This window comes from Synechococcus sp. H60.1 (genome assembly GCF_047462335.1).
Lineage (GTDB): Bacteria > Cyanobacteriota > Cyanobacteriia > Thermostichales > Thermostichaceae > Thermostichus.
Window position 1 is genome coordinate 1 of record NZ_JANSJA010000017.1, and the last position, 44,028, is coordinate 44,028.

The 44,028-nt window shown below is 61.0% G+C and carries 41 protein-coding genes; 18 read left to right on the forward strand and 23 right to left on the reverse strand.

From position 1 onward, the window contains the following. Nucleotides 1-200: 200 nt before the first annotated feature. The gene (locus NW852_RS00665) at nucleotides 201-1,238 is read left to right on the forward strand and encodes a hemolysin family protein (RefSeq protein WP_414372110.1); all 1,038 of its coding nucleotides are present in this window, start codon (nucleotides 201-203) and stop codon (nucleotides 1,236-1,238) included. A 9-nt stretch (nucleotides 1,239-1,247) separates the two neighbouring features. Here the strand turns inward: NW852_RS00665 and NW852_RS00670 are convergent, their stop codons facing one another. The 3 genes from NW852_RS00670 to bioB form a co-directional block, all read right to left on the reverse strand. Continuing rightward, nucleotides 1,248-1,535, reverse strand: coding sequence for a 2TM domain-containing protein (locus tag NW852_RS00670; RefSeq protein ID WP_414364049.1), 288 nt, complete (start codon nucleotides 1,533-1,535; stop codon nucleotides 1,248-1,250). 109 nt (nucleotides 1,536-1,644) lie between these two features. Beyond that, entirely contained in the window at nucleotides 1,645-3,717 is a 2,073-nt protein-coding gene (locus NW852_RS00675; RefSeq protein ID WP_414372113.1) for an ATP-binding protein, read from the reverse strand. Nucleotides 3,718-3,877: 160 nt separating this feature from the next. Next, nucleotides 3,878-4,810 (reverse strand): biotin synthase BioB, encoded by a 933-nt coding sequence (bioB, locus tag NW852_RS00680; protein ID WP_414372190.1) that lies wholly within the window; start codon nucleotides 4,808-4,810, stop codon nucleotides 3,878-3,880. A 109-nt stretch (nucleotides 4,811-4,919) separates the two neighbouring features. On the opposite strand from bioB, the gene NW852_RS00685 reads away from it, so the two are divergent. Then, nucleotides 4,920-5,915 carry a deoxyhypusine synthase family protein gene (locus tag NW852_RS00685; RefSeq protein WP_414372116.1) on the forward strand — a complete coding sequence of 332 codons (996 nt, stop codon included), beginning with the start codon at nucleotides 4,920-4,922 and terminating at the stop codon, nucleotides 5,913-5,915. 22 nt (nucleotides 5,916-5,937) lie between these two features. Here NW852_RS00685 and NW852_RS00690 read toward each other — a convergent pair whose 3' ends face one another. Genes NW852_RS00690 through NW852_RS00700 form a run of 3 tightly spaced genes read right to left on the reverse strand, consistent with a single transcriptional unit; the run spans nucleotide 5,938 to nucleotide 7,917 of the window. Continuing rightward, on the reverse strand, nucleotides 5,938-6,504 hold the full coding sequence (locus NW852_RS00690) for an ankyrin repeat domain-containing protein (protein WP_414364046.1): 567 nt from the start codon (nucleotides 6,502-6,504) through the stop codon (nucleotides 5,938-5,940). 4 nt (nucleotides 6,505-6,508) lie between these two features. Then, nucleotides 6,509-7,285, reverse strand: a complete 777-nt coding sequence (locus tag NW852_RS00695; protein WP_414372119.1) for an MBL fold metallo-hydrolase — start codon at nucleotides 7,283-7,285, stop codon at nucleotides 6,509-6,511. Beyond that, nucleotides 7,282-7,917 (reverse strand): anthranilate synthase component II, encoded by a 636-nt coding sequence (locus NW852_RS00700; RefSeq protein ID WP_414364055.1) that lies wholly within the window; start codon nucleotides 7,915-7,917, stop codon nucleotides 7,282-7,284. Before NW852_RS00700 ends, NW852_RS00695 begins: the two co-directional genes overlap by 4 nt. 179 nt (nucleotides 7,918-8,096) lie before the next feature. On the opposite strand from NW852_RS00700, the gene NW852_RS00705 reads away from it, so the two are divergent. The 5 genes from NW852_RS00705 (at nucleotide 8,097) to rsmD (ending at nucleotide 14,668) form a co-directional block, all read left to right on the forward strand. After that, nucleotides 8,097-10,508: a DEAD/DEAH box helicase gene (locus NW852_RS00705; protein ID WP_414364043.1), complete on the forward strand. Its 2,412-nt coding sequence runs from the start codon at nucleotides 8,097-8,099 to the stop codon at nucleotides 10,506-10,508. Nucleotides 10,509-10,861: 353 nt separating this feature from the next. Further along, complete coding sequence (locus tag NW852_RS00710; RefSeq protein WP_414372121.1) at nucleotides 10,862-11,734, forward strand: polysaccharide deacetylase family protein; 873 nt, start codon at nucleotides 10,862-10,864, stop codon at nucleotides 11,732-11,734. A gap of 660 nt (nucleotides 11,735-12,394) precedes the next feature. Further along, complete coding sequence (locus NW852_RS00715) at nucleotides 12,395-13,159, forward strand: HEAT repeat domain-containing protein (protein ID WP_414364041.1); 765 nt, start codon at nucleotides 12,395-12,397, stop codon at nucleotides 13,157-13,159. Between the two features lie 60 nt (nucleotides 13,160-13,219). Further along, nucleotides 13,220-14,107, forward strand: a complete 888-nt coding sequence (locus NW852_RS00720) for a Sll0314/Alr1548 family TPR repeat-containing protein (RefSeq protein ID WP_414364040.1) — start codon at nucleotides 13,220-13,222, stop codon at nucleotides 14,105-14,107. Between the two features lie 9 nt (nucleotides 14,108-14,116). Further along, nucleotides 14,117-14,668: a 16S rRNA (guanine(966)-N(2))-methyltransferase RsmD gene (rsmD, locus tag NW852_RS00725; protein WP_414364038.1), complete on the forward strand. Its 552-nt coding sequence runs from the start codon at nucleotides 14,117-14,119 to the stop codon at nucleotides 14,666-14,668. On the opposite strand, the gene NW852_RS00730 is transcribed toward rsmD, so the two are convergent. From NW852_RS00730 to rph, 6 genes are all read right to left on the reverse strand, one after another. Then, a complete protein-coding gene (locus NW852_RS00730; protein ID WP_414377956.1) occupies nucleotides 14,665-15,282 on the reverse strand; it encodes a hypothetical protein in 618 nt (205 codons plus the stop codon). The genes rsmD and NW852_RS00730 overlap by 4 nt on opposite strands. Before the next feature lie 132 nt (nucleotides 15,283-15,414). Continuing rightward, nucleotides 15,415-16,818: a glycogen synthase GlgA gene (glgA, locus tag NW852_RS00735; RefSeq protein WP_414364053.1), complete on the reverse strand. Its 1,404-nt coding sequence runs from the start codon at nucleotides 16,816-16,818 to the stop codon at nucleotides 15,415-15,417. Nucleotides 16,819-17,318: 500 nt separating this feature from the next. After that, entirely contained in the window at nucleotides 17,319-17,888 is a 570-nt protein-coding gene (locus tag NW852_RS00740; RefSeq protein WP_414364036.1) for a shikimate kinase, read from the reverse strand. A gap of 25 nt (nucleotides 17,889-17,913) precedes the next feature. Continuing rightward, entirely contained in the window at nucleotides 17,914-18,549 is a 636-nt protein-coding gene (locus NW852_RS00745) for a riboflavin synthase (RefSeq protein ID WP_414372127.1), read from the reverse strand. A 25-nt stretch (nucleotides 18,550-18,574) separates the two neighbouring features. Next, nucleotides 18,575-19,810 (reverse strand): response regulator, encoded by a 1,236-nt coding sequence (locus NW852_RS00750; RefSeq protein WP_414372129.1) that lies wholly within the window; start codon nucleotides 19,808-19,810, stop codon nucleotides 18,575-18,577. Between the two features lie 248 nt (nucleotides 19,811-20,058). Continuing rightward, entirely contained in the window at nucleotides 20,059-20,787 is a 729-nt protein-coding gene (gene rph, locus NW852_RS00755; protein WP_414364052.1) for a ribonuclease PH, read from the reverse strand. A 282-nt stretch (nucleotides 20,788-21,069) separates the two neighbouring features. Between rph and NW852_RS00760 the strand changes: the two genes are divergently transcribed. After that, a complete protein-coding gene (locus NW852_RS00760) occupies nucleotides 21,070-22,497 on the forward strand; it encodes a folate/biopterin family MFS transporter (RefSeq protein ID WP_414364033.1) in 1,428 nt (475 codons plus the stop codon). 117 nt (nucleotides 22,498-22,614) lie between these two features. On the opposite strand, the gene NW852_RS00765 is transcribed toward NW852_RS00760, so the two are convergent. After that, nucleotides 22,615-23,292, reverse strand: coding sequence for a Mo-dependent nitrogenase C-terminal domain-containing protein (locus tag NW852_RS00765; RefSeq protein ID WP_414364032.1), 678 nt, complete (start codon nucleotides 23,290-23,292; stop codon nucleotides 22,615-22,617). 118 nt (nucleotides 23,293-23,410) lie between these two features. Beyond that, the gene (locus NW852_RS00770) at nucleotides 23,411-24,523 is read right to left on the reverse strand and encodes an RpoD/SigA family RNA polymerase sigma factor (RefSeq protein WP_414364031.1); all 1,113 of its coding nucleotides are present in this window, start codon (nucleotides 24,521-24,523) and stop codon (nucleotides 23,411-23,413) included. 363 nt (nucleotides 24,524-24,886) lie between these two features. On the opposite strand from NW852_RS00770, the gene NW852_RS00775 reads away from it, so the two are divergent. After that, nucleotides 24,887-25,147 carry a helix-turn-helix domain-containing protein gene (locus NW852_RS00775; RefSeq protein WP_041438621.1) on the forward strand — a complete coding sequence of 87 codons (261 nt, stop codon included), beginning with the start codon at nucleotides 24,887-24,889 and terminating at the stop codon, nucleotides 25,145-25,147. Nucleotides 25,148-25,476: 329 nt separating this feature from the next. Beyond that, nucleotides 25,477-25,836, forward strand: coding sequence for a hypothetical protein (locus NW852_RS00780; RefSeq protein ID WP_414364030.1), 360 nt, complete (start codon nucleotides 25,477-25,479; stop codon nucleotides 25,834-25,836). Between the two features lie 41 nt (nucleotides 25,837-25,877). On the opposite strand, the gene NW852_RS00785 is transcribed toward NW852_RS00780, so the two are convergent. The 4 genes from NW852_RS00785 to NW852_RS00800 all read right to left on the reverse strand — a co-directional run bounded on the left by NW852_RS00785 (nucleotide 25,878) and on the right by NW852_RS00800 (nucleotide 30,496). Further along, complete coding sequence (locus NW852_RS00785) at nucleotides 25,878-26,555, reverse strand: diacylglycerol/polyprenol kinase family protein (protein WP_414364029.1); 678 nt, start codon at nucleotides 26,553-26,555, stop codon at nucleotides 25,878-25,880. Nucleotides 26,556-26,564: 9 nt separating this feature from the next. Then, the gene (locus NW852_RS00790) at nucleotides 26,565-26,882 is read right to left on the reverse strand and encodes a c-type cytochrome (RefSeq protein ID WP_414364028.1); all 318 of its coding nucleotides are present in this window, start codon (nucleotides 26,880-26,882) and stop codon (nucleotides 26,565-26,567) included. A 279-nt stretch (nucleotides 26,883-27,161) separates the two neighbouring features. Beyond that, nucleotides 27,162-28,997, reverse strand: a complete 1,836-nt coding sequence (locus NW852_RS00795) for a glycoside hydrolase family 3 N-terminal domain-containing protein (protein ID WP_414364051.1) — start codon at nucleotides 28,995-28,997, stop codon at nucleotides 27,162-27,164. 89 nt (nucleotides 28,998-29,086) lie between these two features. Then, entirely contained in the window at nucleotides 29,087-30,496 is a 1,410-nt protein-coding gene (locus NW852_RS00800) for a RecQ family ATP-dependent DNA helicase (protein ID WP_414372135.1), read from the reverse strand. A 276-nt stretch (nucleotides 30,497-30,772) separates the two neighbouring features. Between NW852_RS00800 and hisB the strand changes: the two genes are divergently transcribed. Next, nucleotides 30,773-31,393 (forward strand): imidazoleglycerol-phosphate dehydratase HisB, encoded by a 621-nt coding sequence (gene hisB / locus NW852_RS00805; protein ID WP_414372137.1) that lies wholly within the window; start codon nucleotides 30,773-30,775, stop codon nucleotides 31,391-31,393. Here hisB and NW852_RS00810 read toward each other — a convergent pair. Then, the gene (locus NW852_RS00810) at nucleotides 31,376-32,002 is read right to left on the reverse strand and encodes a pseudouridine synthase (RefSeq protein ID WP_414372140.1); all 627 of its coding nucleotides are present in this window, start codon (nucleotides 32,000-32,002) and stop codon (nucleotides 31,376-31,378) included. The genes hisB and NW852_RS00810 overlap by 18 nt on opposite strands. A gap of 112 nt (nucleotides 32,003-32,114) precedes the next feature. Here NW852_RS00810 and NW852_RS00815 point away from each other — a divergent pair, with 112 nt between their 5' ends. Both NW852_RS00815 and recN read left to right on the forward strand, forming a co-directional pair. Beyond that, nucleotides 32,115-32,429 (forward strand): hypothetical protein, encoded by a 315-nt coding sequence (locus NW852_RS00815; protein ID WP_414364025.1) that lies wholly within the window; start codon nucleotides 32,115-32,117, stop codon nucleotides 32,427-32,429. A gap of 72 nt (nucleotides 32,430-32,501) precedes the next feature. Then, on the forward strand, nucleotides 32,502-34,193 hold the full coding sequence (gene recN / locus NW852_RS00820; RefSeq protein ID WP_414426387.1) for a DNA repair protein RecN: 1,692 nt from the start codon (nucleotides 32,502-32,504) through the stop codon (nucleotides 34,191-34,193). Nucleotides 34,194-34,232: 39 nt separating this feature from the next. On the opposite strand, the gene NW852_RS00825 is transcribed toward recN, so the two are convergent. Together NW852_RS00825 and NW852_RS00830 are read right to left on the reverse strand one after the other, a co-directional pair. Next, entirely contained in the window at nucleotides 34,233-34,940 is a 708-nt protein-coding gene (locus NW852_RS00825) for an ABC transporter ATP-binding protein (RefSeq protein ID WP_414372143.1), read from the reverse strand. After that, complete coding sequence (locus NW852_RS00830; protein ID WP_414364022.1) at nucleotides 34,937-35,755, reverse strand: ABC transporter ATP-binding protein; 819 nt, start codon at nucleotides 35,753-35,755, stop codon at nucleotides 34,937-34,939. Before NW852_RS00830 ends, NW852_RS00825 begins: the two co-directional genes overlap by 4 nt. A gap of 231 nt (nucleotides 35,756-35,986) precedes the next feature. Between NW852_RS00830 and NW852_RS00835 the strand changes: the two genes are divergently transcribed. The 4 genes from NW852_RS00835 to NW852_RS00850 all read left to right on the forward strand — a co-directional run bounded on the left by NW852_RS00835 (nucleotide 35,987) and on the right by NW852_RS00850 (nucleotide 40,574). Continuing rightward, nucleotides 35,987-37,240 (forward strand): ABC transporter substrate-binding protein, encoded by a 1,254-nt coding sequence (locus NW852_RS00835; RefSeq protein WP_414364021.1) that lies wholly within the window; start codon nucleotides 35,987-35,989, stop codon nucleotides 37,238-37,240. Between the two features lie 135 nt (nucleotides 37,241-37,375). Next, a complete protein-coding gene (locus NW852_RS00840) occupies nucleotides 37,376-38,506 on the forward strand; it encodes a quinone-dependent dihydroorotate dehydrogenase (RefSeq protein WP_414364020.1) in 1,131 nt (376 codons plus the stop codon). Between the two features lie 12 nt (nucleotides 38,507-38,518). Next, the gene (gene btpA / locus NW852_RS00845) at nucleotides 38,519-39,406 is read left to right on the forward strand and encodes a photosystem I biogenesis protein BtpA (RefSeq protein ID WP_414364019.1); all 888 of its coding nucleotides are present in this window, start codon (nucleotides 38,519-38,521) and stop codon (nucleotides 39,404-39,406) included. A gap of 49 nt (nucleotides 39,407-39,455) precedes the next feature. Further along, nucleotides 39,456-40,574, forward strand: coding sequence for a diguanylate cyclase (locus tag NW852_RS00850; protein ID WP_414364018.1), 1,119 nt, complete (start codon nucleotides 39,456-39,458; stop codon nucleotides 40,572-40,574). Here the strand turns inward: NW852_RS00850 and NW852_RS00855 are convergent. Beyond that, nucleotides 40,544-41,401, reverse strand: coding sequence for a vitamin K epoxide reductase family protein (locus tag NW852_RS00855; RefSeq protein WP_414364017.1), 858 nt, complete (start codon nucleotides 41,399-41,401; stop codon nucleotides 40,544-40,546). The genes NW852_RS00850 and NW852_RS00855 overlap by 31 nt on opposite strands. Before the next feature lie 37 nt (nucleotides 41,402-41,438). Beyond that, nucleotides 41,439-43,199 carry a DNA mismatch repair endonuclease MutL gene (mutL, locus tag NW852_RS00860; RefSeq protein ID WP_414372147.1) on the reverse strand — a complete coding sequence of 587 codons (1,761 nt, stop codon included), beginning with the start codon at nucleotides 43,197-43,199 and terminating at the stop codon, nucleotides 41,439-41,441. A gap of 313 nt (nucleotides 43,200-43,512) precedes the next feature. Here mutL and NW852_RS00865 point away from each other — a divergent pair. After that, a partial coding sequence (locus tag NW852_RS00865) for a DUF3386 domain-containing protein (protein WP_414426388.1) occupies nucleotides 43,513-44,028 on the forward strand: 516 nt, incomplete at its 3' end.

Genomic DNA, 44,028 nt, shown 5'->3' on the forward strand with positions numbered 1-44,028 from the left:
TGCTGTCAAGCGGGTGAGGAAACCCCACCCGCCTACGCGGTGGGGTAGTTCATTTCTGAGGTGTTGGGCCTTGTGGGGTGGGGCGATGCGCTTGGCCAGAACCGCTAAGGTAGGAATCCCGTTGACGAAGAGATACTGGCCTGCCCTGCTCCCCCTAGGCCGAAACCACCCGTGTCCGGCTCTGGGTAGCCGCGAGCACTATGGGTAATACACTCCTCCTGGCTTTTTTGCTTCTCCTCTCAGGGGCCTGCTCCGGGGCGGAAACCGCCATCACGGCCATGGACAACTTGCGCTTGGAGTCCCTGATCGAAGAACAAGGGGATCCACAAGGCCTCTATCGGCTGGCGCAACAACAGCGATCCCGGCTGATCACCACCTTGCTGCTGGTGAACAACTTCGTCAACATTGGCATCGCCGCCCTGGCCACCACCATCTCTATTGAGCTACTGGGATCCCAGTTTGGAGCTTTGGCCGCCACCGTGCCCACCACGATCCTGGTGCTCCTGTTTGGAGAAGTAGCCCCAAAGTCCCTGGCGGTGAGCCATCCGCTGGCAGTGTTCCGCTGGGTGGTGCGGCCTGTCCATATCCTCTCGGTGCTGCTGCGCCCTTTTACCGACGCCTTTGAATGGATTGTCAGCCGGCTGTTCAACCTGTTGGAGCTGTCGCCGCTGACGGCCACCGCTTCCCTCAAGGATTTGGAGCTGCTGATCGACGTGCTGGGGCAGCGGGGGCTGCTGGATTGGCAAAAGCGGCGCCTGTTCCGAGGCGCCTTGGCTTTGGATTTGCTCCAGGCGGGAGATGTGGCCAAACCTAGGGTAAAAATGGAGACCATCTCCCACGATAAAACCCTGCAGGATGTGGTGAAGCTCTGCCTGGAAACAGGCTACTCCCGCATCCCTGTGCAAGGAGAATCCAAAGACGAGATCGTCGGCGTCATTCACCTCAAGCAGGCTCTGCGCTACCTGGAGCAAAAGGGCAACGCTGAGGTCACCAAGGCCATGTCTCCGCCTTTTTTTGTGCCCGATACCAAGCGTGTCAGCCTGCTGCTCAAGGAAATGCTACGCTCCCGCCAACACCTGGGGATCGTGGTGGATGAGTTTGGCGGCACCACCGGCTTGATCACGCTGGAGGACATTTTGGAAGAGCTGGTGGGAGATATCTACGACGAAAGCGATCTCTCCCCCCTGCTGCTGCAGCGACAACGACGACAGCGCCCCTCCTCCCCTGGCTCCCCTTGAGGGAGGCTGCTAGCCGGCTTCTGCAGAGTCTTGGTTGGCTTCGGGGGAGGGGCCCGGATCGGCGGGGTAACGGGCAACAAAAAAGATCCAGAAGCTGTGGATCCCTACGCCCAGACCCCACCCGCCCAATAGAGGCAGCAGCCACGGCCAATCGGCTCGGTACAACTGCTGGAAAAACACCAGTCCCGAGGCACTGCAGAGAAAAACCGCCAGATGGGCCGCGTAGGTGTAACGGTCATCCAGCTTGCGAAACTCAGGATCCCGACGGGAGGGCTTGCGGGGCCAGCGAGGTGGCATGGCAAAACTGGGCAGTTAAAACCTTCTTTACTGTAGAACAACCCTGGACAGGGATCCCTGCGGCTCGGGGCCTAACCCCAGTGGGTTGCCCGGCGTCTGCTTTCCAAGTTTAGGAGGTTGGGTGGGGCCGCTCCCGCCAGCGGCAACTGGGGGGATCCGTTTCGCCGGGCTGGGTGGCAAACTCCAGCGGCCCGTTTTCGGTGTATAGGTGCAGGTCGAACCAGAAGGTGGATCCCTGTTCCAGCTTGCTTTCCAGGCAGATGCGGGTGTAGTGCTTCTCCAGAATGTTGCGCACAATGGCCAGGCCCAGGCCGGTGCCCTCCAAAGTGTGGACGCGGTTCTCGACGCGGAAAAAGCGGTCGAAGATCCGCTCTTGATCCTCCGGGGCGATGCCGATGCCCGTATCGGCCACCGCCACCCGCACCGCCTGCGGGGATCCATCCGCCTGCACCACCAGGTGGGCATGCACCGTCACCAGACCTCCCGACGGCGTGAACTTGAGAGCGTTGCCCAAAAGATTGGTCATCACCTGCAGCAGCAGATCGTAGTTGCCCCACACCAGGGGCAGATCCGGATCGACAAACTTGCGCAACTGGATCCCTTTGTCGCGGGCTTGCAGGTGGTGGGTGCGCAGGGTCTGCTCGATCACCGCCGCGATATCGACGGCCTCGAAGTGGTACTGCTTGCCCGACTCCAGACGCGACAAATCCAACACATCGTTGACCAAGCGGGTGAGGCGATCGGTTTCGCGGTTGGCAATTTCCAGATAGTCCAGCCGCTCCTCTGGCGACATCTGCTCGCCGTACTCGTAGAGGGTCTCGATAAAAGACTTAATACTAAAGAGGGGGGTACGCAGCTCGTGGCTGATGTTGCTGATGAACTGGGCCTTGGCCTCGTTGAGCTCCACCTCGCGGGTGATGTCCTGTACCGTCATTACAATCCCCTTGAGGTTTTGCCGCCGCGGGTCGGATACCGGCGACAGCAGGATGCGAACGACGCGCTTGATGGGGCCGCTGAGGTTGACGCGAATTTCCTCTGCCTCTTGATCCCCGCGGGCAATTTGCATCAGGGGGCGGGCCAACTGCTGCCGCAGATCCTCCGGCAACAGCTCCGGCAAAGGCTTGCCCAAGACGGGATCCCCTTCCCAGCCGAACATGCGAGAGGCCGCCGGGTTGAGCAGCAGCACCCGAAACTCGGCATCCAACAAAATGGCGGCATCGACGATAGAGAAAACCAACGTCTCCAACTTGGCTTTGGCGGCGGCCAGTTCTTCGATGTTCTGCTCTTCGTAGCTCTGCAGCCGCTCCGCCATCTCGTTAAAGCTGTCGATGAGCTGGGCCAGCTCTCCCCCAAAGGGCAGGTCGATGCGCTGCTTGAAGTTGCCCTTGGTGATCTCCTGGACGCCCTTGACCAGTTCTTTGATGGGGTAGGTGATGGTGAGGGCATTGACCACGGATCCCAGGATGGCCAGAACCCACACTGCCAAAAACACCCCAATCGAGACCTCCCGCGCCAGTTGCGTGGAGCGCACGAGGGCGGGGTTGGGGTTGATGCCGAGGCCAAGGGTGCCCAAAAAGCGGCCCTGATGATAGATGCCGACAAAAATGTCCGTCACCCGCCCGGCGGGGGTGAGGTGGGTGCGCACCAGCGGCTGGCCCTCGGCAGGCGGGCGGTTGTCCGGCAGTTGGATGCGGCGGGTAAGGCTGAGGGAGGTTTTCACCTCCTGGTTGGAAAACGGGATCCCGTAGTAGATGTTCCCTTCCGGGTCGGCGTAGAGCAAATAGCGGATGCTGCTGGTGCTCTCAAAATATTGCCGCGACAGTTGGGCCACTTCGCCGATGCGATCTTCGGCAATCAGGGGAGCGACATTGGCTGCCAACAGCAATCCCAGATCCCGGCCAAAGCGGGCCTCGTTGAAGCGGGCATCCTGCTGCACAGTGCTGATGGCCCAGAAGGTGAAGCTGCTCACCACCAGCGAGACCACCAGCGTGGCCACAAAGAGCAACTGGGTCTCCAGGCGCAGCTTGTGTTTCCAGCGCGCCCACCAGCGCCGCAGGGATCCCCAAAAGCCCCCTCCCCTTGTCGGCTCCGCAGTCTCCCCAGGTGAGGGCTCTGGAGGAGAAGAAGCTGACTCAGGCGATTGGACGTTGACAAGGGGCTCGGCAGTGCTGACAGGAGACATGAACCCGACGTAACAACCCTGGAGAACGCTGTCGCCACCATTTTGACATGGCTGCCGACAGGGTTAAGAAAGGGTTAGATTTTCTGAAAAGATTGTTACAACAGAAGGGACACGCCTAGATCTCCAACTAGGGATCCTAAAGGCGCAAAAGGAAATGCTTCTAGAGGGGTTGCAGGCCTAGCTTCTCAAGCAAAGCCGCATCGGCGGCCGAGCCTGGGTTAGGCGTGGTCAACAACTTTTCGCCGGTGAAGATGGAATTGGCGCCTGCTAAGAAGCACAGCGCCTGGTCGCTCTCGGACAGGTTTTTCCGCCCTGCCGAGAGCCGGATCTGGGCTCTGGGCAGCAGCAGCCGAGCCGTGGCGATGGTGCGCACCAACAGCAGCGGATCGGGAGGGGGAAGCTGGCCCAGGGGCGTGCCAGCCACCGGCACCAGCGCGTTGATGGGTACCGAAGTCGGCGGGGGCGTCAGGTTGGCCAAAACATGCAGTAGGGCGATGCGGTCTTCGTCGGTCTCCCCAAGGCCGACAATGCCGCCACAGCAGATCTGCAGGCCGGCTGCCCCCACATGGGCCAGAGTCTCCAGGCGATCCTGGTAGGTGCGCGTCGTGATGATGCGGGGGTAGAACTCCGGCGAGGTGTCCAGATTGTGGTTGTAGGCCGTCAGCCCAGCCGCCGCCAACTGCTGCGCCTGAGCAGCCGACACCATCCCCAAAGTGACACAGGCTTCCATCCCCAGCTCGCGCACCGTGCGCACCATCTCCAGCACCCGCTCAAACGCCTCCCCTTCCGGGGCTGACCGCCAAGCAGCGCCCATACATAGCCGGGTGGCACCGGCTTTTTGAGCAGCCATGGCCTGCTCGCGCAGCGAATCCAGGGAGATCAAGGGATAGGTCTCGATCCCTGTCGAGTAGCGGGCGCTTTGGGGGCAATAGGCGCAGTCTTCCGGGCAGCCGCCCGACTTGATGTTGACAAGGGCGCAGAGTTGAACCCGGTTGGGAGGGTAGTGCTGTCGGTGCACCGCTTGCGCCTCGAACACCAACTGCAGCAGCGGCCGATGGTAGATTTCGCGAACGTACTCCAGAGCAATGGCCATGCCGGCAATGTCCAAAACTCCCTAAAAGCTTGCCAGCACTCTTAGGCTTGGTTAGGATGTAAAATCTGTGCTTTGGGAAGGCGAACCCGTCTCGCTTAGGAACTCAACAATGATAACCCCAGAAGCAGTGGCCAAAGGCCCTATCAGCCAATTTGTTGAGCATCACTTTCGCCACTTTAACGCCGCCGCCCTGGTGGATGCGGCCAAGGGCTACTGTGCTCACCTGGAAAAAGGCGGCAAGATGATGGTGACCTTAGCCGGTGCCATGAGCACGGCAGAGCTGGGGCTTTCCCTGGCTGAGATGATTCGGCAGAACAAGGTGCACGCCATCTCCTGCACCGGCGCCAACCTGGAGGAAGACATCTTCAACCTCATCGCCCACGACTTCTACGAGCGGGTGCCCAACTACCGCGACCTCAGCCCGCAGCAGGAGCAGGAGCTGCTGGAGCGGCACCTGAACCGGGTAACGGATACCTGCATCCCGGAAGAAGAGGCGATGCGGCGCCTGGAAAAAGCTCTGCTGGAAGAGTGGATCGCTGCCGACCAGGCCGGGGAGCGCTACTTCCCGCACGAGTTCATCTACCGCATCCTGCGCAGCGGCCGGCTGGAGCCCTACTACCAGATCAATCCGCGGGATTCCTGGGTTTACGCGGCCATGGAGGCCAACTTGCCCATCTACGTGCCGGGCTGGGAGGACTCCACCACCGGCAACATGTACGCTGCCCACTGCATTACCGGTGAGATCCGCCATGTCCACACCGTCCGCACGGGCATTGAGTACATGATCCAGCTGGCGGACTGGTACACACGTACCTCGGCAGAGTGCTCCATCGGCTTCTTCCAGATTGGCGGCGGCATTGCTGGCGATTTTCCCATCTGCGTGGTGCCCATGCTGCACCAAGACCTGGGCCGCAAAGGGATCCCCCTGTGGGGCTATTTCTGCCAGATCAGCGACTCCACCACCAGCTACGGCTCCTACTCGGGGGCAGTCCCCAACGAGAAGATCACCTGGGGCAAGCTGGGGGTTGACACACCTAAGTTCGTCATCGAGTCGGATGCTACCATCGTGGCGCCTTTGATTTTTGCCTGGGTGCTGGGGTGGTAGAACCCCGCTTCAGGATAGACGATCAGCGAGGCTGGGGCTGACCTGAGGTAGGACGGGGCCATTGGGAGAGCAGAATCGCAGCTTCCCAGCGCCTCATGTCCTGGGCAATGCGCAGGGGGGTGAGGCCGTAGCCGTCCGGCTCGTCAATCTCGGAGCCATGCTCCAGCAGCAGCCGCACCACCTCGGGGTTGCCCGACCAAGCGGCAAAATGTAGGGGCAGGCCGCCGGCCCCGAAGCGGGCATTGACGTTAGCACCTCCCTCGAGCAAAGCCTTGGTCACTTCAGGATTGCCCAGGCGGGCAGCTTGGTGCAGGGGGCTGGCTCCGCCGCGATCTAACCGGTTGGGATCCGCCCCAGCGGCCAGCAAAAGGCGGGTGTTGAGGCCACTTTCGACGAAGAACAGAGCCGTCTTGCCCCGCTCCTCGACGACATTGGCGTCTTTCCCCAGCCAGAGAGCCAGTTGCAGCCGCAGCGGGTTGGCGGTGGCCAGGACTTGCGGATCTTCTGGCAGGGAGTAGCCGTAGAACCCCAGCCCCCCTACCAGCAGGGATCCCAGCCCGGCACCCACAGCCCACCACCTACGCTCCATGGCCCTACTCCTCAAAGAACAGGATGGCGATCCCTTGGCTGGGCAGGGCCTGGGCCGAAAGCAGCAAGGGATTACTGAGGGCAGGTTGCACAGCAGCAGCGGGAAAGAGGCGCAAAAACGCTGCTAAAGGTTGCAGCTCGCATTGGGACGCCTCGGCGGCGGCGGTGCGATACATAGTCGGGATGACCAACTTGGGCTGCAGCGCTTCGATGGCTGCCTTGGCCGCCTCGGGATCGTAGTTTTTCGGCCCACCCCCCACCGGCACCAGCAAGAGGTCAGGGCGAGCCAGCAGGATGGACTGTTCCCGGCCAATGGGCTGCAGGGCCCCTCCCAAATGAACAACGTCGATCCCGGCCATGCGCCAGCGCCAGCCCACGTTGAGGCCAAAGCGGGGGCCCCGCGGCATGCGCACCCCCTGCACGCGGATCCCATCGATGACGTAGTCCCCCGGCTGAAACAGCACTTTAGGGTTGCCGGGCACCACGTCCAGGGCCCCTTCGTCCAGGAGGCGGCTGCTGAGCAGCACCAGATCGGCCTTAACGCTGGGAGGAGGATAGCCAGCCGTGCAGCCCCCCGGCCGAAAGGGGTTGACCAGAAAGCGCTTCCCCTCCCCCTCAAACAAAACGCAACTGTGGTGCAGCCAGGTCAGTTGCAGGCTCTGGGGGGTAAACTCCAGGGATCCCCCTGGGGAAGGGGCCGTTTGGGCACCTACTCGCTGACCCCCCACGGCAAGGGATCCCAGCAGGCTAGCGCTGGCTTGCAAAAGCTGGCGACGCTTCATGGGGTGGGGATCCCTGACGCAACCACGGCAGCCGCTGGCTGAGGCGCTCCTAAGGCATGGAGTTGCGCCAAGCGCAGGAAGTTGCTCAACAGGCGCTTGCCCTCAGCGGTCAAGATGCTCTCCGGGTGGAACTGCACGCCCTGCACGTGGAGATAGCGGCGGTGGCGCACCCCCATGATAGTGCCATCGCAGGTTTGGGCCGTCACCTCTAGCTCGTCAGGACAGGTGGAAGCCTCGATGACCAAACTGTGGTAGCGGGTGGCCGCAAACGGCTGGCTCAGCCCCTCAAACACCCCCACCCCCTGGTGGTAGATGAGCGAGGTTTTACCGTGCATCAGCTCAGGGGCGGGCACGATGCGCCCCCCGTAGACCTGGCCAATGCACTGGTGCCCCAGGCAGACGCCCAAGATTGGCAGCTCGGAGCCCAGCTCCCGAATCAGCTCCAGCGAGATGCCGGCATCCTCAGGCCGCCCTGGCCCCGGCGAGATGACCACCGCCTCCGGCTGCATCTGGCGCAGCTCGGCCACTGAGATCTCGTCATTGCGAAAAACCCGTACCTGGGCCCCCAGCTCCCCCAGGTATTGCACCAGGTTATAGGTAAAGCTGTCGTAGTTGTCGATTACAACCAGCACGATGGCACCCGGCGATGGCACCTCATTTTAGCATTGCCGAGGCTTGGCTCTTCCCCAGCGGCAAGACTCGCAACCCAGAGCCAACACCCGGATCAAGCTTGTATCCTGGAGGATATAGCACACAAGCGGCAGCGAGGTGGCTCGCTTTTAGGTTGTTTTCCCATGATTTTTCGGATCCCATGAACCCGCTCCTCTCCCCGGCAACCGATTTGCTGGACGAGTTGCGGCAGCTTTTCCCCTTCGAGCTGGACGAGTTTCAGATCCGGGCCATTCAGGTTCTGGCAGCAGGGGAATCGGTGGTGGTCTGTGCTCCCACCGGATCTGGCAAGACCCTGATCGGAGAATATGCCATCTATCGGGCTTTGTCCCAGGGCAAGCGGGTTTTTTATACAACCCCGCTGAAGGCTCTTTCCAACCAAAAGTTTCGCGATTTCGGCCAGCAATTCGGCCCAGAGCAGGTTGGCCTCCTCACTGGCGACATCTCCCTTAACCGGGAGGCGCCGATCTTGGTGATGACCACTGAGATCTTCCGCAACATGCTCTACGGCACGCCGCTCTCTCTCGCCGTCCAGCAGGGGGCTTACGGCAGCGAGATGGATGCGTGGGAAGCGGCGGAGGCCCTGAGCCGGGATCCCTTGCGGGATGTGCAGGCGGTGATCCTGGACGAATGCCACTACATGAACGACCAGCAGCGGGGCACTGTCTGGGAAGAAGCCATCATCTACTGCCCTGCCCACATCCAGCTTGTTGCCCTCTCGGCCACCCTGGCCAACAGCGACCAGCTCACCGACTGGATGAACCAGGTGCATGGTCCCACCCGACTGATCGACTCCAGCCATCGCCCGGTGCCACTGCAATTTCACTTTGCCAATCGCAAAGGACTGTTCCCCCTGCTGGAGCAAACCGAGTCAGGCCAGTGGGTGTGCAATCGCCGCCTGAAAAGCAAACTCCCCAAGTCCGGCCAGTCCTCCTACGGGGGGGTACCGGATATGGTGCAGGTGGTAGAAAACTTGCGCCAGCGGGACATGTTGCCGGCCATCTATTTCATCTTCAGCCGCAAAGGCTGCGACCTGGCGGTGGCCGGTGTGGGGAACTTGGATTTGATCGCCAGCGAGGCAGAACGGCAGCAGTTGGCCGAGCAGATCGACCGCTTTTGCCGGGAAACGCCGGAAGCCGTGCGTCGGGATCAACTGGATGCCCTCTACCGGGGTATTGCCGCCCACCATGCCGGCATGTTGCCCGCCTGGAAGGGCCTGGTGGAGCATCTGTTTCAGCAGGGGCTGGTGAAGCTGGTTTTTGCCACCGAGACGCTGGCCGCCGGGATCAACATGCCCGCCCGCACCACGGTCATCTCTTCTCTTTCCAAGCGCACCGATAACGGCCACCGTCTCTTGACTGCCTCTGAGTTTATGCAAATGTCGGGCCGGGCCGGACGACGGGGCAAAGATGTGATCGGGCATGTGGTGACGTTGCAATCCCCCTTTGAAGGGGCGCAGGAGGCGGCGCGGCTGGCTACGGCGGGGGCAGATCCCTTGGTGAGCCAGTTTACCCCCACCTATGGCATGGTGCTGAATTTGCTGCAAAAGCACTCTTTGGAGGCGGCGCGGGATCTCATTAACCGTAGCTTTGGCCAGTATTTGCTCTCACTGCAAAAGTTACCCGAACAACAGGAGCTCCAGCGCACGCGCGCCGAGCTGGAAGCGATCGATCGCCTCTTGGGAGATATTTCTGCTGAAGATATTGCCCGCTATGAAAAAATGCAGGCGCAACGGCGGGAAGAACGACGCATCTTGCGCTACCTGCTCAATCAGCGAGAAGCCGAGCCGGATCCCACCCTGCGCCTGTTGGCTTTTCCCCACATCCAAGCCCAAGAGGAAAAGATCCGCGCCCTGGAAGCCCGCATCCGCGAAAACCCTGCCCACAAAGTTGGGAAAAAGCTACTGGGTTTACAGGAAAAGCGCCAGCGCCTGCTCAAGCGTCTGCAGCACCTGGAGCGGCAAAGCGACTCGGTACAAGAGTTGCGCTGGCAGCAGTTTATGGCCCTGGTGGGTGTGTTGCAGGAGTTCGACTGTCTGCAGGGGTACCAACCTACCGCCAGTGGAGAGGTGGTGGCCGCTCTGCGGGGAGATAACGAGCTCTGGTTGGCGCTGGCCCTGCTCTCTGGCGAATGTCTAGGCTGCGCTCCCCATCACTTGGCTGGGGTGATCGCTGCCCTGGTGGCCGAGCCTCCCCGTTCAGGAACCTACAGCCGGCTGCGGACTTCCGGGCTAGTCGAGGATGTGCTGCAGGGCTTGCGAGGCCTGCGGCGGCAACTCTTCCGCAGCCAGCGGCAACACCAAGTGTTTCATGTGCCGATTGGGTTCGAGCCCGGTCTGGCCGGGATCGTGGAACACTGGGCCCAAGGGATCCCCTGGGAAAAGCTAGAGGCCAGCACCAACCTGGATGCTGGAGATATCGTGCGCCTCATCCGCCGCACGCTGGATTTGCTCTCCCAGATTCCCTACCTACCCCATCTGCCGGTGGAGTTGCGGGAAAACGCTCGCGAAGCCCAAAAAATGCTGGATCGCTTCCCGGTCAGCGAGCTTATCTGAGCGTAGACTGAAGGAATCTGCCAGGATTCGGTTGCCCCTGGGGATCTTCTCTTTGGGGAACTGGGAGTGGACAGACAGGTTTTGTCCGTCCAGCCAACTGCCTAGGGCCCACAGTCCGCCGGCGCAAACGCGATGCCGCTAACGGCGGGAAATGCCGCTGGGCCGAAAAGTGTTTCGTTGCCAGTAAAGATCGCTTAGTTATCCCACTCGCGCAGCGCTCGCCCTGGAGAAAGTTACCCTTGTGGAGATTTCTCTAGCCGGTTGCGGGCTCTGGAAGCAGGAACAAGCAGCAAGGCTGGACGGTGCTCAGCTATGCTCAGTATTCGGTGCTTGTAGGCCCTTCGGAGTGGGTTATGCTGCCGCCTGCCTACTCAGCCTTGCCCAAGCGAAACCCGCTGAGCCTGCCGAATCAGGCGCGGGTGGCTGTCTATGTGGTGGTCAACATCGAGCACTTCACCTTTGGCAAGTTGGGTACTGCCATCCAGCCCCATCTCACCACCTCGCCCGAGATCGCCAACTATGGCTGGCGGGATTACGGCAATCGGGTGGGGATTTGGCGCCTGTTTGAGTTGTTCGCAGAGCTGGGGATCCCAGGAACTGCTGCCTTGAACGCCGAAATGGTGGAGCTATATCCCCCCATCCTTGAGGGGATCCGCCACCACTCCTGGTCGGTGATGGCTCATGGCTGGAACAACTCCACTGGCCACAGCGGCCTGACCCGCCAGGCAGAAGAGGAGCTGATTGAACGCAGCTTGTCCCTTTTGGAGAAGACAGTGGGATTTCGTCCCTGGGGCTGGCTAACGCCGGGGTTTTCCGTTAGCGAGAATACTTTTGACTTGCTCAGAGCTGCCGGGATCCGCTACACCGCCGACTGGGTGAACGATGATCAGCCCTACTGGCTACAAACTGCCGCTGGCCCTCTCCTGGCGATCCCCTACACCTTGGAAGCCAACGACATCACTCTCTGTCTCAGTGCCCGCCTAGCAGCAGAAGCTTTTGCCCAAGCCCTCATCGCTCAGTTCGATCAACTCTGGCAAGAGGGAGAACGCTTCCCTCGCATTATGGCCATTGGCCTGCACCCTTTCATCGTCGGGCAACCGCTGCGGGTGGGATCCCTGAAAAAAGCGCTCCAGCACATCCGATCCCGTCCCCAAACTTGGCTCACCACGGCAGAGGGTCTCTACGAATGGTATGCCCAAGCCTGCCCTGCCCCCGAGATGACCTGACCCCCCTCCGACTCCCCCTGTAGTTGCCACCGCACGCCCGTGGGGGGAGGCCATAACTCCAGCCCCTGGGCCTAAGCCCAGATACTTGCACTGGATGTTGATGTCGGCTCATAACACAGCAGAGTAGCTTGGTAGCCCTCCGTCCCGCTAGCGCGATTAGTGCGGGGCGGAAAAGCCTTAGAGCGGCTTTAGCTGCTGTTCAATGCCATAACTGCTGCTAAGCAAGCACCTACCCCGGTGAAAGGCCCGGACAGTGCTGTAAGTCAACAAGTCAGCGGAACCTTGAGACTGGGTTCCAGGGAGCCGTCTAGGAGCGTCTTGACAGCGCCTTTGCGAGTCCGTCTGTGGACTGCGTAAGAATCCCCCGACTTTAGTCGGTGGGAGTGTCGATGTTGCTGTTGCACTACTCCAGGCTATGCAGCGCCAGGATTAGGCGACTTATCCCCAGGACTAAAGACCGGGGCCTGCACCGCCTGACCCGCTGGTCAAGACCGGCTGGTGGGGGGCCGAGGCTTTTGTTATCCTGTCGCTTAAGTTCTCCCCTCGGCAGGGGAAAAGCGGCAAGCTAAGTCTGATCCCGGATGCAAGCGCGAGTCCGTAGATTTGCTGGGTCAGAGGGATTTGGCTCCATTGGCAGGCTCGAAGAGAGGATGGAACCTGATGTTTACTTGGCTCTGGACGAAACACTTTTCTCGCCTAAACCAGAGGCTGCAAAACTTGGAGGTGGCCCGCGAGGAAAACCTTCTGTCTCCTGATCTGAGCGCCCAAACTCTGCAGGTGGCCCCTGACTTTTGGGAGCGGCAGCACCAAGCTTTCGTCTACGTGGATAAGCAGATGCGAAAGCTCAGCCGTCGCAGCAAGATTTGGGGCGGGATGGCGCTGCTGGCTGTTTTGGCCGATGCTGCTTTGGTGGTTGCCGGCCTGGCGATGCTCCAGTCTTGGCAACAGATGCAGGCCGACCAAAACCTCACTCGCATTGTCCAACAGGCTGCGGCTGCTGACCCTGTGCAGCAAGCCTTTGACGACCTGGTGGCCCAATTGCCGCATATGAATGAGGCAGAGCGGTATCATGCCCTAGAGGCGTTGCAGGCCCTTTCGGCCATCGCCATGGCAAGCCGAGGCTACTACGGCTACTCTCCTGGCATCTCTGTGTACAGCTCTGTTCCTACAACTGCGACAACCCCTCTTGAGGCCCAACTGCAAACCATCTATCAGTTGGGTCAAATGCGTGCAGTTGAGGCGGTGCCGGCTTTGCTGACCAAGCTTTCTGACGGCGAACCGGCGGTGCGGGAGGCGGCAGCCCGCGCCCTCGGCCAAATCGGGGATCCGCGCGCCCTGGATCCCTTGCACGATCTCCTGGCTCACGAGACCAATGAGTTGGTTCAGGACGCAGCCATTGCTGCGATTGCGCAAATGCTGCGCTGAAGAGCAGGTCAAGTGCGCGCCGATTCGCTAAAAGTTCGTAGTGGGTGTTGAGGCCAGGGGATGAGAAGCGACAAGTTCGGCAGGTGGGCCAAGCTCGTGGGGATCCTGTGCTGGGTATGGGGATCCGCCTTGCCGGTTTGGGCGCAGGATCCGTTTCGCAGCGGGGCCAATGCCCGCCCCATCAGCCCTGAGGTGGCCGCGGCATTTGAGGAGTTTTTCTGCGCAGGTCGCTACACCCAGAGCCGAGAGAAGCTGGAAATAGCCAAGAAAGCTTCCCCCGACGAGCCAATGGTCTATGCCTTGCTGGCGGCGCTGGCCTACCAAGAGGGGGATCTGGATGCTTTTGCCCAGTTGGCCACCCAAACCCGCCAGGTGGCTGCCGAGCTGAAAAAGACGGATCCTCTGCGCGGCAACCTGTATGAGGGCGTGGGCTATGGGCTGGAGGCGGCCAACATCGTGGTGCGGGAGGGGGTGGTGATCGGGCTGCCCAAGGCATTGCCCACCCTCAACCAATTGTTTGCGTCCATCCGGGCTGCCCAGGCCGTGGACAGCAGCGACCCTGAGTTGAATCTTCTCAACGGCTATATGGATTTGCTGCTGACCTACCGGGAGAAGGCTTTGAATCAGTTTCGCCTGGCAGCGCCTGAGTATTTGTCCTACCGCGGCCAAGCCCTGGCCTATCGGGATATGCAACGCTTTGACGAGGCGCTGGAGGCGGTGGATCGGGCTATTGCTGCTTCCTGTAACAACCCTGAGCTTTACTACCTCAAGGCGCAAATTTTGGTTGCCAAGGGTCAAGACCGGGAGGCTGTCCCCCTTTTCGATCAAGCTCTGCAGGCTTCTGCCCAGTTGCCTGAAGCTTTGGTGTCGCAAATCCAGATGGAACGGGATCGCGCCGCCCAGCGCAGCGGGTTGACCGGCCAGTTGCCTGCCACACCTACCCCTTGATAGATGCCTATGGGCTTGCGCATCAGCGGCAAACGAGCGCTGCAGACCCCTGCCGGCCTGGGTACTCGACCCACCCCTGGCCGGGTGAGGCAAGCCTTGTTCAACATCTTGCGAGGGCAGGTGGAGGGCTGTCGCTGGCTGGATCTCTGCTGTGGGGCCGGTACGGTGGGGGCAGAAGCCCTGTGCCAGGGGGCGGCTTTTGTGGCCGGGATCGAGATCGCCGCTTCTGCCTGTCGCCTTATCCAGGCCAACTGGACCAAGGTGGCCCAGCCGGGGCAAGCTTTTCAGGTGATCCAGGGAGATGCCCGCAAGCTGCTCAGCCGAGGACTGGGTTTGGATCCCTTTGATTACGTCTACTTTGCTCCCCCCTACGCGGCGGGTCTGTATGACCCCCTACTGCCGCTGATCCCGCCCCTCCTCAAGCCAGGCGGAACTTTGATCGTCGAGCATCGCAGCGGCCAGAAGCTACCCGACCAGGTGGGATCCCTGCTGCGCTTTGACCAGCGGGCCTATGGGCAAACGGCGCTGGCTTTCTATCGCAAGCTGGAAGAGCAGCGCTAGGGGAAGGGAGTGCTGACAAAGCCAATCTCCAGAAGCTGCTGGTAGGCCTGGGTGCCCAGCTCCCGGGTTGGAGTCTGGCTCTTGATGACCTGGATCAGCCAGCCCACGGCCTCCTCAGGACGTCCGGCAGCCCGATAGACCACGGCCAAATCGTAGGCAGCCTGATCCCGAGCTTGGGCAGCAACGCGGGCCAGCTCCCGCTGCTCTTCGGAGATGCGGTTTTGGATCCCGGCAAAAGCGCGGGAGAGATCCTGGTGGTAGTTGGAGCGCTGGTTGTAGGCGTCGAACACCTGTTGCAGAAGCTGGATAGCCTGGTCGTAGTTTTGCGCCTGGATGGCAGCATCGGCCTCGGCGGCCAGTTGTTCAGCTCGCAACACACTAAGGGCGTTGCTGGGTTGTTCGAGAGCGCGAAACTGCTGCGGGTTGGGAATGAGCTGCTGTCCGGCGGGTAGCTCTTGAGCTGTAGCCCAGAGAGTCGAGCCGACGCCCAGGACAAGGCCAAGCAACACCGCCACAACCAGCCGCGCCCAAGAACGGCGTAGAAAGTTGAGCCCTTGGACAGTGGCGTCTTGGCGCCGACCTTGGCCAACAACAGCAGGACGTCGTCCGAACATTGGCAGGCAATCCTCAAAACCTCGTTAACCCGTTCTACTTTATCTCACTCCGGGTACCTCCGCCGCAGCTCAGGGATCCCCTCAGCCAGGGGTTACCGAGGAGGTGGCTGCGCAGCCTTGGCGGGAGTGGAACTAACTGGGCAGGGATGGGGCGGGTTGAGTCTGAGAGGAGGTCTTTTCCGGCAACAGCGGCAAGTTCATAATCAGCTCGTACATGTGCAGGTATTCCAGCGCCGAGCGATGCCAACTGAAATCGGTGGCCATGCCCCGCTTTTGCAGCGCCTGCCAGGTGTCTTTGTGCTGGAAAGCCTCCCAAGCCCGCGCCAAGCAGGTGTAGAAGTCCAGGGCTTCGTAGCGGTCAAAGCAGTAGCCCGTACCGATCCCCTTGCTGGGAATGTGATGGCTGACCGTATCCACCAGCCCTCCTGTGCGGCGGGCAATGGGCACACACCCGTAGCGCATGGCGATCATCTGGCTGATGCCACAGGGTTCAAAGCGGCTGGGCATCAAAAAGGCGTCTGCTCCTCCGTAGATCAACTGGGCCAGTTGCGGCTGGTAACCCTGTTGATAGGCTATTCTGCCCGGGTGCCGCTCGGCCATCTCCCGGAGCCGCCCCTCGTAGTAGGCTTCGCCGCTGCCCAGCAAGACAAATTGTGAATCGCTATAGGCCAAAAAGCGATCCAAGGTTTGGATGAGCAGATCGATCCCTTTCTGTTCCACCAAACGGGCCACCATGCCCATCAGGAACACGTCGGGGTTGACGGTCAAGCCCAGGCGGGCCTGTAACGCGGCTTTGTTCACCGCCCGACCGCTTAGGTCGTCGATACTGAAATTAGCCTCAAGAGCGGGATCGGTGCGGGGATCGAACTTCTCGGTGTCGATCCCATTCAGGATCCCGCGCAGGCGCTCTCCCTTCCAGGCCAGCAGATCCTGTAGGCCCTCTCCATGGAGGCTGGTGCGGATCTCCATGGCGTAGGTGGGCGAAACCGTATTCACCTGGTCGGCATAGAGGATCCCGGCAGCCATGGTGTTGTGGGCGGAAAAATACCAGGGCAGCCAGGTCATGCGTTCCAGTTGCCAACGCCAGGGCCCTTGATAGGCCAGGTTGTGGATGGTAAAGACGGTGCCGATGTCAGGAGCCTGGTGCATCCAGGCCGGGATCATGCCGGTGTGCCAGTCGTGGCAGTGGATAATGTTGGGCCTCCAGGGGTAGTAGGTCCAGGCAAACTCGGCCACGGCATTGGCGAAGAAGGTAAAGCGCCAGAACTCGTCCTCGCCGTAGTAGATGCGATGGGGGGCAAAACAGTAGTGGCTGACCAGGTAAAGGGGCACATCGGTGCCGGGCAAAACGCTTTCGTAAATATCGGCCACCTGGCCCATGACCTGTTTGGACCAGATGGGATCCTTGGAGCGGGGATATTGCTCCGGTTCCGGGCCGAACTTGTCCCAGAGAAACCCGTACAGGGGCATGATGATGCGCACATCCTGACCCAGCTTGCGCAAAACGACGGGCAGGGATCCCACCACATCCGCCATGCCCCCCACCTTTGCCAGGGGTGCTGCTTCCGCCGCTGCAAACAAAATCCTGGCTTGCACCACAATGCCCTCCCTATCGCGATGACCTTTGTTTTGCTGAGGCGGACGGCTCCCGGCCCAGTTCCCTCGGCCAAAACCCTCCCCATCCTAAAACACAAGGGATCCCTATGCCGGCCAAGCTGGGGCAGAGCCCTATCGTAGACCTTGTTGGACTGCTGGCAGAGGTACTCCAGTAGGGCTACTAGCTTTCTGTCCTGAATCAGAACCTGCTGACAGCCGTAGTCTATGGTTGCTGAGTGGTGAGCCAAAGCTATAGTAACGACCCGCATCATTGGTGAGCAGCTAAAGCTGCTCGAAGGCTTTTCTACCCCGCACTACTTGCGCTAGCAGGACGGAGGGCTACTAAGCTACTCTGCCGTGTTGAATTTGATTTTCGTAAGATAGAAGAACAGAGGCGCTTAGAAATACTGTGGGCGCCGCTGCATTGCACTTTATGGGCTTCATGGGTTGCAAGGCGGCTGGGCTCGCAAGCGGGCGCAAATGGCCTGCCAAACCTGTTCGGCTAACTGGGACGGGCTGGTTTCTGACCGGATGGGCACCCGCACATCGGCCTGGGCGTAGAAAGGTTCTCGCTCCTGCATTAGCCTTTGCAAAGCGGCCTGGGGATCGCGGGTTTGCAACAGGGGCCGTTGGCCGGGATCCCGGCTCAGCCGTTGCCAAATGAGCTCAGGGGCCGCATCCAGCCAAACGGTGAGGCCGTGGTGCAAATAGCTCCAATTCTTGGGCCTCAACACGATGCCGCCCCCCGTGGCAACTACCAGGCGGGTGTAGCTGCTCAACTGGGCCAACACCTGGGTTTCCAGCTCCCGGAAGTGGGTCTCCCCCTGCTCGGCAAAGATCTGGGTGATGGAACAACCTGCCACCTGCTCCACCAGCACGTCAGTGTCAAAAAATGGGCAGCGCAGTTGGGCTGCCAGCTCAGCTCCCAGTGTGGACTTGCCGCTGGCCATCATCCCAACTAAGTAGACATTGGCGCCGCGAAGGCGCTTGACTTCTTCTGGGCGGATCATGAGGTGGGAGAGAGGCTAGCAGGATCTAAACATAGCCATGCTCGGCTAGAAACTCCAGGGAGAGGTTGCTCTCCGGCGGAGCCAGCCCCAATAATTTTTCCACATACTTGCCCAGTATGTCCGCCTCCACGTTCACCGGATCCCCCACCTGCAGCAAGGAGAGGTTGGTCTCGCGGTAGGTCTGCGGGATTACCGCCACTTTGAACCAGCAGCCTCCCTGCCGCACCTCGGCGATAGTCAGGCTCACCCCGTTCACTGCCACGCTGCCTTTGGGCACGATGTAGCGACTGATCTCCGCCGGCACCTTGAAGCTCAGCTCCCAGGCGTTGCCAGTGGCAGCTTGATCCCACAGTTGCCCCACCCCATCGATATGGCCGCTGACGAAATGCCCCCCTAACTTGTCCCCCACCCGTAGGGACGGCTCGAGGTTAACGGTGCGCGGGCCGGATCCCTGGCCCCAAACCGAGCGGCGCAGCGTTTCCGGCGAGACATCGGCCAAAAAGCCATCGGGCAGGATCTCCACTACCGTCAGGCAGAGGCCATCCACCGCCACACTATCGCCATAGGCCAACTGCGGCTGTAGCTCTGGGCAGGTAACCCGTACCTGTGAAGAGGAGATCAACTGAGCTGTACCCAAACTGCGCACCAGACCTGTAAACATGGCTTTGGCCTCCTTGGCTCTCCTTCTAGGCCTTGGCCTGATCCCCAAAGGGGAAAAGGTATCCCAGCCCTGGGCTGGGCGGATTGGTTTTGGCTCCTCGGGGAGAGCGGGGGGAGGGGTGATCTTGCTGCTGGGCCAAGAGTCGCTCCACCTCGGCATTGAGCTGGCTTTCGCTAAAAGGCTTGGTCAGGTAGCCGGTTGCTCCCGACCACTTGCCGCGGATGCGATCCAGCAAACTATCCCGCGAGGTAACCATCAGGATAGGAAGGGACTTGAACTCTTCCAGGCTGCGCACAACGCGGCAGAGTTCTAGGCCGTCGATCCCGGGCATGGCGATGTCCATTAGTAGCAGGTGAGGCCGGTGCTGAAACAAGAGGGGGAGCACCTCGGCAGGGTTGCCCGTTGTAATCACGTGATATTTGGAGAGGGACTGCCGCAGGATTTCTTGCATCACGACACTGTCGTCCACCGCCAAGAGGGTTGTGGAAGCGTGGCGCTTGGCCTGCAACAGTTCTGGGGGCGTTTGCAGGCTCACCAGACCTTTTTTGGCCCAGGCAGCGAAGAGGCTGGCCACCTCCAGCCGATCCCGACACAGCTTCTTGGCAATGGCCTCCAGTGACTGGCCATCCTTGGTGAGGGCGTGCAGCTTTTGCCGCTGTTCGTCGGTGAGGCGATAGCGGTTGACCCGATCCCAGTTGACCACTGGCACCGCCAGCAGCGTGGGGATCACCGCCTTCAACTCCGCCCAGCGGTCGTGGCGGCGAGCCGCTTCTTGCAGCAGCGGTTCCAACTCAAACCCGCCAATGGGGGCTTCTTGGGCAACCCGTCCCTCCACTTCAAAGGAACAGGTGCCTGCCCGCTCAAAGAGATAGCGATCGAAATCGGTGAGCAGGTTAAGCCAGAGGGCGTCTTCCAGCTCACCTGGCTTGATCAGGCCCAACTGGGCGATGGCCTCTAGCAGTTCCGGCAGGGAGTTGTCTTTTATCAGCCGCTCCTGTAGCACTCGGATAGCCCGCTGTGACCATTCCAAGTTGAGGCGGGGAATAAAGCGGGATAGGCGCTTTAGCAGGATCTGGGGGTTGAGGGGTTGATCGGCGGAAAAGAGCAGCCTGCCGTAGTAGTAGGTCAGCACCCAAGGCTCCGTGCCCTCGGCGGGATCTCCCCCTTTGAGGTGGAGGTGCAGATAGCCGGTGGTAAACCGTCGCGCTTGCTGCCTGAGCAGGGGCGCCAGTTCCGCCGATGCAAACACAAAATGGGACATGTGCTGTCCTCCGGGCCCACCTCTCGAGGCCAAATGAGTATGAATTCACCTCGGCCACACACCCAAGCTTGCAGAGGAAGCCGTGATTCAGGGCTGCTTCATCTCATTATGGTTTCTTCACCAAAGAGAAACACAAGCAGAATAAGCAGAACTCTGGGAACCCTTTTCTTCTCTCGAGGCCAGCAGCCACCCGACCGGAACCGCTTCAAGGCTCAGGCTGGGCTCCCGGCTGCAACAAGGCCCGTCGGCTACGAGTTTAGAGTCTCTCGCTGGGCCTGGAGCAATTCCTGGATGCCGGCCTGGGCCATATCCAACATCTGCAACAGTTGCGAGCGGTCGAAGCAGCCGGCTTCGGCGGTGCCCTGAATCTCGATCAAGGCTCCCTGCTCGTTCATGACAATGGTCATGTCCACTTCTGCTTGGCTGTCCTCCTCGTAGCACAAATCCACCAGCACCTCGCCTCGCACGATCCCCACCGAAAGGGCCGCCACCTGCTGCCGCAAGGGGGATCCCTGCGCCGGATCCAGCAGCCCCTGTTTGTAAAGCCAAGTGATGGCGTCGTGCAGGGCCACATAGCCACCGGTGATCGCGGCGGTGCGCGTGCTGCCATCGGCTTGCAGGACGTCTGCATCGACGGTGATGGTGCGGGATCCCAGCCTGTGGAAATCCAAGGCGGCGCGCAGGCTACGCCCGATAAGCCGTTGGATCTCGGCGGTGCGGCCTGAGACTTTTAGCGTCTCTCGCGGCTGGCGCTGTTGGGTGGCGGTGGGCAGCATGCGGTACTCCGCCGTCAGCCAGCCTTGGCCGGTGTTCTGCAAAAAGGGGGGAACCTCTTCGGCCACACTGGCGGTGCAGAGGACATGGGTATCGCCAAACTTCACCAGCACTGAGCCCGGAGCGTAGCGGGTGAAGTGACGCTGAAAGGAAATCGGGCGCAATTGGGCAGCCGTGCGACCATCGGGGCGTTGCCAGCTCATGAGCAGTTCAAAATAAGGATCCCTCGCATTGTCAGTCATGTCTACCAGAGGCAGCTCACGGCTTGGAATCTCTACAGAAGTGCCGCCGGCGCCTTGACAGGCGGGGGTCTGGAGGATCGCAGCCGTGGGCCGGTTGGGCAGGTTCCAGTTGAGCAGGTTACAGTGTAAAGAAGTTCTTAACTCTCACCTCCTGCTGTTGCTATTGTTGCGGCAAGACGATGCTGCAAGAGCAGTCCTGCGGGACAACGGCAGAGACAGGAAGCGACAAGGACAAGATTGCCCATGCTCCACCCCCTGCTGCAACAGCTGCGCCGATCCACTCTGGAGCCCCTGCAGGACATCCACTGGACGCCGGAACTGTTCGGGATCCTGCTGGTGTACTTTGTGCAAGGGGCGGTGGGGCTGGCGCGGCTGGCTACCAGTTTTTACTTGAAGGATAGCCTGGGCCTCGGCCCAGCGCAGGTGGCGGCGTTGATGGGCTTTGCTGTGATCCCCTGGACCCTCAAGCCGCTCTATGGGCTCCTGTCGGATATGCTGCCGCTGGCAGGCTACCGCCGCCGTTCCTACCTCTTGCTCTCTGGGCTGCTGGGATGTGGGGCTTGGCTGGGGATGGCCCTGTGGGCGCCAACGGCTGAGTGGGCGATGCTGTGGATGGTTTTGGGATCCCTGGCGGTGGCGGTGGGGGATGTGATCGTGGATTCGCTGGTGGTGGAGCGGGTTCACGGCAGCGACTGGGCGGGGACAGGCACGCTGCAGTCTTTGTCTTGGGGGGCGACGGCTTTCGGATCCCTGCTCACTGCCTATACCGGGGGGGCGCTCCTGGCCCACTACCCGCCGCAGGTGGTGTTCGGGCTGACGGCCTTGTTGCCGCTGCTGATTGCCCTGGCGGCTTGGGTAATTGTGGATCAGCCGGTGGCCTGCTCCTTTGGCTGGGATCCCTTGCGGCAGCAGGTGGGACAGGTGTGGCGGGCGCTGCGGCAACCCAGCATTCTCTTGCCGGTGTTGTTTGTCTTTCTCTGGCAGGCAACCCCCAGCGCCGATGTAGCCCTATTTTACTTTGTAACCACCGATCTCGGCTTTGGGCCGGAGTTTTTGGGACAGGTGCGGTTGGTTACCAGCATCGCCAGCTTGGTGGGGGTGGCAATCTTTCAGGTGTATCTGCGGCGGATCCCGCTGCGGCCTCTATTTGGCTGGATGACGGTTCTTTCGGCCGGGCTGGGCCTAACCAGCCTCATCTTGGTCTATCACCTCAATCGGGCTTGGGGCATCGACGATCACTGGTTTAGTCTGGGGGATAGCTTGGTGCTGACGGTGGCAGGGCAGATTGCCTTTATGCCCGTGCTGGTCTTGGCTGCCCGCCTCTGCCCGCCAGGGATCGAAGCTACCCTCTTCGCCTTGCTGATGTCGGCTTTTAACCTGGCGGGGTTTCTCTCTCAAGAGTTGGGATCCCTGCTCATGCACGCGCTGGGGGTAACCGAGAGCGATTTCAGCCATCTGGGGCTGCTGCTGCTGCTAACCAACCTGTCCACCCTCTTGCCGCTGCCGCTTTTGGGCTGGCTGCCGGAGGGGGGCACAACCCTTGCGGGAGCAGATCTGGAGGCGGAGGCCCACGCTTCTCTCGAAGCCTTTTTACGGGAGGTGCGCGCGGAAGAGGACGAGGCAGGGATGGAGGCAATCCCTTTGGGAGAGACGGACATAACCTATTCCTAAGGGGCTGGCTGCCAATCAGACGCATTCCTAAAAGCACCCCTCACCCCCAGCCCTTCTCCTAGAGGGAGAGGGGAGCTAGGGATGGAGGCAGCCCTCGGCATGCTTAAGGGCGAGCCATCAGGTGTACTGGCTGATGTCTTCCCCCGCCTCTGCCAGGAAGGAGAGGGCGCGGCAGCGCAAGGCCACCACCTGGTCGTAGAGGGGGTTGAGCTTGCACAGGGGGGGGATGTGTATCACCTTGCGGCCAAACAGCACCACCTCCCGCTCAAAGGGGCACTGGCCGGGGATCATACGGCACAAGAAGCGGGCTACCTTCGCGTCGCGGACTTGGATGCCGTCCAGCCACTTGCGCAAGGGAGCCAAAAGGTCGGTATAGCCGCTCTCGGCCTGAGCCTCTGCCGGCAATGGCGAGGTGGCGCCCTTATTGACCAGCGTGGCCCGGAGCAGGTGGAGCTGGGGAAGCTCCAGTCCAAAGGCAGCGACCAACTGGTGCAACAGGCGGTCTTCTGGCTCGGAATATACCCCGTCGGCAACGGCTGTCATCACCGCCGTGCGCAGGAAATCTTGCCGCAACTCCGGCTGTAGCTGGGCCGCCAGCTCCTCAGGAGAGAGGGGAGCGAGATCTTTCCCCTGGTCTTCTGGCCAGTCGGAGCGGATGAGATCTTCGATAAGTCGCTGCTCTTCGGGGCTATATTCTCCATCGGCCCAAGCAATGCTGAGCAGCCCTCGTAACCAAAGCTGCGCCTGTTGCGGCGAGCACTCCCTGGCAGAAGCAGGCGTGGCACCGATAGACATAGGGATCCCCCCGATCTGGCTTACCACCATTTTAGGGGGCTGCAAGGCGGATCCCGAGGGCTGAAAACCCGCCTCGCGCGGGGATCCCCGACCAAACCCTGGGAGGCTGCGGCAAAAGCTAGCGAATGTACTGGGCCAAAGCCCGCGAAGGATGGCCTAGACGCAGCTTGCGCAGAGCATCCCGCTCAATCTGGCGAATCCGCTCCCGCGTCAAGTTAAAGTGATCCCCCACTTCTCGCAGGGTTCTCGCCTTTTGCCCATCCAGCCCATAGCGCAGTTCCAACACCTTCCTCTCAATTGGCTTTAGGGCTTGCATGGCAGAACGCACATCTTGCCGCAGGGATTGCACCAGGATCCCTTCGAAGGGTTGCTCCTGCCGCTCATCTGGCAGCAAATCGCCAAGGCGGCTTTCCCCCTCCTGGCCGACTGGCACATCCAGCGACAGGGGCAAAGCAGCAGCCTGCTGGATCATGCGCAACTTTTTAACCTTGATACCCAGCGCCTCGGCCAGCTCAGCTTCTGTGGGCCGTCGCCCTCGGGCTTTCATCAGCTCGCGGTTGGTGCGCTTGAGCAGACGCACTTTGTCCACCATATGCACCGGCAGGCGAATCGTCCGGGCTTGGTTGGCAATGCAGCGGGTAATGCCCTGGCGAATCCACCAGTGGGCATAGGTGCTGAAGCGAAAACCTCGCTCGGCATTGAATTTCTCAGTGGCCCGAATGAGACCCATGTTGCCCTCTTGGATCAAGTCCAAAAAGGGCACCCCTCGGTTGAGGTACTTCTTGGCCACACTGACCACCAGGCGCAGGTTGGCGTTGATCAGCTTACGCTGAGCCTGCTCCCCCTGGCGGATGCGGGAGCGCAGGGTAGCCACAGGGATCTGCAGGGCTGCCGCCAGTTCCTCATCGCTGGGATCCTGCCCCCGCTGTTGCCGCCATTCCCTGCGGGCCTGATCGATGAGCAGCTTCTGCTGAATTTTGCGCGACAGCTCGATCTCCTCCGCGTGATCGATGCGGGGCACCCGACCAATTGTATTCAAGTAGTGATCGACGGCGTCTTCATTCAGCCGCAACCCGCTGGCGCTCGGCTCTAGGTCGGCCTCTGTAGCTGGATCCTGAGAGGCAGACTCAGCATCAAGCCACAGATCGTCGAGCTCCTGACGGGATGAGGCAATGTCTTCTTCAGGATGAGGACGAGAGAAAACCACGGCCCAGTGAGGAGAAAACGTCACCTCCTAGTCTAGAAAAGTTTCTCCCCCTGCCGAGAGCGAAAATCGATCATGGCCCTCTTTTTTGCCCGGAAATTTTTCCGGCTGGGTGCGGGAGTGGTAGGGATCCCATCTGCCAAGTTCTCGCCAGCAGAGCATCCTGCGCGAAAACATCCATAAGCGATTTTCGATCTAGACCTTGTGTAAGATATCCAGGGGACAGCTAGCTTGCCTGCTGCCGAGCAGGATCCCACAGGTTCTATAACAGGTTCTATAAAGTAGTAAAGAAGGGAAGGGGTAGCCTTGCCAGCATAGGCTACCATGGGCCGCCGGGGGAGCCATCGGGTTCCTCAGCCTGGACAAGAATATTCACAATCTCTTGCTCCTATGGAGTCTAACCTCAACCAGCACCCTCCATCGGCCAACTTGATCGGAGAGCGGGTGCGCTGGGTAAGGGAGAAGCTGCAACTGACCCAAGATCAACTGGCGGGTCGTCTGGCCAAATACGGTGTGCAGTTGGACTACGTCAAGATCGGCCAGGTGGAAAAGGGCAAACGGCGCGTCATCGACAAAGAGCTGGTGGCTTTTGCCAAGGCGCTGGGGGTCTCGGTTACCTGGCTGCTGAGCGGCGACGAATCTCACCTGTAGCGCCTCCGGGGAAGCACCATGTACCGTTATTCAAGATCCCTGTCGTTATGCGTGAAAGCACGCAAGCCTTTTTGCGCTTTGCCCCTGTCTTCGTCCAAGTATCCATGTAAATACTGAAGCATAGCTATAAGTCCGCCTGTCCAGGCCAAGCCCTGTCTCTGCCTCAGCTCTCCTGTGACCCAGGAGAAGTCCAGTCCTCGCCCTGGAGAAGGTGCAGGTTCTCCCAAAAGGGATCCAGATCACGGGCGGCTTCACAGCTTCATCTAAACTTGATATTGTTAATTTGGTGTAAGACAACCTCCTTCTCTCTGCTTGTGGGAGGTTAAGGGATGCTCTCTTTCTTTTTCGACCGTTTCAACGGCGCCAGCAGTCGGCAAAGCGGAGCCCATCGGGTTCTCCCTAGCAAAGCCACCAGCGCGCAGCGGATCCCGAATCGCATGTCTGCTCCCCACGAGGTGCTCAAGCGGGAAAAGCAAGTGCAGCGGGAGCGGGAGTTCGCCGAGATGGAGCAAAACATCAGCCGCATCCACTACTTTTACCGGAAGGCAGACATGCCCCTGGAGATGCGGCAGCTCCTCACCTACCGCAAGCTGATGGCGCTGGACTACTTTACTCCCCAGGCAGCGAAAGAGCTGATCAGGCAGTGGCAGCAACAAGAAGAGCGAGAACAAGAACGCCGCAAGGTCTAGAGGCCGTTTCCGCGCCAGACCCGTCGCAGGGGTAGCAATTGCTACAGGTATAGTTCGTCCAGAAGCTGCAGCAGGACAAAGCAGAGCCCGGCGCTGCCCAAAGGCACGGTCAGGTTATCCAGCCCCCACCAAGAGAAGACCTCTAGGCCCATGGCTATGCCTCCCGCCAAAAGGCTGATGGCGAGCAAGGAGGGAGAAAAGCCGAAGTACCCCAGCAGTAGCGCCGCAATCACCAAGCTGCTCACTGCCCACATGGTCAGGGATCCCTCCCAACTTTTTTGAATGGATCCCAGTTGATAGGGGTGCTTGCCCCAAGTTTTGCCCACCAAGCCCGCTAGCGCGTCGGCCCAGGTCATCACCAAAATGCCGATCACCGCAAATACCTGTCGCTGCGGCAGCCAAAACCAATACAGCAACAGGCCAATGCTGACAGCATAGAAAAAAGTGCCGAAGCTACGCCGCCCGACCCCATTCAAGCTAGGCAAAATAGCCACCCGGTAGGAGAGCAGCGCCAAGCCAGCAAACACCAAGGAAAATCCCACCCCGAGCCAGCGGGGCACCTGCAAAGCCCAGGCCAGCAGAATGATGTTGCCCACACCGATATGGATGACTTTGCGCACCCATTCCCCATCCACCTGTCGGGAGCGCAGCCATTCCGCCAAGGCAAATACAGAGGCCAGCCAGAGAGTGTAGTAAGCAAGCTGCTGGGTCAGACCCATGAGCTGGCCTCAGAGGGTTTTCAAGTAGCTGAGCAAATCTGCCATCTCCTGGGGATCCGGCTGAAACTGGGGCATGGGCGGAGTTTTGCCACTGGTTACCTGATGAATGATAAACCGGTCAGAGCGGCGGCTGCTAACTCCCCGCAGGCTGGGGCCCACTCGGCCATCGGCTTCTTCTCCATGACAGGCAGCACAGTTGAGGGCAAACAACGAAGCACCATGGCTGGGCTGACCCTCTAGGCTGAGGACGGCTTCAGTGTAAGGATCCAGCCCAGCTCCTGCAGCCAGCCAAATCCAGGTGAGGATTGTCAGACCCACAACAGCCAAGCCCAATCCAAGCTTTGTCGCCCAGCGCCCTGCCAGCAGCGCTTGCAAAGCGTGGAGGAACGGTTGTGGACGCTGCGGGGAGGGAGAGCGAAGCGAGGTTCGCTCAAGCCCACACTCACCGTCACCAGAGGGGCGAGAACTGTCCGATCCAGCGATGTCTGAGAGGAAGGAAGGCACAGACAACCCTGAGAGAAACCGTTTCAATAGTTTACATTTCCATCAATACGATAGCTCAGGGGCCTCTTTCTGCCAACAATCTGTAACGGTATTTACTTTTTCTTAATTATTTGCTGAAGCTGTCTGAGGTTTAGGTTTCTCTGGGATGAGCCGGTGGGGAAACAGGCGCTGCATGGCTTCTGCCTGGGCCCAGGGATCGGTGTTGAGGCTGTGGATGACGTTGGCCCCTTGCAAGTAACTGCGGAGGCGATAGCCAACCTGCAGGTTTCCATAAATAACAACGGCTGCTACCTGCTCCCGCCGCCGCCCTAGCCAATCCACCACATAGTTGGGCAGAGGATCGCGAACAAAGGCTTGGAAAATCCACTGGCCGCTGCTGTTGTTTAGAGCTGCCTCCAGCAAGCCCAAGGGGGTAAGGGAATGGCTAAGCAGAGGAGGAAGACCCAAGCTGGCGGGAATGCTCAGGGCAGGAGATTCGGCTAAAAGCACTGCTTCAGGACCCAGGGAGAGATCCTGCCAGATCCAGTTCCAACTGCCGGGCGGCAAGGGCAAAGGCAGGGGTTGGCCGCCTGTCACTCCACCGCGGGCCATGGCCGCCTGACAGGGGGCAATGTCGCTCTCGGCTAGAAGGGATCCCAACTGGGCGACTCTGGGCAGATGCGGACGTGTGCCGAACAGCTTGGCCAAAGGCGAGTCCTTGGCCAGGGGATCCCCCAGCAGTAGGGGCTTTAGTTGCTCGTCGGAAAAGCCGCGGTTGAGGGCCGGGTCAGTGGGATCCTTAGCCCCCATCCAGCCGGGTACCAGGCTGAAATCTGTTTCCGCCAGGGCCGGCCACACTTGCTTGAGCAGGGCGGAGGTGGAGGGAAAAAGCCGCTGTTTGGCCCGCAGCACCCGCGTCACCGATTGGGCAATGGCCTGGGCGTCTAGGGATCCCTGCTGCACGGCTTCCACAATGGTCGCCACAGCCGCCACCGGCTCAGGAGGGGCCAAAAGGAGGTCAGCCCCGGCCTGGAGGGCCCGCACTGCTAGTGGGCAGGGAGAGGACTCCGTCTCACTGACGCGAACAGCCAGCTCGGCCAAGAAGCCCTGATCGAGGCCCTCGACCACAATCAGCCCACTGAACCCCCATTCTTGGCGCAGCAGTTGCGTTAGCCGCCCCGGCAAAAAAGAGATTGGCCAGCGCTCATCCCACTCTGGCAGCACCACTGGCGCAACCGAGATGGCCCCCACCTGCTCCACCAAGCCGCGGAAGGGCAGCCAAGGCCCCTCCTGCAGCTCACTCAGGGCCAGCCTCAGGCGAGGACACCAGGGGACATCGGTTGACTTTGGCTGCAGCGCTGCGCCTGCTGGTAGAGACTCCACCCAATCCCGGCCGGGGAAGGATCTGGCAGTGGTCAGGATCCCGCCGGGGACGGCTTGCTCACATCCGCGCACAAAGGCCCGCGCCAGTTGCAACGCCAGGTGCGGCTCCTCCGCCAGCGCCAGCTCTGCTGGGCCTTGCCCCAGGGGCTCAGCCACCGGGCCAAGCAGCCAGTTAATGCCGATGGCCGCCGCCTCCCGCGCCGTGATCCTTCCCCACTGTTCTGCCCAGCGCTCGGCTTCGGATCCCAGGCGGCTTAGGCCCAGGGGGTGGGGGAAAGAAGTAGCCCCCGCCAGCGCCAGGCCGCGACTGGCCTCGGCTGCCACCAAAAGGGGCAGGGCAGCCCAAGACTGCGCCTCCTCGATCAGCAGCAGGGCCTCTGCCACATGGCCCTCAGTAATCCAGAGGCCCCCGATCCCCACCTCTTGGATCAGTCGCTTGAGGACCTCTCGGGGAGGAGACTGGGATCCCAGGCGGGCCGAAACCGGCACCACCAGCAGTTGGGCCACCTGCCGTGCTAAGGACAAGGGCTGCTCAAGGGCAGCGACCGGGGATCCCGAACCACTCATGGACACCATCAGCAAGGGGAAAGCGAGGGGATCCTATCCTTTGCGAAAACGCCGGGCAAGCGCAAAGATCCTAACCCCTCTGCCGGCTGCCGAAACCCTCAACGCCTTTGGGAAGCCCGGCAGCGGTCGCAGGTGCCGCAGGGCAGGCCGGACTGGTTCTCAGGGTAGCCAAAATGTTGCAAAATTGCCTGCCAGCGACAGCCGCGGCTGTGGATGAAGTCCTCCATCCCCCGCCAGGGATCCTCCCGCCGTGGCGGTTGCCAGCGGCGGTGCAGCACCTGGAAGTGAAAGGGATCTGGCCAGTGCAGACAGCCCATTTCCTGTAACAGGCCCAGGGCCACCCGCGTCTCCCCGGGGGGCAAGTCGGCATAGGATCCCTGGGAGGGCAGAGTTTGGAGCAAACGCTGTGCTTGGGCCAGCAGGCGCTCCTGCTGGGAATAGAAATAGGCTTGGCGCTGGCGATCGGTGGGATCCAGCAGGCCTGTCGGCTCCGAGACAAGCATGAGGGCCCGGCAAGGGCCACCATCCCGCCCGCCCCGCCCCACCTCCTGCAGATAGTCCATCAAGTTGGGGGGTGGGTGAAAGTGCAGCACCCAACGCACGTCCGGCTTGTTGATGCCCATGCCAAAGGCGTTGGTACAGACCAAAAAGCGCAGCTCTCCCTCTAGCCAAGCCCGTTCCAACTGGCGGCGGGATCCCGCTTCCAGCCCGCCGTGGTAGGTGGCGGTTTTCTGGTTTTGTCGGCCCAGCCACTCGGCCAGCTCCTCCCCATCCCGGCGGGTGCGCACATACACCAGGCCCGAGCCGGGGTTTTCGGCCAGGAAGCACAGCAGGCGGCGACGGCGATCCGCTGGGCTCCAGGCCACCTCCACATGGAGGGAGATATTGGCCCGCAGGGGATCGGCGCGGATGCACTCCGGCTGCTGTAGCCCTAGGATGTGGCGCAGGCGGTTGAGGGTATCGGGATCGGCGGTGGCAGTAAAGGCAGCGATGGGAAAGGCAGGCTGGCCCAAGGCAGGACGCACCAACCCCAGGCGGCGGTAGTCGGGCCGGAAGGATCCTCCCCAGTGCACCAAGGTGTGCGCCTCGTCCACCATGAGGCCGTTGATAGGCACCTGTTGCAGCCGCTCCCAGACCGGCGGGCTAAAGAGGGTTTCCGGCCCTAGATAGAGTAGACGCAGCCGATTCTCCGCCAACGCCCGCAACACTCGCTTGCGCAGAGCCGGTTCTAGCTCGCTGTGCAGACAGGCTGCCGGCAGACGGCGCCTCCAGAGATCCTGAACTTGGTCCTCCATCAGGGCAATCAGGGGTGAGACCACCAAGGTCAGGCCTGTCTGCAGCAAAGCCGGCAGTTGAAAACACAAGGACTTGCCAAAGCCCGTCGGCAGCACCACGAGGGCATCCCGCTTCTCCAGCAAGGCGCGGATTACCCGATCCTGGGGCGGCCGCAGCGCCTCGTAGCCCCAGTACCGCTTGAGGGCAGAGTAAACCTGCTGCCAATCCTGCAAACGGCAATCCCCTTTGCCGCGATCTCTCTACCTACAGCAATCTACAGCGACTTCCTCGAGGGAAGTTCCAGGCCACTTCAGATCCTCCCAAAGGAAGAGGGGGCAGGGGTGAGGGAAACCCCCTGCCAGATCCACTCCCTAGGCTGGACGGCTGGGATCGGGGCTAGCGGGGAAGCGATGATGCCTGCTCAGGCTGGCAAGGTGGGGTTGCAGTAGCCATAGGGCAGCAGGCTTGTGCGATGCTAGAGGTGGGGTGTTCCTGCTGCTTTGGTTCCCATGACTGCCCTAGATTCCACGTGCTCGCTCCAGCCCAGAGTGGCTTTTGTTCACCGTCGCACAGCAGAGACGGACGTGCAGGTTCGCCTCAACCTCGATGGCAAGGGGCAGCACGAGATCGACACGGGGATCCCCTTTTTGGACCACATGCTGGCCCAGCTCAGCACCCATGGGCTGATTGATCTCCAGATCAAAGCGGTGGGGGATCTGCACATCGACGATCACCACACCAACGAAGATGTGGGCATCACGTTGGGACAAGCCCTAGCCCAGGCGCTGCAGGATCGGCGCGGCATTTACCGTTTTGGCCACTTCTGGGCGCCTTTGGATGAGGCCTTGGTGCAGGTGGTACTGGATTTTTCTGGACGCCCCCACCTCAGCTACGGCCTGGAGCTAACTGTGGAGCGCATTGGCCGCTACGAAACCCAGTTGGTGCGAGAGTTTTACCAGGCATTGGTCAACCACGCCCAGCTGACCCTGCACATCCGCCAGGCAGCCGGCCTCAATGCCCACCACCTTGTTGAAGCCAGTTTCAAAGCCTTTGCCCGCGCTCTGCGCATGGCCGTAGAGCGGGATCCGCGCCGACAGGATGGGATCCCCAGCTCAAAAGGGGTGCTGTAAACTTAGCTCCCGCTTCAGCTGGGGACGGCGTGGCTGGCCAAAACAACACTGCCGCAGGCGGGCCAACTCCGCCTCACTGAGATCCTGCCACTGGCCGGGAGCCAGTCCCTCCAGCGAGAGAGGGCCCAGCCGCACTCGCACCAATCGCAGAGTTGGGATGCCGACAGCGGCGGTCATGCGGCGCACCTGGCGATTGCGACCTTCCCGCAGCGTCAGCTCCAGCCAAGTGGTGGGGATGGAGCGGCGAAAGCGAATGGGCGGATCCCGCGGTGGCAAGGGTGGCTCTTCGGTGAGAACCCTCACCTGGGCAGGGCGGGTTTTCCGCCCCTGGATGACCACCCCTTTTTCCAACTGTTGCAGAGCCTGCGGCGTGGGGATCCCTTCCACCTGCACCCAGTAGGTGCGCTCGTGGCCAAACTTGGGATCGATGAGGCGGGCGTTGAGGCGGCCATCGTCGGTCAGCAGAAGCAGACCTTCGCTATCTCGATCCAACCGCCCCACCGGATAGACCCTGGGCACCGGGATGAAAGACTTGAGAGTTGGCCGCCCCTGCCGGTCGGTAAATTGGGTGAGCACGCCGTAGGGTTTGTAAAACTTGAGGTAGCGCATGGCAAAAGGGTGGATCCCGTCTTTTAAGATTGGGCAGAGCAGCTTCAACGGTAAGATCAAGCCTTAAGGGCAGCGTTTCCCCCTGGCGGCAGAGTTTGACGGATCTCACCTCATGACGATAGACAACAATCTACTCTGGGTTTTAATTGGAACGGCAGGGCTCTCCCTTCTCAGTCTGGTGTACGTGTGGGTGGATGAGGGGATCAAACGGCGCCGCTACGAGCGGCAAAAGCAGGAAGAGGCTGCCCAAGCTGCTGCTGCTGCCCCCGAGCCCACCGCCACAGAGCCAAAAGCCGAGCTCGAACCCTCCGCCTCTCTCCAGGAGGCAGAGGTAGCGCCTAATACACCCAATGCCCCAGCCGCTACCTCCGAGCCGCTTGCCGATACCGCCGCTAGAACAGAGGAGACGCCGGAGGCCACCCCTTGAAGCTGCTCTTCCCCCGTTCTGCCTAAGTCGGCAGGTGGGCTAACCTGAGACAGGACGGCCAACGGGATCCCTATGTTGCGCCTGTTGCGGATCGAGAACTTCGCCCTCATCGAGCACTTGGAGATCCCCTTTCGGGCGGGGCTGAATGTACTCACGGGAGAAACAGGGGCAGGCAAATCTATCATTCTCGAGGCTCTCGATGCCGCGCTAGGGGGGCCAGCTCGCACTCTGCGCAGCGGCAGCGAGCGAGGCCTAGTGGAAGCCGTTTTCCAGCCCACGGCCGCCCTGGAGGCCTGGCTAGAGCAGGAGCAAATTGAGCCTTTGGAAGAAGGCCTGGTCTGCAGCCGCGAGCTGGGGGTGCGCAACGGGAAGCTCAGCAGCCGCCTGCGAGTCAACGGGGTGCTGGTGAACAAGGCTCAGATGCTCAGCCTGCGCTCCCACCTGGTGGAGATCACCGCCCAGGGTCAGACAATCCAGCTCCAGTTGCCCCAAACTCAGCGCCGCTGGCTGGATGCCTTTGGCGGCGAAGAGCTGTTGCGCCTGCGCCTAGAGGTGGCAGCTTGCTACCAAACCTGGAGCCAGCTCAAAGCAGAGATAGCATCCCGCCAACAAAACCAACAACTGCGGCTGCAGCGGCTAGATCTCCTGGAGCTGCAAGCCCAAGAACTGGCTGCCCTGCGCCTAGAGGATCCCGACGAGCTGACCAAATTGGAGCGGGAGCGGGAGCGCCTAGCCCACTGCGTGGAACTGCAGCAGCAGAGCTATGCCCTCCACCAACTGCTCTACCAAAACGACAGCGGCTCGCCGGCTATTGCTGACTTGTTGGCCCAAGCCGAGCGGTTGCTGCAGAGCATGGCTCAACGGGATCCCGACCTAACTCCCCTCCTCGAACTGGTTAGCAGCGCCCTCGTTCAGGTGGAGGAGGCCGGACGGGAGCTGCTGCGCTACGGCGAGACCCTGGAAGCAGATCCCAGTCGGCTAAACAAAATTGAACGGCGCCTTGCCCAACTGCGCCAGGCCTGCCGCAAATACGGCCCCACCCTGGCCGAGGTGATGGCCCACGCGCAGCGGGTGCAGGCAGAGTTGGCCCAACTGCGGCACGAGAACACCGACTTGGAGGAACTAGAGGCGCGGCTAGACCAGGCAGCCCAGGAGCTGGAGCGCCACTGCCAGGCGCTTTCCCACCTGCGGCAGCAGGCGGCCCGGAAACTGGAAAAGGCCCTCATTGAGGAGCTCAGGCCCCTGGGGATGAGCGGCGTGCAATTCCAGGTGCAAATCCAGCCAGGATCCCCCACCGCCGAAGGGGTGGATCAGGTGAGCTTTTGGTTTAGCCCCAACCCCGGCGAGCCCCTGCAACCCCTGGCGGAGATTGCCTCCGGCGGCGAGATGAGCCGTTTTCTACTGGCCTTAAAGGCGGTGTTCAGCCGCGTCGATCCGGTGGCTACCCTGGTTTTTGACGAGATCGACGTTGGCGTATCCGGCAAGGTGGCGCAGGCCATCGCCGCCAAATTGCACCAGCTTGCCCGGAACCACCAAGTTCTCTGCGTTACCCACCAACCCCTGATTGCTGCCCTAGCCGATCACCACCTGCGGGTTTACAAAGTGGTGCAAGAAGGGCGGACCTGCGTGGGGGTGGATCCTCTGGGAGAGAGGGAGCGCCGGGAAGAATTGGCCCAACTGGCCGCTGGCCACTCCGCCCAGGAGGCAATGGGCTTTGTGGAAGCCCTTCTCAGGCAGGCAGTCCAACTGGCCAGCTCCGCCTAGCTCCCCTCCCCCTCGAAAGAGGGGCTGGGGGTGAGGGCCTCAACCTCCCAAAAACAGCTCCAGCACTTGGGGATTGCGCAACAGGTTGGGGCCAGTATCCTCAAAGCGGTTTTCTCCCATGGACAAGACGTAGCCCCAGTTCGCTATAGCCAGAGCCTGCTTGGCATTTTGCTCCACCATCAGGATACTGACGCCAAGGCGGTTGATCTCCTGCAGGAGAGCAAAGGTCTGCTCAACGTACAGGGGCGACAGGCCAGCAGTGGGCTCGTCCAGTAACAACAGCCGGGGCTCTGTCATCAACGCCCGCCCCATGGCCAGCATCTGCCGCTGCCCACCGGAGAGGGATCCCGCCGCTTGCTTTCGCTTCTCTTTTAGGGGCGGAAACAGCTCATAAACCCGCTCCAGTTGAGCAGTGTAGTTATCGCGCCGGATAAAGGCCCCCATCTCCAGGTTTTCCTCCACCGTGAGGGAGGGAAAGACATTGTTGGTTTGGGGCACAAAGCCAATCCCCCGCCGCACCAGTTGCTCGGCAGGGAGATGGGTGATGTCAGAGCCTTGGAACAGCACCCGGCCAGAGTGGATGGTGGCCAGCCCAAAGAGGGACTTGAGCACCGTGGATTTGCCCGCGCCGTTGGGGCCGATGATGACCACAATTTGGCCCGGATTGACCTTGAGGCGGATCCCTTTGAGGATGTCCACGCCGCGGTAGCCGCTGTAGAGATCCTGAATCTCTAGCAAAGGGGTCATGGGGGGGATCCCTCCGGCGAGACGGTGGAGGCCGGCCCGGAGCTGAGAGCATCCGCCAGGGCAATGGATCCGAGATAGGCCTCACGCACGGCTGGGTTTTGCTTGATTTCCTGCATGGATCCCTGCGTCAGCACCCTCCCCCCCGCCATGACCACCACATGGTGGCAAAGGCGAGTCACCAGATCCAGGTCGTGTTCGATGATGCAGAAGGTGCAGCCGCGCTCACGGTTGAGGTACTCGATAAAGCACATCAAGTCCGCCAGCAGGGTGCGGTTGACACCAGCCCCTGGCTCGTCCAAGAGGATGACCCGCGCGTTCGCCATTAGAGTACGTCCCAGTTCCAGCAGCTTCTTTTGTCCGCCGGAAAGGTTGACCGCCAGTTGATCGCGTAGGTGGATGAGGTTGAGCCGTTCCAAAACTTCTTCAGCCCGAGCCTGAAGCTGGCGCTCTTGCCGTTGCACGCGTCGCCAGCGGAACCAGGTGTTGAACAGGTTCTCCCCCGCCTGCTCAGGAGGGACGACCATCAAGTTTTCTAGGACGGTCATGCGGCCAAACTCCCGCGGGATCTGGAAGGTGCGCACCAGCCCGCGGTGGAACAAGCGGTGGGGAGGCAGGCCGGTGACATCTTCCCCATCCAGCCAAATGCGGCCGCTGCTGGGTCGAATAAACCCGGCAATGATGTTAAAAAGAGTTGTTTTCCCCGCCCCGTTGGGGCCGATCAAGCCCGTGATCCGGCCAGCTTCGATGCGGAAGGAACAGCGATCCAGGGCATTGACGCCGCCAAACTGTTTGGAGATGTTGTCGATAACAATCACGCTGCTGCTCTGGGAAAACTCGATTACCCAATGGATCCGCCATTGTATGAACTTTTATCGTAGGATAGCGAGCCCTATTTAACCAAACTCGGGAATAGGTTTGCCAAAAAGCTACTCCTTGGGGGTTGGGCTGACTCTAGGAGGGAACTCTCCGAGGTAAGCCAACGTCTGCTTCTGTACCATCAACTTTTGGGAATCCCAGTTTTATTCCCTCATTGGAGGTTCTTGGTTATGTCCTCTGTGCACAAACTGACCCGGCGGGCCTTCGCAACGGCGGCAGCTCTGACGGCAGCGGCGCTGGCCACCACCCTGCTGCCGAGCACAGCTCAGCAAGCAGCCCAAACCCCGATCAAAATTGGAGCGCTGCTGTCTTTGACAGGCGACCTGCAAGCCTATGGGGAAAACTGCCTCAAGGGCATCAAGCTGGCCCTGGATCAGATCAACGCTGCTGGCGGCGTCCTCGGATCCCAAATCCAAGTGGTGGAGGCGGATGACCAAACCTCAGCCCAGCCGGCTATCGATGCTGCCCAGCGGCTCGTGAATGTGGAGAAGGTGGCCGCCATTATTGGTGCTTTGGGCAGTGGCGTTACCATCCCAGTGGCCACAACAGTAACAGTTCCCAGCAAGATTCCGCAGATTTCGCCCGCTTCTACTGCTCCCAGCATCACCACCTTGGACGACAATGACTTTCTGTTCCGCACCGTTCCTTCCGATGCTTTCCAAGGGGTAGCCCTGGCGCAAATTACCCGCGAAGAGAAGCTGGATCGCCTGGCGGTTATCTACATCAACAACGACTACGGCCAAGGGCTGGCCGACAGCTTCAAGGCAGCCTTTGAGAAGCAGGGAGGCAAGATCACCAAGGCCGTCCCCTACGAGCCCGGCAAAGCCTCCTACCGCGGCGAGCTGGATCAGCTCAAGGAAGGGGATCCCCAGGCCCTAGTGGTTATTGGCTATCCAGAAAATGGTGCGGTTATCCTGCGGCAGGCTTTGGAAGGGGGGCTATTTGACCGCTTTGTCTTCACAGACGGCATGCGCTCTCCCGATCTGGCCACCCAGGTGGGGGCGGACAAGCTTGAGGGATCCATCGGCACTTCGCCCCAGGCCCTCACCGATAGCAAGGCTTACCAGAGCTTTGCCGAAGCCTACAAAACTACCTACGGGGAGCTGCCCCCCACGCCTTACATTGACACCGCCTACGACGCCGCCTTCCTCTTGGCTCTGGCCATTCAAAAGGCCGGCAGCACCGATGGCACCGCCATCCGCGATGCTCTGCGGCAAGTGGCCAATCCCCCCGGCACCGAGATCCTGCCAGGAGAGTGGGCCAAGGCGGTGGAGCTACTCAAGAAAGGGGAGGACATTGACTACACCGGTGCTTCCGGCTCGCTGAACTTCGACGAGAAGGGAGACGTGGCTGGAACCTTTGCCCACTGGACTTTTAAAGAAGGAAAGATCGTGGATTTGCAGGTGTTTGAGCCGGAAGGCTAAGAGTCTTTAGGCCGGTGGTGCTCGGCTTGGCCGGGCCAGTTCCCGCCTAAGCTCAAAAGCGGGGGTCTGCAGAGGAGACTTTTGCAGGCCCCTGTTTTTTGGGGAAGATCAACAGGAGGGGAGCAAGTCTTTGCTGTGAACCTGTACCGAGATGTGCTGCGGCCCTTGCTTTTTTCGGGCCTGAGGGCTGACCCGGAAGCGGTCAAGGTGGGGCTCTTGCGCGCCCTGGAGTGGCTGGACGCCACCCAGGCTACCGGGATCCTGGCTCTTTTGGAGCGCCTGTTCTGCTATCGGGATCCCCGGCTAGAAGTACGGCTCTGGGGCCTCACTTTCCCCAATCCCATCGGCCTGGCCGCGGGCTTTGACAAGGATGGTCACGCTTTGGCCGTCTGGCCCAGCTTGGGCTTTGGCTTTGTGGAGGTGGGCACCGTCACTCCTCAGCCCCAGCCGGGCAACCCCAAGCCGCGCCTGTTCCAGTTGCCCCAGGATCGGGCTGCTCTCAACCACATGGGCTTCAACAACCAGGGGGCGGCAGCTCTGGCCGAACGGCTGCGCCGGCTGCGCCAACGTCTCATTCCCATTGGCATCAACCTGGGCAAAGGGAAGGCCACCCCCCTGGAGGCGGCGGCTGCCGACTACCTGGCCAGCTTTCGTCTGTTGCGGGAGCTGGGAGACTATTTTGTGGTCAACGTCAGCTCCCCCAACACGGCGGGATTGCGATCCCTGCAGGCTGCCGAGCAGTTGGCGCCCATCCTAGCGACGTTGCAGGGGGAAAATCGCGGACAGAAGCCCCTTTTGGTGAAGATTGCCCCTGACTTGGATTGGCCAGCAATTGACGCCATCCTGGAGCTGGCCCAAGCCTACGGACTGGCGGGGATTGTAGCCACCAACACTACCCTGCGCCGCGACAACCTGAAAACCCGCTTCCTGCCCGGCCTGGGGCCCCTCGCTACGGCAGCCGGCGGCATCAGCGGCGCCCCCCTGCGACAGCGCTCCACCCAGGTGATCCGCTACATTCACCAAGCCACCCAGGGGCAATTGCCGATTATTGGAGTGGGGGGCATTTTCACTCTGGCCGACGCCCTGGAGAAACTGGAGGCCGGGGCCAGCCTGCTCCAGGTCTATACCGGCTGGGCCTATGAAGGGCCAAGCCTAGTTCCCCGCCTGTTGCGCGGCCTGGCCGCTGCCAGGAATCCCGCCCCTTTCTCCTCGGAGAGAATGCCGCCAGGGATCCAATCCGGGCGTAAGATTGTTATGGATCCCTGAGGGAACTTGCCGGTGAACCTGCTGCAACACCTGTTCAAAACCCCCCATCCAGTTATTGGGGTGGTTCATCTGTTGCCGCTTCCCACCTCCCCCCGTTGGGGCGGCGACCTGGAGTGGGTGATCGCTCAGGCGGAGCAGGCTGCCACGGCCTTGGCAGCAGGAGGAGTAGATGGGATCCTCGTCGAGAACTTTTACGATGCGCCCTTTGCCAAGGAGCAGGTGGATGCGGCGGTGGTGAGCGCCATGACTGCAGTTGTCCAGCGACTGAAAATGCTGGTCTCCCTGCCCATCGGGATCAACGTCCTGCGCAACGATGGCTACAGCGCCCTAGCCATTGCCGCCTGTGTGGGGGCCCAGTTTATCCGGGTCAATGTCCTCTGCGGGGCGATGGTGACCGACCAGGGCATCATTGAGGGAAATGCCCACCGCCTGCTGCGCTACCGCCGCGAGCTGGGGGCCGACATCAAGATCTTTGCCGATGTGCTGGTGAAGCACGCTCAGCCCCTAAGTCCCATTAGCCTGGAGGCGGCTATCGCCGACACGGTGGAGCGCGGCCTAGCCGATGCCATTGTTCTCTCCGGCTGGGCCACCGGAAAACCGCCTCTTCTGGAAGATTTGAAGCTGGCCCGCCAAGTTGCCCCTCAGGTACCTCTGTTGATTGGCTCAGGGGCCACCGCCGAAAACATCGGCACCCTCATCCGCCACGCGGATGGCGTGATTGTGGCCAGTTCTCTGAAACGGCCGGCCCGTTCCGCCGGCATGCCGGTGGGCTGTGCGGATCCCTTTCCCCTCATCGACCCCATCCGGGTGCGGCAGTTTGTGGAAGCATTGCACCTTGGCCTGGGCGAACAGCCCGCCAATCCGGCTTGCCTGGCCACTCCCAGCTCTAGCTGCAGCTAGACCTCAGGGATAGAATTGGCATTACTTCGTCGTATCAGGGTTTCTCCTCATGTTGTCGGCTGAACTCGAAGGCTGGCAGCCTTCCCCCAGCTTGGTTTCCGCTCCCGTTGGTGGGACGGAGCCCTTGCCCTTGGAGGAAGTTTCGTGGAGCCACGTGCCGGCTCAGGTTCCCTGCATTTGGGTCATCGACGATGACCCGGTGAACGGTCGTTACATCGGCGAAGTCCTCAAAAGCTCCAACTACCGGGTGGAAAGCTGGGAAAGCGGCCAGTTGGCCTGGGAGCACCTGCAGACCCTGGATGAAAGCGAATGGCCGGATTTGATCATCTGCGACTGGGTCATGCCGGGTTTGTCTGGAGTAGAGCTCTGTCGCCGTCTGAAGCACTCCGCTGCCGGCCAGTTTGTCTACTTCCTTTTGCTCACCGCCCGCTCCGAAGTTGAGGATCGGGTGCAGGGGCTGGATGCAGGGGCGGACGAGTTTATCGTTAAGCCGGTCGAGGCTGAGGAGCTGCGGGCCCGGGTACGGGCGGGACTGCGCCTGCAGCGGCTCACCCGAGCTCTGGCCCAGGCCAACCGGCAACTGCGGGCCCGCAACGAGCTGTTGGAGTCTCTGTCTTTGACGGATCCCTTGACTGGAGCCTTGAACCGCCGCGCTCTCGACCAGGCGTTGCCCCATTTACTCAAGCAGGTGGGGCCCCGTGGGCAAGCCCGCTATCGCTATCTCTGCCTGCTGATGATGGATGTGGATTACTTCAAGCAGGTCAACGACACCTACGGCCACTTCATCGGCGACTGCGTGTTGCAGGCCCTTGTTGGGCGGCTGCACAATCAACTGCGTCCCTCCAGCCTGCTCTACCGCTACGGCGGCGAAGAATTTGTCTGCGTCACCCCTGGGCTCAACCCCGCCCACTGCCACCGCTACGCCGAGTCTCTGCGCCGGGCCATCGCCAGCCGGCCAATTGACGTTTCGCCCAAACGCAGCGTGCCTGTCACCATTAGCATTGGCGGGATCGTTATCAGCGAAGATGCCCCCTTAGATCCAGAAACTGCTCTCCAGCGAGCGGACGAGGCCCTCTACCAGGCCAAGCAAGCCGGGCGAAACTGTGTACGCCTCTTCCTGCCATCGCTACTGGAGAACTACTGTCCTCCGCCGGGCTCGAGAGGGTAGCCGGAAGCTGCCGCCAAGGCTTCCAGCGAGCGCAGCCCCACGTAGGTGCGGCCGTTGATGATCCAGGTGGGATAGCTGGTGATCCCTGCTTCTGTGCATGCCTGGGCTTGGGGCGTACCGGGACCGTTGGGGGAGCACTCCACGTAAGGCACTTGGGCAAAGGCCGACCCAAACAGCTCTTTCTGCTCCTGACAATGGGGGCACCAGTAGGCCCCGTACATGGTGCCGCCGATCTGCCGCAGGTGGGCCGCCAACCCTGCCGCCAGGGGGCTGGGGGGAGGAACTTGGTTGGCATACACCCCAATGGTGGTCACCAAGGTGAGAAAGCTCACGAGAATGTAGCTAAAGGCCAGCTTGCCCCAATCCAGCCAGCGGTGGCCCAGCAGGGTTACCGCCCACAGGCCGGCCACCAAGACTATGGCGGTGGTGCAATACAGACAAAATTGCCGCAGCACCCCCACCATCAGGTAGAGCATGTACATTTCAAAGGCGGTCATGGCGGAAACCAGACCAAACAGGGCCGGCCAGCGCCACCGCTTCACCAGCGGGATCCCATCCGGCAGCACCGCCAGCGCCAAGACCCCCAAAAACCCCAGCAGGCCAACTGTTGCCGTCGGGATCCCCAAAAACTCTGCCCAACGGCTGGAGAGCACCAGGTCGCACCCCCCATCCCCCGTGCAGAAAGCGGCAGGCTGATCGGTCAGCTTGGTGTAGGTGAGGTAGGCCGTCAACAGGGATCCCAAGCTGGCCAAGGTTGCCAAGATGGGACGAGCATGGCGCTGCAGCCAGGTCTCTTCTTGGGTTCTGAGTTTGAGGTAGAAGGCCATGGGGTTCTAGAGCGTTCCAGCAGATGGACACCCCCGATTATAGTGGGGCAGCGTTGGCCTCGTCCGTGGGATCCGAGGCAGAAGAGCCGGCTGAGCGCCGCACTTGGGCAGCAAACCTATCCCCCAGTGGCTCCAGCTCCAAAATAGATCCCATCTTGGAGTTGGAAATAGGCCGGTCGCAGATCCCCCAGCGGCGACGAAAGTAGCGGGCCAGATCTTTTTCGGCCAGAGCCAGATACACTGGCCGGCCATGGGGACAAGTGTGGGGATTGGCGGTGCGCTGCCAGGCCTCCAGTAACTGTTGCATCTGCTCCAGGGTAAGGGGGATCCCATTGCGCAGGGCGCCACGACAGGCTACCGCCACTTGAGCTGATTCGAGGTCAGCACAGCGGCTCAGCTCCAGGAGGGATCCCTGAATCTCCTTGGGATCTTCCGACCACAGGGCCAGAGGCAGGCGGCGCACCAGATAGGTGTTGGGGCCAAAGGGTTCCGGCTCCAGCCCTAATTGCTCCAACTGCTCCACGGCTTGGGGGGATAGTCCCTCCAGCATGACCGGCGTCTCCAGCTCCACCGGCTGCCAATGCTGTTGGATGTACTCGTAGCGCACCCGCTCGTGGGCCAGGTGCTGTTCCACCAGCCATAGCCCCTGAGGGTGCTCCGCCAGGATGTAGATTCGGTGCAGTTGGGCCAGAGCCCTAAGAGGGGGCAGGGAGGGAGCCGAGCAAGCGGGAGCAGCAGGAACTGGGTTGAAAGGAAGATGGGGCTGCCGGCTGGCCTCATAAACCGACTTGGCCTCGCTGGCCCGGATGAGATGCACCGAGCGGCGGCTGGCTTGGCCAGATCCCGATTGGAGAAGAGCCTGCAAGTGCTGGCGCAATTGCTCCTGTCGGATCTCCGGATCCTGGAGATAGAGCTCGCTCTTGGCAGGATGGCGATTCCAGTCCACCTGCTCTGGCGGCAAGCGCAGGTGCACCACCACCAGCGGGTAGCGGTGGCGGGGCAAGGCGTGCTGAAAGACTGACTGGATCACCCGTTGCCAGTCTGGCATCTGCACAAAGCGCCCGTTGACGGCCAGGCGGATCCAATCGGGGCGGGGGCGATGCAGACGATCCGGCAAGCCCAGCACCATTTCCCAATCGCTGTCCCCCTCTCGGATCCGTCGGTAGCGCAGATCCGAGGGATCCACCTGCGGTAACACTTGTAGCAGCAGATCTTGCAAAGACTGGCCCGGCCACAGGCTGAGCAACAGTTGCCCCTCCTGGCGCACCTGCCAACTCACCCAAGGATGGGCCAAGGCTGCATTCTGCACCAGTGTCAAGAGCGGGCGAGTCTGGGGCAGGGAGCGGCGGCGCAAGGGCCAATCGGCAAACAAATCCGCCACCGTGACCACCGTTCCCAAGGCCATGGCTGCTGGTTGCCTGTGGGTCAGCTCCCCTTGGCGGTCGTAGGCGGCCAGCCAGCCGTGGGCATCCGCAGCATGGCGGGTCTGAATCGTCAGGGATCCCAGGCGGGCCAGGCTGTGCAGGGCTTCGCCCCGAAACCCCAGGCTACGCCCATCTAACTTGCTGGTGGTGTGGCGGCGAGCCACCTGCTCCAACTCCGAACCTGGGATCCCTTGCCCATTATCGGCCACCCGCACCTGCCAGCGACTGGGCCAAATCTCTACCTGAATGCGGGTGGCCTGAGCATCGAGGGCATTTTCCAGCAACTCCCGTAGGGCCGCCTCCAGCGAGTCAATCACCTCTCCCGCGGCCATCTGGGCGATCCGCTCTGGGTTCAGGGGCTGGATTTTGGACATGGAGTGAGTTGAGAAAGCAGACCCTCTTCCTGCCAGCCTGTCGCCGAAAGGCCAACAGCGTCGAGCTTTAGCTTAGCTCTCTCTCTGTTGCCGGTGGACAGCGCCTTGCTAATAATTTTCATTAACTTCAAGGGCCCTCTCAGGCAAAGTGAAGGATTGCTGCTCTGCCCCCCTACCCGTTGGCAACGGCCAAGAGCTCCGAGAAAAAGAGAGCTGAGTGGGTGGACAGTTAAAGGAAGCCTTAAAATCCCAACCCCAGTCATCAGCCTCTACTAGGATTTAAATAATAAAATTTCTCATTAAGGGGGAGATTATGGCAGCACAGCAAGCTCCGGCCAAAGAGCTGTTTAGAGAGGCCTTTGAGAATCGCTACACCTGGGATAAGGACTTTCCTGGCTACCAAGCTGAGATAGCCTACTTTCCCAAAGAAGGTGACAGCAGCCTCTCCTTCTCAGGAGTTGTGAGTATTGACCGCAACATGAAGATTGATATTGCCGGCGTCGAGGACGAGGAGATCCGCCAGAAAATAAGGGAACAGATGTGGGAAATCATGGTGCATCGCGTTCGTCATTCCTTCGACGAAGAACACGGTGGCCACACCTTTGTCTATGGAGAGCCACAAAATTCAGACATCACTGAAGTTCTTGTTTCGGGCTTATCTTCTACCGATAGGTACTGGGTTCAGGACAAGCACATTCAAAGGGTGCATCGCCATCTTGCCAATCGGACAATTACAGTCTCAGTTCAAGAGTTTTACGATACAGGTGAGGGCTACCTACCCACTCACTACACTGCTGAGTATGGTAGCCCAGGAACCGAAGAAAAAACT

Coding starts and splice junctions, on each gene's coding strand:
- NW852_RS00825 (WP_414372143.1), bottom strand. CDS start 34,940: ATGACCCCTTTGCTAGAGATTCAGGATCTCTACAGCGGCTACCGCGGC.
- bioB (WP_414372190.1), bottom strand. CDS start 4,810: ATGGCCATTGCTCTGGAGTACGTTCGCGAAATCTACCATCGGCCGCTG.
- NW852_RS00740 (WP_414364036.1), bottom strand. CDS start 17,888: ATGATCCGCCCAGAAGAAGTCAAGCGCCTTCGCGGCGCCAATGTCTAC.
- NW852_RS00775 (WP_041438621.1), top strand. CDS start 24,887: ATGGAGTCTAACCTCAACCAGCACCCTCCATCGGCCAACTTGATCGGA.
- hisB (WP_414372137.1), top strand. CDS start 30,773: ATGACTGCCCTAGATTCCACGTGCTCGCTCCAGCCCAGAGTGGCTTTT.
- NW852_RS00715 (WP_414364041.1), top strand. CDS start 12,395: ATGTTTACTTGGCTCTGGACGAAACACTTTTCTCGCCTAAACCAGAGG.
- NW852_RS00745 (WP_414372127.1), bottom strand. CDS start 18,549: ATGTTTACAGGTCTGGTGCGCAGTTTGGGTACAGCTCAGTTGATCTCC.
- NW852_RS00835 (WP_414364021.1), top strand. CDS start 35,987: ATGTCCTCTGTGCACAAACTGACCCGGCGGGCCTTCGCAACGGCGGCA.
- NW852_RS00815 (WP_414364025.1), top strand. CDS start 32,115: ATGACGATAGACAACAATCTACTCTGGGTTTTAATTGGAACGGCAGGG.
- NW852_RS00810 (WP_414372140.1), bottom strand. CDS start 32,002: ATGCGCTACCTCAAGTTTTACAAACCCTACGGCGTGCTCACCCAATTT.
- recN (WP_414426387.1), top strand. CDS start 32,502: ATGTTGCGCCTGTTGCGGATCGAGAACTTCGCCCTCATCGAGCACTTG.
- NW852_RS00780 (WP_414364030.1), top strand. CDS start 25,477: ATGCTCTCTTTCTTTTTCGACCGTTTCAACGGCGCCAGCAGTCGGCAA.
- NW852_RS00855 (WP_414364017.1), bottom strand. CDS start 41,401: ATGGCCTTCTACCTCAAACTCAGAACCCAAGAAGAGACCTGGCTGCAG.
- NW852_RS00665 (WP_414372110.1), top strand. CDS start 201: ATGGGTAATACACTCCTCCTGGCTTTTTTGCTTCTCCTCTCAGGGGCC.
- rph (WP_414364052.1), bottom strand. CDS start 20,787: ATGAGCTGGCAACGCCCCGATGGTCGCACGGCTGCCCAATTGCGCCCG.
- NW852_RS00690 (WP_414364046.1), bottom strand. CDS start 6,504: ATGGAGCGTAGGTGGTGGGCTGTGGGTGCCGGGCTGGGATCCCTGCTG.
- NW852_RS00705 (WP_414364043.1), top strand. CDS start 8,097: ATGAACCCGCTCCTCTCCCCGGCAACCGATTTGCTGGACGAGTTGCGG.
- mutL (WP_414372147.1), bottom strand. CDS start 43,199: ATGTCCAAAATCCAGCCCCTGAACCCAGAGCGGATCGCCCAGATGGCC.
- NW852_RS00850 (WP_414364018.1), top strand. CDS start 39,456: ATGTTGTCGGCTGAACTCGAAGGCTGGCAGCCTTCCCCCAGCTTGGTT.
- NW852_RS00760 (WP_414364033.1), top strand. CDS start 21,070: ATGCTCCACCCCCTGCTGCAACAGCTGCGCCGATCCACTCTGGAGCCC.
- NW852_RS00730 (WP_414377956.1), bottom strand. CDS start 15,282: ATGTTCGGACGACGTCCTGCTGTTGTTGGCCAAGGTCGGCGCCAAGAC.
- NW852_RS00750 (WP_414372129.1), bottom strand. CDS start 19,810: ATGTCCCATTTTGTGTTTGCATCGGCGGAACTGGCGCCCCTGCTCAGG.
- NW852_RS00795 (WP_414364051.1), bottom strand. CDS start 28,997: ATGGTGTCCATGAGTGGTTCGGGATCCCCGGTCGCTGCCCTTGAGCAG.
- NW852_RS00675 (WP_414372113.1), bottom strand. CDS start 3,717: ATGTCTCCTGTCAGCACTGCCGAGCCCCTTGTCAACGTCCAATCGCCT.
- NW852_RS00685 (WP_414372116.1), top strand. CDS start 4,920: ATGATAACCCCAGAAGCAGTGGCCAAAGGCCCTATCAGCCAATTTGTT.
- glgA (WP_414364053.1), bottom strand. CDS start 16,818: ATGGCGGATGTGGTGGGATCCCTGCCCGTCGTTTTGCGCAAGCTGGGT.
- NW852_RS00720 (WP_414364040.1), top strand. CDS start 13,220: ATGAGAAGCGACAAGTTCGGCAGGTGGGCCAAGCTCGTGGGGATCCTG.
- NW852_RS00695 (WP_414372119.1), bottom strand. CDS start 7,285: ATGAAGCGTCGCCAGCTTTTGCAAGCCAGCGCTAGCCTGCTGGGATCC.
- NW852_RS00765 (WP_414364032.1), bottom strand. CDS start 23,292: ATGTCTATCGGTGCCACGCCTGCTTCTGCCAGGGAGTGCTCGCCGCAA.
- NW852_RS00670 (WP_414364049.1), bottom strand. CDS start 1,535: ATGCCACCTCGCTGGCCCCGCAAGCCCTCCCGTCGGGATCCTGAGTTT.
- rsmD (WP_414364038.1), top strand. CDS start 14,117: ATGGGCTTGCGCATCAGCGGCAAACGAGCGCTGCAGACCCCTGCCGGC.
- NW852_RS00710 (WP_414372121.1), top strand. CDS start 10,862: ATGCTGCCGCCTGCCTACTCAGCCTTGCCCAAGCGAAACCCGCTGAGC.
- NW852_RS00785 (WP_414364029.1), bottom strand. CDS start 26,555: ATGGGTCTGACCCAGCAGCTTGCTTACTACACTCTCTGGCTGGCCTCT.